Annotated in this window: 28 protein-coding genes (2 of these 28 cut by a window edge); 6 read left to right on the top strand and 22 right to left on the bottom strand. The window is 70.8% G+C overall.

Translation table 11 applies throughout. From position 1 onward, the window contains the following. The 3 genes from ACGFSB_RS29305 to ACGFSB_RS29295 form a co-directional block, all read left to right on the top strand. Positions 1-11, top strand: the 3' end of a protein-coding gene (locus ACGFSB_RS29305) for an alpha/beta fold hydrolase (protein WP_393405413.1). It extends 859 nt beyond the left edge of the window; only the last 11 of its 870 coding nucleotides appear in the window; the start codon falls outside the window, past its left edge; the stop codon is at positions 9-11. Next, positions 8-271 (top strand): hypothetical protein, encoded by a 264-nt coding sequence (locus tag ACGFSB_RS29300; RefSeq protein ID WP_393405410.1) that lies wholly within the window; start codon positions 8-10, stop codon positions 269-271. The genes ACGFSB_RS29305 and ACGFSB_RS29300 overlap by 4 nt, the downstream gene beginning before the upstream one ends. A gap of 943 nt (positions 272-1,214) precedes the next feature. Continuing rightward, complete coding sequence (locus ACGFSB_RS29295) at positions 1,215-1,505, top strand: hypothetical protein (RefSeq protein ID WP_393405408.1); 291 nt, start codon at positions 1,215-1,217, stop codon at positions 1,503-1,505. A 252-nt stretch (positions 1,506-1,757) separates the two neighbouring features. On the opposite strand, the gene ACGFSB_RS29290 is transcribed toward ACGFSB_RS29295, so the two are convergent. Genes ACGFSB_RS29290 through ACGFSB_RS29275 form a run of 4 tightly spaced genes read right to left on the bottom strand, consistent with a single transcriptional unit; the run spans position 1,758 to position 5,657 of the window. Further along, the gene (locus ACGFSB_RS29290) at positions 1,758-3,014 is read right to left on the bottom strand and encodes an ABC transporter permease (protein ID WP_393405406.1); all 1,257 of its coding nucleotides are present in this window, start codon (positions 3,012-3,014) and stop codon (positions 1,758-1,760) included. Then, entirely contained in the window at positions 3,011-3,736 is a 726-nt protein-coding gene (locus ACGFSB_RS29285) for an ABC transporter ATP-binding protein (protein WP_393405404.1), read from the bottom strand. Before ACGFSB_RS29285 ends, ACGFSB_RS29290 begins: the two co-directional genes overlap by 4 nt. Beyond that, on the bottom strand, positions 3,733-5,103 hold the full coding sequence (locus tag ACGFSB_RS29280) for a peptidoglycan-binding protein (protein ID WP_393405402.1): 1,371 nt from the start codon (positions 5,101-5,103) through the stop codon (positions 3,733-3,735). Before ACGFSB_RS29280 ends, ACGFSB_RS29285 begins: the two co-directional genes overlap by 4 nt. Beyond that, positions 5,100-5,657: a hypothetical protein gene (locus ACGFSB_RS29275; RefSeq protein ID WP_393405400.1), complete on the bottom strand. Its 558-nt coding sequence runs from the start codon at positions 5,655-5,657 to the stop codon at positions 5,100-5,102. Before ACGFSB_RS29275 ends, ACGFSB_RS29280 begins: the two co-directional genes overlap by 4 nt. Before the next feature lie 118 nt (positions 5,658-5,775). Between ACGFSB_RS29275 and ACGFSB_RS29270 the strand changes: the two genes are divergently transcribed. Further along, positions 5,776-8,091: an ArnT family glycosyltransferase gene (locus tag ACGFSB_RS29270; RefSeq protein WP_393405398.1), complete on the top strand. Its 2,316-nt coding sequence runs from the start codon at positions 5,776-5,778 to the stop codon at positions 8,089-8,091. Positions 8,092-8,128: 37 nt separating this feature from the next. Here the strand turns inward: ACGFSB_RS29270 and ACGFSB_RS29265 are convergent, their stop codons facing one another. The 18 genes from ACGFSB_RS29265 to ACGFSB_RS29180 form a co-directional block, all read right to left on the bottom strand. After that, a complete protein-coding gene (locus ACGFSB_RS29265; RefSeq protein ID WP_393405396.1) occupies positions 8,129-9,316 on the bottom strand; it encodes a cytochrome P450 in 1,188 nt (395 codons plus the stop codon). Between the two features lie 30 nt (positions 9,317-9,346). After that, the gene (locus tag ACGFSB_RS29260) at positions 9,347-10,534 is read right to left on the bottom strand and encodes a cytochrome P450 (protein WP_393405394.1); all 1,188 of its coding nucleotides are present in this window, start codon (positions 10,532-10,534) and stop codon (positions 9,347-9,349) included. A gap of 1 nt (position 10,535) precedes the next feature. Beyond that, positions 10,536-22,346: an amino acid adenylation domain-containing protein gene (locus ACGFSB_RS29255; RefSeq protein ID WP_393405392.1), complete on the bottom strand. Its 11,811-nt coding sequence runs from the start codon at positions 22,344-22,346 to the stop codon at positions 10,536-10,538. Positions 22,347-22,382: 36 nt separating this feature from the next. After that, positions 22,383-26,972 carry an amino acid adenylation domain-containing protein gene (locus ACGFSB_RS29250; protein ID WP_393405389.1) on the bottom strand — a complete coding sequence of 1,530 codons (4,590 nt, stop codon included), beginning with the start codon at positions 26,970-26,972 and terminating at the stop codon, positions 22,383-22,385. Beyond that, on the bottom strand, positions 26,969-41,098 hold the full coding sequence (locus tag ACGFSB_RS29245) for an amino acid adenylation domain-containing protein (protein WP_393405387.1): 14,130 nt from the start codon (positions 41,096-41,098) through the stop codon (positions 26,969-26,971). Before ACGFSB_RS29245 ends, ACGFSB_RS29250 begins: the two co-directional genes overlap by 4 nt. 5 nt (positions 41,099-41,103) lie before the next feature. Then, positions 41,104-43,779, bottom strand: a complete 2,676-nt coding sequence (locus tag ACGFSB_RS29240; protein WP_393405385.1) for an amino acid adenylation domain-containing protein — start codon at positions 43,777-43,779, stop codon at positions 41,104-41,106. A gap of 50 nt (positions 43,780-43,829) precedes the next feature. Beyond that, on the bottom strand, positions 43,830-46,043 hold the full coding sequence (locus ACGFSB_RS29235; RefSeq protein WP_393405448.1) for an ABC transporter ATP-binding protein: 2,214 nt from the start codon (positions 46,041-46,043) through the stop codon (positions 43,830-43,832). A gap of 51 nt (positions 46,044-46,094) precedes the next feature. Further along, positions 46,095-46,340, bottom strand: coding sequence for an MbtH family protein (locus tag ACGFSB_RS29230; RefSeq protein ID WP_393405383.1), 246 nt, complete (start codon positions 46,338-46,340; stop codon positions 46,095-46,097). 177 nt (positions 46,341-46,517) lie between these two features. Next, a complete protein-coding gene (locus ACGFSB_RS29225; RefSeq protein WP_393405381.1) occupies positions 46,518-47,765 on the bottom strand; it encodes a sensor histidine kinase in 1,248 nt (415 codons plus the stop codon). 16 nt (positions 47,766-47,781) lie between these two features. Next, positions 47,782-48,435, bottom strand: coding sequence for a response regulator transcription factor (locus tag ACGFSB_RS29220; protein WP_361823912.1), 654 nt, complete (start codon positions 48,433-48,435; stop codon positions 47,782-47,784). Between the two features lie 59 nt (positions 48,436-48,494). Beyond that, positions 48,495-49,295, bottom strand: a complete 801-nt coding sequence (locus ACGFSB_RS29215; protein ID WP_393405378.1) for an alpha/beta fold hydrolase — start codon at positions 49,293-49,295, stop codon at positions 48,495-48,497. Positions 49,296-49,319: 24 nt separating this feature from the next. Beyond that, positions 49,320-50,123: an enoyl-CoA-hydratase DpgD gene (gene dpgD / locus ACGFSB_RS29210; protein WP_393405376.1), complete on the bottom strand. Its 804-nt coding sequence runs from the start codon at positions 50,121-50,123 to the stop codon at positions 49,320-49,322. Further along, entirely contained in the window at positions 50,120-51,406 is a 1,287-nt protein-coding gene (dpgC, locus tag ACGFSB_RS29205; RefSeq protein ID WP_393405374.1) for a (3,5-dihydroxyphenyl)acetyl-CoA 1,2-dioxygenase DpgC, read from the bottom strand. Before dpgC ends, dpgD begins: the two co-directional genes overlap by 4 nt. Further along, entirely contained in the window at positions 51,403-52,065 is a 663-nt protein-coding gene (dpgB, locus tag ACGFSB_RS29200; protein ID WP_393405372.1) for an enoyl-CoA-hydratase DpgB, read from the bottom strand. The genes dpgC and dpgB overlap by 4 nt, the downstream gene beginning before the upstream one ends. A 14-nt stretch (positions 52,066-52,079) precedes the next feature. Beyond that, positions 52,080-53,240 (bottom strand): 3,5-dihydroxyphenylacetyl-CoA synthase DpgA, encoded by a 1,161-nt coding sequence (dpgA, locus tag ACGFSB_RS29195; RefSeq protein WP_393405370.1) that lies wholly within the window; start codon positions 53,238-53,240, stop codon positions 52,080-52,082. 69 nt (positions 53,241-53,309) lie between these two features. Next, the gene (locus ACGFSB_RS29190; protein ID WP_393405368.1) at positions 53,310-54,629 is read right to left on the bottom strand and encodes a PLP-dependent aminotransferase family protein; all 1,320 of its coding nucleotides are present in this window, start codon (positions 54,627-54,629) and stop codon (positions 53,310-53,312) included. A gap of 234 nt (positions 54,630-54,863) precedes the next feature. After that, the gene (locus ACGFSB_RS29185) at positions 54,864-55,838 is read right to left on the bottom strand and encodes a ParB N-terminal domain-containing protein (RefSeq protein ID WP_393405366.1); all 975 of its coding nucleotides are present in this window, start codon (positions 55,836-55,838) and stop codon (positions 54,864-54,866) included. A 397-nt stretch (positions 55,839-56,235) separates the two neighbouring features. Then, a complete protein-coding gene (locus ACGFSB_RS29180) occupies positions 56,236-56,895 on the bottom strand; it encodes an LmbU family transcriptional regulator (RefSeq protein ID WP_393405364.1) in 660 nt (219 codons plus the stop codon). 194 nt (positions 56,896-57,089) lie between these two features. On the opposite strand from ACGFSB_RS29180, the gene ACGFSB_RS29175 reads away from it, so the two are divergent. Together ACGFSB_RS29175 and ACGFSB_RS29170 are read left to right on the top strand one after the other, a co-directional pair. After that, a complete protein-coding gene (locus tag ACGFSB_RS29175; protein WP_393405362.1) occupies positions 57,090-57,350 on the top strand; it encodes a hypothetical protein in 261 nt (86 codons plus the stop codon). A 138-nt stretch (positions 57,351-57,488) separates the two neighbouring features. Continuing rightward, positions 57,489-57,671, top strand: the 5' portion of a protein-coding gene (locus ACGFSB_RS29170) for a peroxidase family protein (protein ID WP_393405360.1). Its footprint extends 2,031 nt past the window's final position; 183 of the gene's 2,214 nt are visible here — the first part of the coding sequence; it begins with the start codon at positions 57,489-57,491; the stop codon falls past the right edge of the window.

Genomic DNA, 57,671 nt, shown 5'->3' with positions numbered 1-57,671 from the left:
TCGACGAATGACACGGGACGCGGCCTCGTGCAGCCAGCCGCGGTCGGCCAGTTTCCGCAGCTTCCCCGCGCAGCGGCTCCGGCTTGCCCCGCACCCCGGTGTCCAGACCGAGCTCGTCGCCGAGGTGGCGGACCGTGACCGGCCCGCCGGTCTTGGGCACCACGGCGAGGATGCGCTGATACTCCGGCGGCAGCACGGTCTGATCCACTCCCGGCTCACGGTCCGGGATCATCCACACCGTCCGGCCTCCCACCTGCGCAGATACCGGTGATGCTGCGGCACGTTCCTCGGTGACCTGCTCACTCATCCGCTCAAGGACCCCTATAGCGACGGCGAGTTCGTCCCGCTCGGCCCGTACCTCGTCCAACTGCTTGACCAGCTGTTCTTCCAGCCTGTCCAGCTCCGTGCGTCGCGCGGCGATCCCTTCCCGCGTCTCCGGCGAAACTGCCCTGCCAGACGATCTGCAACTCAGACTGCCGCACACCACCAGCCCGAGCGCCCCGAACGAACGTCACGGAAGAACGGAAGACCCGCTGAACAGCGACTCTCAAGACGGCGCACCCTCAATGAAGGGAGGAACGTGGCGGGCGGTGAGGGAGGCCGCCATGGCGGGCGGGGCTGGGTGCTGCGGTTCCTGCTGAGCTGCGTCAGCTGATGAGGGTGCGCTAGAGGGCACGCTGCCGCCCGCGCTGAGCAGGCCCGCGGGGATCGCGCTGGATGTGGGGGTGCTGCTAGGGAAAGCGAGGTTGCCGGCGACCAGGCCGATGACGGCCGCTGTCAGCAGAGCGACGGCGGTGTGCGGTGCCGAGAAGGGGCCGGACTGTGGAGGCTCAGGCGGGTTCGGCGGTGTCTGGGAGGAGGCGGAGCTCACGTGATTCTCCAGGGGAGTTGGTCTATCAGACGCCCGCTCCTACGTCATGTTCGGCCCGATGCCCCACGGGCTCTTTCGGGTTCGCACGGGCACGGCATCCAGGAAATCTTGAAGGAGTCCGCGGGGCGCCCCCAGGCAGTGCACGTACGAGGGAACCACATACAAGGGAACAACGAAGTCGACCGCACATGACGGCGGAGGGCGACGACCGGAAGGTGAGGGTGTGCAGGGCGATGGCGCGGGCGGACAGTCCGTGGCCGCGCGCGATCGGGACCTGTAACCCTCACCACGGTCCGGGGACCACGATGTGGGCGCGCCGGTGTCGCAGGACGGCCTGCGCTGAATGGGCGAGGGTCTTCACCAGGAGGTGCGCAGCCTGCGGGAGACCATCGGCCGCGGGATGCGCGACCAGCAGACCGTCGGCCTGCTGGCCCAGGACGCATTCCAGGGCGCGCGGTATGGCCGGTTCGTGGTCGAACCGGCCCGGTACGGCCTCTCGGTGCCGCGTGGGTGGATGCACTGCGGATTGATCTTCCAGCTCGTCGCCGACCGTGGCTTCGGCCTCGATCCCCGCGAGCTGGGACTGGAGGAACTGGCTGCCAGCAACGATCTAGCGATCTGCGGGGGCAGTTAGCGATCATGACCGTGGCCCGCGGGGCGAGGCGGACAGATATCCCGATGCAGGAACGCGAGACGGCACAGCAACTCCCCGGCGACCTGGGATTCCTGGGCATCAGCAACAACGACCGCCGCCTGTGTCGGGTGCCACTCCCTCGTCCGGTCCGCTCAGAACGAGCATCTATCCGGATGCGCGGCAGTGCGGTGCCCCTGCTGCTCGGGGGTTGGCAGCAAGGACACCGCGGTCCGGGACGGAACAGCAGCGGGACTACGAGGTGGCCAGCGCTTCAGTGGGGGGCAGTCGAGCGGCTCGTACAGCAGGATAGAAACCGGCCAGGCCGCCTATGACGAGGGTGGCGCCGACGCCGCCTGCCATGGCCCAGACCGGCACCACCGTGGTCATGTCCTGGTACGTCGCGTAGCCGATGGTGACGCCGATGCCGAGCAGTACACCGCCGATGCCGCCGAGCGCGGACAGCAGCAGCGCCTCGGCCAGGAACTGGGTGCGTATCTGGCCTCGGGTCGCGCCGAGTGAGCGGCGCAGGCCGATCTCGGAGCGGCGCTCGAGGACGGAGATGACCATGGTGTTGGCCACGCCGACGCCGCCGACGAGCAACGCCACGCCGCCGAGGCCCAGGAGCAGTCCGCTGAGGGTGTCGTCCGTGGCCTCCTTCGCCGCCAGTACGTCGGAGGGGCGGGAGACGTCGACCTCGCTCGGGACCTCCGGGTTGGCGGTGGCGCCGAGCTTCGTCTGGACGTCCTTGACCGCGTCCTCCTCGGCGCGGACGTAGACGGTGGTGGGGTAGCCGTCGAAGCCCAGCTCCGCCTTCGCCACGCCCCAGCCGATCATGGCGTTGTTGTCCAGGGCGGGCAGCAGCTCGTTCGGCGCCAGGATCCCCACGACGGTGAACCAGCGGTTGCCGAGCCAGACCCGTACCTCCGGACCGGCGTGGTGGATGTTCAGCTGGTACGCGGCATTGGCGCCGAGCACCACGGCCGGGTACTTGCTGTTGGCCGCGTTGAGCCAGCGGCCGTCGGTGAGTTCTCCACCGATGGACTTCAGCAGGTCGGTACGGGCGGCGGTGACGCGCAGGCCGCCGGATTCCTCCTTCGGCATCATGTCGTTGCGGTAGACCTTCGCGCTGGTCTTGCCGAGGGCGGAGACCGAGGTGACGTCCGGGATGTTGCCGATCATCGAGAGGGAGCGCTCGGGCAGGTGCGCGGTGCCGCCGCCGAAGGACTCGCCAGGGGACACCGTCAGGAGGTTGGTGCCGAGTGCGGCGAGGCGCTGGTTGAGGTCGTTGGTGGAGGACGAGGAAATGCCCACCACGCCGATCATGGCGGCGATGCCGATGGCGATGCCGAGCGCGGACAGGAACACCCGCATCGGCCGCGCGCGCAGCCCCGAGCCGCCGACCCGGACCACATCGGCCGGGCCCATCCGGGCCGCCTTGGGGCGCGGGGGCGCCGGGAGGCTTCGCCAGGGGGCGGCCCCGGTCTCCCGGGGCGGGGATGTCAGGCTCATCGGGCACTCCCTCCGGCTAGCAGCTCGCCGGCCACCGCGCCGCCAGCCGAGTCGTGCTCGATCCGGCCGTCCTTGAGCCGGACCTCCCGTGGCAGCAATGCGGCGATGTCGCGGTCGTGGGTGATGACTACGACCGTCGTGCCGGCCTCCTGCAGCTCGTGCAGGAGCTCCATCACCACCGCGCCGGAGCGGGAGTCCAGCGCGCCGGTCGGCTCGTCGGCGAGCAGCAGCGGCGGGTCGCCGAGCACCGCGCGGGCGATGGCCACGCGCTGCTTCTCGCCGCCGGAGAGCTGGTGCGGCTCGTGGTAGAGCCGCAGGCCGAGGCCGACCCGGCGCAGTGCCCGCTCGGCCAGCTCGCGCCGCTCGGCGCGGGTCCGGCCGCTGTAGAGCAGTCCGTCCGCGACGCTGTCCAGCGCCGGTACGCCCTGCGCCAGGTGGAACTGCTGGAAGACGAAGCCGATGGTGGCGGCCCGCAGCGCGGACAGGTCGCGGTCGCGCAGCTCGTCGATGTCGTGGCCGCCGATGCGGACCTTGCCCTCCGACGGGCGGTCCAGGGTGCCCATGATGTTGAGCAGCGTGGACTTGCCGGAGCCGGACGGGCCGACCACCGCGAGCAGCTCGCCGTGCTGGATCACCAGATCGGCGGACTGCAGCGCGGCGAGGTCGCCGTACGACTTGGAAACCCCGGCGAGGTCGACCACCGGGTGGGCCAGTACGGTCACTTCGGGACCCCCACGACCGTGCCCTCGGAGATGCCGGCGCCGGAGACCTCGACCATGCTGTCGGCGAACATGCCGAGCTTGACGGGGACGTACTCGACGCCATTCGGCGCCGAGGACTTCACGACCTCCAGGGCGTATCCGCCGCCGTCCTTCGCCACCAGGGCGCTGACCGGGACCGCGAGCACGTTCTTGCGGCTCTCCGACTTCAGGGTGACGTCGACCGACGCCGCCTGATAGCTGCCGAGTCCCTTCTGGTCCTTCACCTTCAGCTCGACGGGGAGGGTCGAGGCCTTGTCGCTGTCGCCGGAGCCGGAGTCACCGGAGCCCGAGTCGCCGGACCCCTCGTCGGCGGCGTTCGAGGGCGAGCCGACCTCGGTGATCGTCGCCTCGACGCTCGTCCCGTCGGGGAGTTTGACCTGCGCCTTCGTGCCGTTCTTGACGAGGTCCTCGTACTGGGCGTCGAGGTCCACGGTGATGACTCGCTCGGTCCCGGTCCAGGACAGCACGTTGCCGTTGGGCGCGGCGCCCACCTCCGCCTTCACGGCGGAGACCTTCCTGGCGCCGGGGGCCACCACCGCGTCGCCCGGCTTGACGGTGCCGGTGTCCTCGCGGTTCAGGTCGTCCTGCCACTCCTTCACAGCGGCGGCGGTGTCGTCGTTGTACGTGGAGTCGGCGACGAAGCCGTCGTAGCCGAGGGCCTTCAGGTTCTGCTCGAGGATCTTGACGTCGCTGCCGGAGTCGCCGGACTTCATGGTGCGGTAGAAGGGGATGTTGCCGTAGAGCAAGGGTGTCTTCTGCTGGTTGACGCGGTAGACGTCCCCGCCGCGTTTGATGGTGTCGCCGGCCTTGGGCACCCAGGTGACTATGCCGGAGCCGCCGCCCTGTCCCGGTTTGGATCCGCCGCCGGAGGACTGGGCCAGCACGGTGGAGGCATCGCCGTAATTCAGGCTGCCGTCCACGGTCTGGGTGTCGGTGAGAGAGGTGCGCTGCACCTTCGCTGTCGCCGAGGGGCCTTTGGATGCCTGGGGCTTGTCGTCGTCCTTGCCGCCCAGCGTGCCGGTGGCGGCGAGGCCCGCGGCCGTGGCCACGGCGATCGCCACCAGCACGATCAGGGTGGTTCGCAGCGGCCGCCGCTTACGGTGGCTGAGCGGCGGCTCCTCGCCGCCACCGGCGCCGTCCTGGCCCTCGCCGCCGCCGGCTGGGACGGGGGCCGGCGCCGCGGGATCCGGAGCGGAAGCGGCGAGTGCCGCCCCGGCCGGCTGCTCGGTGGCCAGTGCACCGGGCCCGCGCACTTCCAGCTCGGCGGCCGGGTCGCCGTCCGGCCCGCCGGGATCCCGCAGTCCATGGGTGTGATCGGGCGTCGTCACTGCTCGGACCCGTCAGTGAAGTACATCTCGCCGCCAGGGGACTTGTCCTGGCACGCCTGCGCCGCCTTCTGCATCTTCGGGTCGTCGGGCATCATGCCGAGCTTGCCGAGCGGGACGTTGATGCGGGTGCCGTCGACCTCCGGGTCCGGGAGCTTGGGGATGCCGTTCTCACGGATGCACTTGGCCCACAGGTTCACCTTCGAGGCGTCCATCTTGCCGCCGTTCTCCACGGAGCGCCCCTGCGGCATCTTGTCGCGGCAGGCCTCCATCGCCTGCAGCGTCTTCGGGTCGTTCGCGCCATTGCCGGGGTTGGACTTGACCCGGCCGTCGCCGTCCTGCTCCGGGTCCGGGTAGTCGGGCGCGCCGTTCGCCCGCATGCACTTCGAGTAGGCCATCGCCTGGGCGAATCCCTTGTCCTTGGTGCCCGGGGACTTGCCGCCCGAGTCGGCGGCGTTCGAGTCACCGGAGCAGCCGGCGGCACCGAAAGCGGCGATAAGCAGTGCGGACGTGGCGATCAGGGTGTGCGCTTTGGTGCGCTGACGTGTGATGAGCATGCAGCCGTTTCTACGCGGACGGCGGTCACACGGCGGACACAGCCACGGCCGTCCAACTGTCCATTCGGGGCGAGCCTTTGTGACCGCACGGTTACCAGGGCCCTCACACGGTGAGGACATGACGCTGACTGCTGCGGCCACCTACCCCGAGACCTCCCCCGGCACCGCCCCACCGCCCCACCGTCGGTGGTTCTGGCGCTCTCCCCCGGACCAGCCGCCCTGGGCCCGCCCGGCGCTGCTGGGCGTGGCCGCGCTCGCCGCCGTGCTCTACGGCTGGAATCTCACCAGCAGTTCCTACGCCCCGTACTACTCGGTGGCCGCCCGCAGCATGTCGGAGAGCTGGCACGCGTTCCTCTTCACCGCCTTCGACCCGGCCGCCACCATCACCATGGACAAGGTCGGCGGCTTTCTCTGGCCGCAGGCGCTCGCTGCCCGCCTGTTCGGCTTTCACGCGTGGTCACTGACGCTGCCCCAGGTCCTGGAGGGCGTGGTGTCGGTGCTGGCGCTGTACCGGGTGGTGCGCCGCTGGCAGGGTCCGGTGGCCGGGCTGGCCGCGGCCGGGCTGCTGACCATGACGCCGGTGGCGGCGTCGATGTTCGGCCACGCGATCCTCGACGCCTCCCTCACCATGTGCCTGGTGCTGGCCGCGGATCAGTACCAGAAGGCGGTCATGACCGGCCGCCTGGGCCCGCTGCTGCTCAGCGGCATGTGGATCGGGCTGGGTTTCCAGGCGAAGATGATGCAGGCCTGGGTCGTCGTGCCGGCGCTCGCCCTCGGCTATCTCGTCGCCGCCCCGCACCCGCTGCGCAAGCGGCTGGGGCAGCTGCTGGCGGCCGGCGGCGTGCTGTTGGCGGTGTCGCTGTCGTGGGTCGCGCTGATGACCTTCACGCCGGAGAGCTCGCGCCCGTACGCGGACGGCACGACGAACAACAGCGCCTACGCCATGGTCTTCGGCTACAACGGCCTCGACCGCCTGCACGACGGCCTGATCGACGGCTCGTTCAAGGGGACCTTCGAGGGCGGGTCGCCGTCGCAGGGCCAGGGCGGCGGGGCGGGGGCGGGTGGCGGCGGCGCGGGCGGTCCCAAGGCCATGCCGGACACCGACGGCTGGGGCAAGCTCTTCGGGCCGCGGTTCGGCGCCCAGATCGGCTGGCTGTATCCGCTGGCGCTGCTGTCCCTGGTTCTCGGCCTCACCCGGCACCGCCGCGCCCCACGCACCGACCAGCGGCGGGCCGGCTATCTGATGTGGGGCGGGTGGCTGCTCACCTCGGCCGTGCTGCTCAGCGCCATGGCGGTCCCGCACACGGCCTACGTCACGTTGCTCGCACCCGCGCTGGCCGCGCTGGCGGCCGCCGGCATCGTGGCGCTGTGGCGCATCCACAACGCCTCGCTCGGGCCGCCGCAGACCCTGGTGCTGCCGGTCGCCGTCGTCGTCCAGGAGGCCTGGACCCTGCATGTGGCGGCGGCGTACGAGGACTTCATGCCGTGGCTCACGCCCGTGATCCTCGCGGCATCCGTCGCGGCCTGCGCGGCGCTCGTGTACGCGGTGCTGCCCGCGCCGCCGGACGCCCGGCTGGCCCGCCGGATCGGGGTCGCCGGGCTGGTGGCTGGCTGCGTCGCGATGTTCGCCGCGCCCATGGCGTGGTCGCTGTCGGTGCTGGACTCCACGTACGCGGGTTCGTCCTTCGACGCGTACGCCGGGCCGCCGTACCAGCCGGGCGGTGAGAAGCCCGGGAAGAAGAGCGGGGGGCCGGTCGCATCCTCAGGCGGGCCGGTGGCTGCCGGGCAGCCGCGCGGCTCGTCGGGGCCGGCCGGCGGCTCGAGCGGCGGCGGCATCGCGGCCGGGCTGAGCAAGGACGAGAAGGCGCTCCTGGCGTACGTCCAGAAGCACAACCGCGGCGCCGAGTACACCTTCTCCACCGACAACTGGCAGGCGGCGGCCCCGTACATCTACGCCAGGGCACTGCCCGTGCTACCGCTCGGCGGGTTCACGGGCGGGGCCAACTCGGCGACCCTGGCCGAGTACCGCAAGCTGGTCGCGGACGGCAAGCTGCGCTTCGCGCTGCTGAGCAGCGGCGGCGAGAAGTCGGGCGCGTCGCAGGCCGGAAGCTCGGTGGGGCAGATCAACGACTGGGTCAGGTCCACCTGCACCAAGGTCGAGCCGAAGGCGTACGGGGGCCGGCCAGCGGGACCTGACAGCTCGAAGGCTCCGCAGGGATCTCAAGAACCGAAGGACCCGAAGGACCCGAAGGACCCTCAGGGCAAGAAGGACCCGAAGGGGCCTCAGGACCAGAAGGGCGGCCCAGGCCCCAAGGCGCCGAAGGATCAAGCCGGATCGAAGCCCTCGAAGGACAAGGCAGAACCGAAGCAGCAGGACCAGGCAGGCCAGCAGGACCAGGAAACCCTCTACAGCTGCTCCCCCGACGCCGTATGACGACGATGACGGCGGCCCTCCCGGGCCGCCGTCATCGTCACCAGGCGACCGGCAGCTCCTCCACGCCGTACTGCACGGCGAAGGGACGGAACCGCAGCTCGGCCTCCGGAACCGCCAGCCGCAGCCCGGGGAACCGCACCAGCAGCCCGGCGATGGAGGCCCGCAGCTGCACGCGCGCGAGCGCGGCCCCGATGCAGTGGTGGATGCCGTGCCCGAACGCCAGGTGGGAGGAGGCATCCGCACGCGTGACGTCCAGCCGGTCCTCGGGACCGCCGGGCAGGCGCGTGCGGTTGACCGCGAGGAGAGAGCAGGAGACGGTCTCGCCCGCCTTGATCTGCTGCCCGCCAAGGGTCACGTCCACCAGCGCGGTCCGCGGCGACGCCGTCGACACCACCGCGACGTGACCCAGCAGTTCCTCCACCCCCTGGTCCAGCAGCTCCGGCCGCTCGCGCAGCAGTGCCAGCTGCTCCGGGTGCTGCAGCAGCGCGAGTACGCCGAGGCCCAGCATCTGCGCCGAGCCCTCAAGACCGCCCGCGAGAAAGGAGTTGGCGACGCCGACCAGTTCGGCGTCGGTCAGTTCCTCTCCGTGTTCGCGGATGATGGTGCCCAGCAGTCCTTCGCCGGGCTTCCCGCGCTGCCGCGTGACGATGCCGCCGAGGTACGAGATGTACGCCTTCTGTGCCGCTATCCGCCGCCGGGCGCGGCTGCCGGAGTGGGCATCCATCCGGCTGGGCGCGCGCACGTCGAGCATCCGCCCCAGCTGGGCGAGGTCGTCGCGTGGGATGCCGAGTAGCGCGCAGCTGATCAGGCCCGGCACCGGCCAGCCGTAGTGCCGCATCAGGTCGGCCGGCGGCCCGTTCCCGGCCAGCACGTCGAGCCGCTCGGCCACCACCGCTTCGACGGCCGGCGCCATGGCGCTGATGCGCCGGGTGGTGAAGGCCGGCGTCAGCAGCTTGCGCAGCCGGCCGTGCTCCGGCGGGTCGTAGTGCAGCAGATTTCCGGCCTCCCGGGGCTGCGAGATGGCCTTCTGCCGCACGGGTGGGACGGAGCTGAACCGTTCGGTGTCGCTGAGCACCGCCCGTACCTCCGCGCGCCCCGTGACGACCCAGTCGAAGGCCCCCGGGTCGCGGGCGACGGGCGTGCTGTGGCTCATCCGGGTCAGCTCGGGCGTCGGGTCGAGGCCGTCGCGGCGCAGGTGCGGGGGAAGTTCCGGTGGCTGCGGCATGGGGTGCCTTTCCGTTTACCAGGAGACCGGTTACCAGGAGACCGGGAGGTTCTCGATGCCGAAGGTGGCCATCCACGGCGGCCGGAACCGCAGGTCTTCGCGGGGCACCGCGAGCCGCAGCTCGGGGAAGCGACGCAGCACGGCCGCGAAGGCGATCCGCAGTTCCATGCGGGCGAGGGCCGCGCCCGCGCAGTAGTGGATGCCGTGGCCGAAGGCGAGGTGGTTATCGCCCTCGCGGAGGATGTCGAGGCGGTCGCGGACGGTCTCGTCCGGTTGGGCGCGGTTGACCGCAAGGAGCGAGCAGGAGACGACCTGCCCGGCCTTGATGGTGTGCTCGCCGACGCGCACCTCGGTCAGCGCCGTGCGCGGTGAAGCGACCGCGACGACGGTGGCGTAGCGCAGCAGTTCCTCCACCGCCCGGTCCATCAGCTCGGGTTTGCCGCGGAGCGCGGCGAGTTGGTCCGGGTGGTCGAGCAGCGCCAGGATGCCCAGGCCCAACATGCCGACCATGTTCTCGATCCCGGCGGCCATGACGGAGGCGGCCAGGCCTACCAGTTCCTTGTCGGTCACCTCCGGGCCGTGCTCCTTGATCAGCCCGCTGACGAGGTCGTCGCCGGGGTCGCGGCGCTTGGTGGCGACGTAGCGGGCCAGATAGTCGTCGAAGGCCTTGGCTGAGGCGCGGCGGGCCCGCCAGCCGCGGTTGTCGCGCCGGCTGAGGTCGAGGTGGCGGGCGAGTTCCGCCTGGTCGTCGCGGGGGATGCCGAGGAGCGTGCAGCCGACCAGGCCGGGGATGGGCCAGGCGAAGTGCCGCATGAAGTCGGCCGGGCTGCCGGCCCGTTCCATGACGTCGAGGCGGTCCTCGATGATCCGCTCGACCTGCGGTTCGATCCGGCGCATCCGGCGCAGCGTGAATTCCGGCGCCAGCATTTTGCGCAGCCGGGTGTGCTCCGGCGGGTCGTGCATCAGCGGATTGCCGATCTGGGTGATCGCCCGCGACTCCTCCTCGCTGTCGGCGGGCGGCCGGGTGGAGAAGCGGCACTGGGCGTCGCCGAGGATCTCCCGTACTTCGTCCCGTCCCGTGGCGACCCAGCTGATCAGCCCCGGCCCGGTGTCCTCGAGCAGCGGCGTCCGCTCGCTCATCACCTCCAGGCCCGGCGGCGGTTCCATTCCCTCCCGCACATGGTTCGGGATGATGTCGAAGGACTTCTCCGCTGCCATCTCAGTCGCCCCTTCCGGCACGGATCTTCGCGGTGAGCACGCGGCCGATGCCGGACCGGTGCGCGGATTCGAGCATGTCCTCGTGGCTGGAGGTGACTTCGTGGGTCTCGATGTTCCCGGCGACATACGGGCGCCAGCTGGCGATGGCCTCGGTGGCCAGCAGCTTCTCGGTGCGCCGCTCGGTCGCCACGAACACCAGCAGGTCGCCGCCGAAGCGGCGCGGGGTGTGGTCGCGGATGAGGCCGACGATGTTCATGATGACCTCCCGCATGTTCTCCAGCTGCGCCCCGCGCGCCTCCACGTCCCGGCCGGGACCGGCGCTGCTGTCCTCGTCCCAGGTGCCCTTGCCGTCCACCGGGCCCAGGCCGCTCTCCTGGTCGCCGCCGATGGAGCCGACGTCCCGGTATCGATAGGCGTCGAGCAGCGCGAGCAGGTCGACCTGCTCGCCCAGTTCCTCCAGCCGGCACGCGATGGCCTGCGCGACGACGCCGCCGAAGGACCAGCCGGTCAGCCGGTACGGGCCGTGCGGCTGCACGCTCCGCATCTGGGCGATGTAGTCGTCCACCATCTCTTCCATGCTCTGCGGCAGCGGCTCCGGGCCTGCGAGGCCGCGCGCCTGGATGCCGTACATCGGCAGATCGGCCGGAAGGTGCGGCAGCAAGGTGGCGTAACTCCAGCTCAGGCCGGTGCCGTGGTGAATGCAGAACAGCGGCCGGCGATCGCCCTCGGCGCGCAGCGGCAGCAGCACCCCGAGGTCCTCGGAGTTTCTGACGGTGCGTCGGCCGACGCCGTCGCGCCGGTGCCGGTCCGGGTCGCCCGCGGCGTGCGGCCGCAGCAGGCCGGAGGCGTCACGCCGGGCCCACTGGCCGGTGCGCAGCATCCGTTCGCCGCGGCGGCCGAAGGGACTGGCGACGAGGCGGCTGCCGGTCTCGCCGGATCCGTCCGGGTAGCGGTGCGCGAGCGCCGGGCCGGTGACGTACACCTCGCCCAGGGCGCCCGGCGGGACCGGACGGAGGTAGTAGTCAAGCAGGTGGGCACGGGTGCCGTCCGGCCACCGCAGGTCCGTGCCCTGGTCGCCGGGCGCGGCCGCCGGCCGCTCGGTCAGGGCCCGCTCGCCCTCGTCAAGCAGCTCGAGTTTGCCGATCGGGAGTTCCGGATCCTTCGCGGCCTGCTCCAGCACCCGCACCAGCCGGCGGGCGAAGGCGGCGGCCTCCGGCTCGTCGAAGAGGTCGACGGCGTAGTCCAGGCTGCCGACGATGCCGTCCGGGTCCCCGTAGTCCTCGAAGCTTTCGGTGAGGGTGAGCCGCAGGTCGAGCGCGGAGTTCTGGGGCGGCAGCGGCAGCCTGGTGGTGGCAAGACCCGGGAGCCCCGCGTCCTCCCACTTCTCGGCGATGTCGTCGCGTACGTCCAAAAGCACCTGGAATACCGGATGATGGGCTCCGCTCGACCTCGGCTCCAGCCGCTCCACCAACCGGTCGAAGGGCACGTCCTGGTTCTGTAGCGCTTCCTGATACGCCTCCCTGGCCCGCTTGACCAGGGTGCGGAAGGCCGGGTTGCCGTGGGTGTCCAGGCGCAGCGACAGCAGCCCGGACAGCGGCCCGACCACTCCTTCCAGGCTCTCCTCCCCGTCCGGCCGCGGCAGTACGGTGCCCAGCAGCAGGTCCGTGCCGGCGCCGAGCCGGGAGAGCAGCAGCGCGAGCGCGGCGTGCACCGCCGCGAAGGTGGTCGCGCCGACGGCGTCGGCCGCGTCAAGGAGCTGGGCGTGGGTGTCCGCCGGGATCCGGATCGGGATGGAGGCGGTGCGCCGGTCCGGCCCGGCCGCCGGCTCCCGGTCCGTCGGCAGTCCGGTCCGCGGCGGGGCGTCGGCCCAGGCGGCCCTCCAGTACTCGAGCTGATCGGCGACCAGGCTCTCCGCCTCCTCCTCACCCTTGAGCAGCTCGCGCTCCCAGAGCGCGTAGTCGGCGAACTGCAGTGGCAGCGGCGCCCGTTCCGACGCCCGCCCTTCGCGGCGTGCCCCGTAGGCGGCCGCGAGGTCGCGGATCAGCAGATTCACCGAGGACTCGTCCGCCGCGATCGGGTGGATGACGAGGAGCAGCACATGCCCGGTGGCCGAGAGCCTGAAGAGATGCTGCGCCCAGGGCATCTCCCGGGTCAGGTCGAAGCACTGCCGAATACGGGACGCCAGCAGCACGGGCAGCTCGTCCTCGCTCGCCGGCAGCACCGCCGGCAGCACCTCCGGCCCGGCGCGTACGACGACGTCGTCGCCGGCCTCGGACAGCTCCTGCACCAGCGTGCCGTCCTGGCTCTCCCGGAATCGCGTACGCAACAGCTCATGCCGGGCCGCCACATCGGCCAGCGCCGCCCGCAGAGCCGGCACGTCCAACTCGCCCTCGAGCCTCAGCGCGGCGGCGAGGTTGCTCGTCGCGTCCGCGCCTGCCGCCCGTTCCGCCTGCCAGACCCGCTGCTGATGCACGGAGGCGGGGAGTTCGGCGGGCCGCTGTTCGACCGCCCGCAGCGGCGGCCGCAGCTTGGCGCCGAGCAGCCGCTCCACGCCGACCGGGGTCGAGGCGCCGAAGAACTGCCGGATGCTCAGCTCAGCGCCGAGCTCGGTACGGACCCGTCCCGCCAGCCGCATCGCCAGGGCCGAGTTGCCGCCCAGGTCGAAGAAGTTGTCGTCCGGCCCGACCCGCTCCAGGCCTAACACCTCGGCGAAGAGGACGCACAGGGTCTCCTGGAGTTCACCCTGCGCCGCCTGCGCCGAGACCAGGTTGGCGTAGCTCGGCGCGGGCAGGGCGGACTTGTGCAGCTTCCCGTTGGGGGTGAGCGGCAGCGCGTCGAGCGCCATCACCGTGGCCGGAACCATGTACTCGGGCAGCCGGGCGGCGGCGAACTCCCGCACGGCGGCGGGGTCCAGTCCGCCGCCCTCGACGGGCACAGCGTAGGCGACCAGGCGGGGGTCGCCGGGCCGGTCCTCGCGGACGACGACGGCCGCCTGAGCGATGTGTTCGTGGGCGGCGATGACCGACTCGATCTCGCCGAGTTCGATACGGAACCCGCGGATCTTGACCTGCTCGTCGGCGCGGCCCTGGAAGTGCAGCAGCCCGTCGCCGCTCCATTTGGCGAGATCACCGGTGCGGTACATGCGGGCGCCCTCGGCGTACGGGCAGGCTATGAAGCGTTCCGCGGTGAGGTCCTGGCGGCCCAGATAGCCGCGGGCCAAGCCCGGACCGGCCAGATACACCTCGCCGGTGGCACCGATCGGCACCGGACACAGGAAACCGTCCAGGACATAGACCCGGGTATTGGGCAGCGGAATGCCGATCGCCGGCGGCTGATCGTCCGGTGTAATGCCCTCGTCGAGCGCCACGGCCGTGGCAATGACGGTCGACTCGGTCGGACCGTAGGTGTTCCACAGCCCGGCCGCCGCCCGCCACTTGGCGGCCAGGTCGGCCGTGAGGCGCTCGGCACCCAGCACCCAGTTGCGTACGCCGGGCACGGTCTGCGGGTCCAGGACGCCGAGCAGGGAGGGCACCACGCTCGCGACGGTGACACCACTTCCCTCGACCATGGCGGCCAGGGCCCGCGGGTCGGTGCGCTCCTCACTGGCGGCGATCGCCAGGGTGCCGCCGGTCGCCAGGGTCACGGCGACGTCAAGGACCGAGGCATCGAAGCTGAACGACGCGAACTGCAACGTCACCTCGCCAGGACCGGCGCCCAGCACCGGACCCATCGCTTCGACGAGATTGGCCGGGCCTCGGTGGGGGACGGCTACCCCCTTGGGACGACCGGTGGAGCCGGAGGTGTAGATCACGTACGCCAACTGGTCGTGAGCTACCCCTACTTCGAGCGGCAGCTCCGACTCCGCGGCGATCGCCTCCTCCGCGTCGGCCAGCACCGCGGTGTCCAGCACGACCTGTGCCTCGCTGGACCCGACCATGAACTCGAGGCGGTCGGCGGGGTACTCCGGATCCAGCGGGACATACGCACCCCCGGCCTTCCACACCGCCAGCATCGACGTCACTATGTCGACGCCGCGCGGCAGCCGCAGGCCCACCCGAGACTCCCCGCGCACGCCCTGACGACGGAGGTAGCGGGCCAGCCGATTCGACCGGGCCTCCAACTCCCCGTACGACAGCTCCTCGGATCCGCAGCGCACCGCGGCCACGTCCGGGGTCCGGACCGCCCACTCCTGGAAACGCTCCGGCACGGTCAGCGGGCCGAACGGCCGCGTGCCGGCGTTCCATTCCTCGACCACGCGCGCCCGTTCGTCCGTCTCGAGTACGTCGATCTCGCTCAGCCGCACCTGCGGATCCGCCGCCACCTGCTCCAGGACCCGTACGAGACGGTCACCAAGGGCCCGTACCGTCGACTCGTCGAAGAGATCCGCCGCGTACAGAATCCCGCCCCCGAGACCCGCCGGAGCGCCATCCGCACCCCGCCGCTCACCCAGGGATACGGACAGGTCGAACCGCGCCGGAGGCGCGGCGGCCGGCGGGAGCGGGGTGACGCGTAGGCCGGGCAGCTGCCATTCGGCCTCGGGTATGTTCTGCAGCGCCAGCATCACCTGGAACAGCGGATTGCGGGACAGTGAGCGCGCCGGGTTCAACTCCTCCACCAGCCGCTCGAACGGCACATCCTGATGCGCGTACGCCGCCAGATCCGCCTCCCGCACCCGCCGCAACACCTCCGCGAACGACGGATCACCTTCCAGGTCCGCCCGCAGCACCAGCGTGTTCACGAAGAACCCCGACAGCCCCTCCAGCTGCGCGTCCCCGCGGCCCGCGACGGGCGTACCGAGGGGGATGTCCGACCCGGCGCCCATCCGCGACAGCAACACCGACAGCGCGGCATGTACCAGCATGAACATCGTCGCCCGGCCACGCCCGGCCGCCTCGATCAGGCGGGCGTGCGTCTGTGCGGACACATCGACGTCCACCGTTCCGCTGCGGAAGGAGGGGGTCGCGGAACGGGTGCGGTCCATCGGCAGCGCCAGCTCGGGTGGTGCGTCGGCGAGCGCGTCCTTCCAGTACGCCAGCTGCCCGCTGATCACACTCTCCGGATCACCGGGGTCACCCAGCGCCTCCCGCTGCCACAGCGTGTAATCCGCGTACTGCACCGGCAACGGGTCCCAGCCCGGCGCCTGCCCTTCGCAGCGAGCCTCGTACGCCGCCCGCAGGTCCCGGGCCAGCACCCCCATCGACCAGCCGTCCGAGGCGATGTGATGCACCACCAACAGCAGCACGGACTCCTCCGGTGCCACCCGCAGTAACGACACCCGCCACGGCAGCTCCACGCTCAGATCAAAGCCACGGCCGCTGAGCCCGGCCAGAGTGTCATCGAGGCGGGACTCCTCGGTGTCCACGACGGCCGGCCGCGGATGGGCATCATGTCCGGCCAGTACGTGCTGTCGGGGCTTGCCCTCCCGGTCGGGGTAGACGGTGCGCAGGCTCTCGTGCCGGTCGGCGACATCGCCGAGCGCCGCCTCCAGCGCCTGCAGATCCAGCTCACCCTCCATCCGCAGCGCCAGTGGCAGGTTGTACGCCCCCGCCGCCTCCGAGTCCACGCCGTCCATCCGGCTCAGGAACCACATGCGCTGCTGGCCGAACGACAGCGGCACGTCGTCGGGCCGCGGCTGCGGCCGCAGCGCCACCCGGTTCTCGGCCGCGGCGTCACCGACCAACCGGGCGATCCCGGCCACAGTGGGTGCGCCGAAGACGTCGCGGATACCCAGCTCGGTGTCAAGCACCGCGCGGATACGGGCGACGAGCCTCATGCCGAGCAGTGAGTCCCCGCCCAGCTGGAAGAAGTCGTCATCCACCCCGACCACGCCAATGCCGAGGACGTCGGCGAAGAGGGTGCAGAGGATCTCTTCTGCGGGGGTGGATGGTGCTCGTCCGTGGCCGGTGGCGGTTTCGGGGATTGGGAGGGCGGTCTTGTCGACTTTGCCGTTGGGGGTGAGGGGCAGGGTATCCAGGATCGTGATGGTGGCCGGGACCATGTGGCCGGGGAGGCGGGTGGCGGTGAACTCCCGTATGGCGGCGGGGTCCAGGGCCGTCGCGCACACGGCGTAGGCGGCGAGACGGTCGTCGCGGGCGATGACGGTGGCCTGGGCGACATCCGGGTGGGCGGTGAGGACGGATTCGATCTCACCGAGTTCGATGCGGAACCCGCGGATCTTGACCTGCTCGTCGGCGCGGCCCTGGAAGTGCAGCAGCCCGTCGCCACTCCACCTGGCGAGATCACCGGTGCGATACATGCGGGCGCCATCTGTGTACGGGCAGGCTATGAAGCGTTCCGCGGTGAGGTCCTGGCGGCCCAGATAGCCGCGGGCCAAGCCCGGACCGGCCAGATACACCTCGCCGGTGGCACCGATCGGCACCGGGCGCAGGAAACCGTCCAGGACATAGACCTGGGTGTTGGGCAGCGGAATGCCGATCGACGGGGGCTGATCGTCCGGCGTGATGCCCTCCTCGAGCGCCACAGCCGTGGTCATGACGGTCGCCTCAGTGGGACCGTAGGTGTTCCACAACCGGGCCTGGGCCCGCCACTTGGCGGCCAGATCCGCGGTCAGCCGCTCGGCACCCAGCACCCAGTTGCGTACGCCGGGCACGGTCTGCGGGTCCAGGACGCCGAGCAGGGAGGGCACCACGCTCGCCACCGTCACGCCACTGCCCCGGATCATCCTCGACAGGGCCTGCGGATCGGTACGCTCCTCGCCGATGGCGATCGCCAGCGTGCCACCGGATGCCAGCGTGGCGGCGACGTCGAGGACCGAGGCGTCAAAGCTGAACGACGCGAACTGCAACGTCACCTCACCCGGACCGGCACCCAACACCGGACCCATCGCCTCCACCAGATTCGCCACACCCCGATGCGCCACCGCCACACCCTTCGGACGACCCGTCGACCCCGAGGTATAGATCACATACGCCAACTCATCAGGAGCGACGGCGATATCCGGGGCCGCGTCGGGCTCGGCCGCAATGGCCGCGCCGGTGTCCGCCATCCACTCGGCATCAATCACCACCGACGCACCGCTGTCGACCGTCATGAACTCGAGGCGGTCGGCGGGGTACTCCGGATCCAGCGGCACATACGCGCCACCGGCCTTCCACACCGCCAGCATCGACGTCACCATGTCGACGCCGCGCGGCAGCCGCAGGCCCACCCGAGACTCAGACCGGACACCCCGACGACGCAAGTAGCGGCCCAGCCGATTCGACCGGGCCTCCAACTCCCCATACGACAGGGCCTCCGCCCCACACCGCACCGCTGCCACATTCGGCGACCGAAGCGCGTGGGCCCGGAACCGCTCCACCACCGTCTCCAACCCGACCGCCCGCGCCGTGGCATTCCACTTCCCCACCACCAGCGCCCGCTCGCCAGCGTCGAGTACGTCGATCTCGCTCAGCCGCACCTGCGGATCCGCCGCCACCTGCTCCAGGACCCGTACGAGACGGTCACCAAGGGCCCGTACCGTCGACTCGTCGAAAAGATCCGCCGCGTACAGAATCCCGCCCCCGAGACCCGCTGGAGCGCCATCCGCTGCACGCCGCTCGCCCAGCGTCACGGAGAGGTCGAACCGCGCCGGCAACTCCGCCACGGGCGGGAGCGGGGTGACGCGTAGGCCGGGCAGCTGCCATTCGGCCTCGGGTATGTTCTGCAGCGCCAGCATCACCTGGAACAGCGGATTGCGGGACAGCGAGCGCGCCGGGTTCAACTCCTCCACCAGCCGCTCGAACGGCACATCCTGATGCGCGTACGCCGCCAGATCCGCCTCCCGCACCCGCCGCAACACCTCCGCGAACGACGGATCACCTTCCAGGTCCGCCCGCAGCACCAGCGTGTTCACGAAGAACCCCGACATCCCCTCCAGCTGCGCATCCCCGCGGCCCGCGATCCCCGTGCCCACGGGAATGTCGGACCCGGCGCCCATCCGCGACAGCAACACCGACAGCGCGGCATGCACGAGCATGAACATCGTCGCCCGGCCCCGGGCAGCCACCGCCACCAGCCGCCGGTGCGTGTCCGCCTCCACCGAGACCGGCACACTGCCGCCCTGGAAGGAGGGCTCCCCCCTGCGTGCGCGGTCCACCGGCAGGGCCAGCTCCGGCGGCGCGTCGGCCAGGGCGTCCTTCCAGTACGCCAGCTGCCCGCTGATCACACTCTCCGGATCACCGGGGTCACCCAGCGCCTCCCGCTGCCACAGCGCGTAATCCGCGTACTGCACCGGCAGCGCTTCCCAGCCCGGCGCCCGACCCGCACACCGCGCCTCGTACGCGACCCGCAGATCCCGCGCCAGCACCCCCATCGACCAGCCGTCCGAGGCGATGTGATGCACCACCAACAGCAGCACGGACTCCTCCGGTGCCACCGTCAACAACGACACCCGCCACGGCAGCTCCGTACTCAGATCGAAGCAGCGACCCGACACCGCCGCGAGTTGTTCCTCCAGTCGCTCCGCAGTGGCCTGCTCCACGTCCAGCGCGGGCCGTCCGGCAGCGCCCTCCAGCACTCGCTGCCACGGCTCACCATCCGCGTCGGGGAAGACGGTCCGCAGGCTCTCGTGCCGGTCGGCGACGTCGCCGAGCGCCGCCTTGAGCGCCTCCAGGTCGAGCGCACCCTCCAGCCGCAGCGCGAGCGGCAGGTTGTACGCCCCCGCCGCCTCCGAGTCGGCCTCGGCCAGCCGGTTCAGGAACCACATGCGGCGTTGTGCGTACGAGACCGGCACCTGGTCGGGGCGCGGCTGCGGCAGCAGCTCCAGCTGCTTGCGTTCGACGGCGCCGGCCAGCTGCCGCGCCAGCCCGGCGGGCGAGGGCGTGCCGAACAGGTCGCGGATGCTCACTTTCGCGTCCAGCACCGCGCGGATTCGGGCGACGAGCCTCATACCGAGCAGTGAGTCCCCGCCGAGCTCGAAGAAGCCGTCTTCCGGCCCCACCCGTTCCACACCCAGCACATCGGCGAACAGCTCGCAAAGGATCTCCTCCACCGGCGTGGATGGTGCTCGTCCGTGGCCGGCCGCGTACTCGGGTGTGGGCAGCGCGGTCTTGTCGACTTTGCCGTTGGGGGTGAGGGGCAGGGTGTCCAGGATCGTGACGGTGGCCGGGACCATGTGCTCGGGGAGGCGGGTGGCGGTGAACTCCCGTATGGCGGCGGGGTCCAGGGCCATCGCACACACGGCGTAGGCGGCGATGCGGTCGTCGCGGGCGATGACGGTGGCCTGGGCGACATCCGGGTGGGCGGTGAGGACGGATTCGATCTCGCCGAGTTCGATACGGAACCCGCGGATCTTGACCTGATCGTCGGCGCGGCCCTGGAAGTGCAGCAGCCCGTCGCCGCTCCATTTGGCGAGATCACCGGTGCGATACATGCGGGCGCCATCTGTGTACGGGCAGGCTATGAAGCGTTCCGCGGTGAGGTCCTGGCGGCCCAGGTAGCCGCGGGCCAAGCCCGGACCGGCCAGATACACCTCGCCGGTGGCACCGATCGGCACCGGGCGCAGGAAGTCATCCAGGACATAGACCTGGGTGTTGGGCAGCGGGCTGCCGATCGCCGGCGGCTCGTCATCGAAGGTGAAGTCGGCAGGAAGTTCCACGGCCGTGGTCATGACGGTCGCCTCGGTCGGACCGTAGGTGTTCCACAACCGGGCCTGGGCCCGCCACTTGGCGGCCAGATCGGCAGTCAGCCGCTCGGCACCCAGCACCCAGTTGCGTACGCCGGGCACGGTCTGCGGGTCCAGGACGCCGAGCAGGGAGGGCACCACGCTCGCCACCGTCACGCCACTGTCCCGGATCATCCTCGACAGGGCCTGCGGATCCGTGCGCTCCTCACCGGTGGCGATGGCCAGCGTGCCACCGGACGCCAGCGTCACGGCGACGTCGAGGACCGAGGCGTCGAAGCTGAACGACGCGAACTGCAACGTCACCTCACCCGGACCGGCACCCAACACCGGACCCATCGCCTCCACCAGATTCGCCACACCCCGATGCGCCACCGCCACACCCTTCGGACGACCCGTCGACCCCGAGGTATAGATCACATACGCCAACTCATCAGGAGCGACGGCGATATCCAGGGCCGCGTCGGGCTCGGCCGCAATGGCCGCGCCGGTGTCCGCCATCCACTCGGCATCAATCACCACCGACGCACCGCTGTCGACCGTCATAAACTCCAGCCGGTCAGTCGGGTATTCGGGATCCAGCGGCACATACGCGCCACCGGCCTTCCACACCGCCAGCATCGACACCACCATGTCCACACCCCGCGGCAACCGCAGACCCACCCGCGACTCCCGGCCAACACCGCGATCATGTAGATACCTAGCCAGCCGATTCGACCTGGCCTCCAACTCCCCATACGAAAGGGCCTCCGCCCCACACCGCACCGCTGCCGCCTCCGGGATCTGGACCGCCCACTCCCGGAAACGCTCAGGGACCGACAGTGACAGCACCGGCCGCGCCGTGGCATTCCACTCCCCCACCACCCGCGCCCGCTCACCAGCATCCAACAGCACGAGTTCACTCACCCGCACCCGCGGATCCACCACCACCTGCTCCAGCACCCGCACCAACCGGCCTACGATCGCGGCGACGTCCTCCCGCCCGAACAGCTCCTCCTGGTAGTCCAGCTTGAGATGCATCCGCTCCTCGGGCACCACGATCAGCGCGAGCGGATAGTGGGAGGCGTCCCGCACCGCCGGTGTGCGGCGGATTTCGAGGCGTTCCGGGGCGGGCTCCTCCTTCGGCGGGCTGGGGTAGTTCTCGTACACCACGATCGTGTCGAAGACGCCGCCCGGTCCGGCAAGCCGCTGCACCTCGGGCAGTCCGAGGTGCTGGTGCGCCATCAGCGCGGACTGGCGTTTTTGCAGGTCGGCGAGGAGTTGGGTGACCGGTTGGGCGGCCTCGAGGCGTACCCGCACGGGGAGGGTGTTCATGAAGAGGCCGACCATGGACTCCACGCCGGGCAGTTCCGCGGGCCGCCCGGCGGCGGTCGCGCCGAACACCACATCCGTGCGGCCGGCCAGCTGCCCAAGGACCAGCGCCCAGGCCGCCTGGATCACGGTGTTGAGGGTCACGCCCTGGCCGCGGGCCAGCCGGGTGAGGTCCTGGGTCAGCTCGGCCGAGAGGTCGGTGATGAGGTTCGCCGGCTCGCCGGGACGCCTGCCCGGGTCGACCGGGGCGACCAGCGTCGGCTCATCGGCGCCGGCGAGTTCCGCCTGCCAGGCCGCCCGCGCGGCGGGCTTGTCCTGGCGCTGCAGCCAGGCCAGGTAGTCCCGGTACGAGGTGGCCCTGGGCAGTCCGCATGAGTCGCCGCCAGCCGCGTAAATGGCCGCCAGTTCGCCGAAGAGTACGGGCAGCGACCAGCCGTCCATGAGGACGTGGTGGCTGGTCAGCACGAGCCGGTGGCGGTCTTCGGCGAGGCGGATGAGGAGCAGTCGCAGCAGCGGCGGCGTCGCCGGGTCGAAGCGCTCCCGCAGTTCCGCCGCGCACCGCCGCTCGGCCTCGGCGGCAGCGTCGGCTTCCGCAAGACCGCTGACGTCCGCGTGCTGCCAGGGCAAGGTCACCTCGCGGGCGATGACCTGCACCGGTTCGCCTGAGCTCCGCCGCCGGAAGCTCGCCCGCAGCGCGGCGTGCCGGTCCAGCAGCGCCGCCCAGGAGGCGTGTAGCACGTCGGCGTCCAGGGGCCCGATCAGGTCGACGCCGCGCTGCCCCTGGTACACATCGGCGCCCTGGTCGTCGAACGAAGCGTGGAACAGCAGCCCTTCCTGCAACGGCGACAGCGGCCAAACGTCCTCGACACGGGCTCGGGCCATCGGGTTTTCTCCTCACAGTTGCCTGGGTCGAGTGACTTACGCGCGGTCGTCGGCGAATGCGGACTCGAGATCGTCGACCTCGTCCTGGGCGAGGTCGAGCAGGGGGAAGTCGGAGGGGGTGTGGCCGCCGGCGGCCGGGTCGGCCGTGGTGTGGGCGGCCAGTCCCGCCAGCAGATCCAGCCAGCCGAGCCCCAGCCGGTCGGCGTCGGCCGCGTCCAGCAGCCCGCCGGGCCAGGCCAGCGACAGCGCCAGCTCCGGTCCGCTCGGGGTGTCCTGGACCAGGGCGCCGGCCTCCAGTGCGTGCCGCGCCGGCATACCCGGCTCGGCCGCGCCGCCCAGCGCCGACTCGCCGGCCAGCTCCCAGGCGGCGGGCGGTCCGCTGGAGTCGCCGGCGGGGAAGCGGCCAAGGTAGTTGAAGCCGATCTGGGGGGCGGGCAGCCCGGCGAGTACGGGTGCGGTCTCGGGGTTCAGGTAGCGCAGCAGCTCAAAGCCGAGCCCGTCCCCGGACGCGGCCTTGGCCTGCTCCTTCACCGCCTTGAGCAGAGTGCCGGCGGCCGGGCCGCCCGCCCGCGCCTGGGCCGGGCCGGTGCTGCCGACGCGCAGCCGGACGGGGCGCGTACTGGCGAACCAGCCCACGGTCCGCGACAGATCGACGGTGTCGTGCAACTGCTCCCGGCCGTGCCCCTCGACATCGACCAGCACGCCGGCACCGAACTCCGGCCGCCACTGCGCCACCGCGCCCGCCAGTGCCGCCAGCAGCACCTCGTGCACACCGCAGTGGAAGACGGCCGGGGTGCGGGAGACGAGCGTCTCGGCTGCGGCGGCGGGCACCAGCCAGCGGCGCCGGACCGTGGTCCGCTCGGTGTCCTGCTCGGGGTCCAGCGGTCGACGTCCCAGCAGCGGCTCGCCGGCGGCCAGGAGCTGCTTCCAGGCCGGGAGTTCCGCCGTCCGGTGCTCGCTGATCGCCTCGGCGGCCAACAGCTGCGACCAACGGCGGAACGACGTACCCACCGGGTCAAGGACCGGCTCCCGGCCAGCGACCGCCGCCTCGCAGGCGGCCCGCAGATCCGGCAGCAGAACCCGCCACGACACCCCGTCCACGGCGAGGTGATGCACGACGACCAGCAGGCGGCCCACCCGCTCGGATCCGGCGTCGAGCCACACCACCTGCGCCATCACCCCAGCACCCGGATCCAGCCGGCCGACGGCCGCCTCGGCCTGAGCGGCCACCAGCGCATCCAGCGCCCCCACCGGCACGTTTGCCGCGTCCACACGTGATATGAGCGCCGGCACGTCGATCGCGCCCGGCTCCGGCACCACCAGCTTCGCCTCGGCGGCCAGGGGCCGTGCCCGGAGGATGTCGTGCGCGTCCAGTAGCGCGGCCACGCCGACGGTGAGCGCCTGAAGACCCAGCTTCGGGGGCGCACCGACGACCATCCACTGCGCGAAGCCCGGTCGCGTGACCGACTCCCCGAGCGACCGCATCACCGGCGTGAAGGCGACCTCACCCACCCCGGACACGTCCACCGCCGATGCCTCGCTGTCCGCCGCGGCGACGACTCGCGCCAGACCGGCCGGAGTGCGCTCCTCGAACACCTGCCGCGGCGACACCACCCAGCCCGCACGGCGCACTCGTGACGCCAGCTGCATCGACATGATCGAATCGCCACCGAGCTGGAAGAAGTCGTCATCCACCCCGACCACGCCCGCGCCCAACACCTCGGCGAACAAAGTGCACAGGAGTTCCTCCACCGGCGACGACGGCGCCCGGCTCGACTCACGCACGACATCGGGCGCGGGCAACGCCGCCTTGTCGACCTTGCCGTTGGGGGTGAGGGGCAGGGTGTCCAGGATCGTGACGGTGGCCGGGACCATGTGCTCGGGGAGACGGGTAGCGGTGAACTCCCTGATGGCGGCGGGGTCCAGGACGGTCGCACACACGGCGTAGGCGGCGAGACGGTCGTCGCGGGCGATGACGGTGGCCTGGGTGACATCCGGGTGGGCGGTGAGGACGGATTCGATCTCGCCGAGTTCGATGCGGAACCCGCGGATCTTGACCTGCTCGTCGGCGCGGCCCTGGAAGTGCAGCAGCCCGTCGCCGCTCCATTTGGCGAGATCACCGGTGCGATACATGCGGGCGCCCTCGGCGTACGGGCAGGCTATGAAACGTTCCGCGGTCAGCTCCCGGCGGCCCAGATAGCCGCGGGCCAAGCCCGGACCGGCCAGATACACCTCGCCGACTACACCCGGCGGCACCGGACGCAGGAAACCGTCCAGGACGTACACCTGGGTGTTGGGCAGCGGAATCCCGATCGCCGGGGGCTGATCGTCCGGCGTGATGCCCTCCTCGAGCGCCACAGCCGTGGTCATGACGGTCGACTCGGTCGGACCGTAGGTGTTCCACAACCGGGCCTGCGCACGCCACTTGGCAGCCAGATCGGCGGTCAGCCGCTCGGCACCCAGCACCCAGTTGCGTACGCCGGGCACGGTCTGCGGATCCAGGACGCCGAGCAGCGAGGGCACCACGCTCGCCACCGTCACCCCGGCCGTACGGATCATCTCCACCAGCGCCTGCGGATCCGTGCGCTCCTCGCCAGTGGCGATCGCCAGCGTCCCGCCGGACGCCAGCGTGGCGGCCACGTCGAGGACCGAGGCGTCGAAGCTGAACGACGCGAACTGCAACGTCACCTCACCCGGACCGGCACCCAACACCGGACCCATCGCCTCCACCAGATTCACCACACCCCGATGCGCCACCGCCACACCCTTCGGACGACCCGTCGACCCCGAGGTATAGATCACATACGCCAACTCATCAGGATCCAGTGCGACATCAAGGGCTGCATTCGACTCTGCCGCAATGACGTTCCCGGCCTCCGCGAACCAGCCAGCATCGATCACCATGGACGCACCGCTGTCGACCGTCATGAACTCCAGCCGCTCGACCGGGTACTCCGGATCCAGCGGCACATACGCGCCACCGGCCTTCCACACCGCCAGCATCGAGACGATCATGTCGACACCGCGGGGCAACCGCAGACCCACCCGCAACTCCCGGCCAACACCGCGATCATGTAGATACCTAGCCAGCCGATTCGACCTGACCTCCAACTCCCCATACGAAAGGGCCTCCGCCCCACACCGCACCGCCACCACATTCGGCGACCGAAGCGCGTGGGCCCGGAACCGCTCCACCACCATGTCCGACCCGACCGCCCGCGCCGTGGCATTCCACTCCCCCACCACCAGCGCCCGCTCACCCGCATCCAACAGCTCGATCTCGCCCACCCGCACCCGCGGATCCGCCGCCACCTGCTCCAGCACCCGCACCAACCGGCCTACGATCCGCTCGGCCTCCCGCTGGTCGAAGAGATCGGGCCGGTAAGCCAGCTCGATCCGCAGCCGGTCGTGCGGGGTGACCCCCACAGTGAGGGGATAGTTCGTGGCCTGGCGGGTCTCGCCGCCGGAGATGGTGTAGGTCTCGGTGCGGCCTCGCCGCGGTTCCTGGACCCTGGGAAAGCTCTCGTACACGACCAGCGTGTCGAAGCCCGCGCCCAGTCCGGCCGCGCGCTGGATCTCCGCCAGGCCGAGGTGCTGGTGTGCCATCAGCTCCGACTGGCGCTGCTGCAGTCCGGTGAGCAGTTCCAGCACCGGCAGTTCGGGCCGTAGGCGGACTCGTACCGGCAGGGTGTTGATGAGCAGTCCGACCATGGACTCCGCCCCGGGCAGCTCCGCCGGCCGACCCGCCACGGTGGCGCCGAAGACCACATCGCGGCGGCGTGCCAGCCGCGCGAGCACCAGTGCCCAGGCACCCTGCACCACCGTGTTCACGGTCAGGCCGTGGGTGCGGGCCAGCTCCGTGAGAGCCCGGGTGGCGGGCTCGGAGAGGTCGAGGCAGCACTCCTGCGGCAGGACCGCGGTCCTCTTCGGGTCGGCGGCCGCTACCAGCGTCGGTTCTTCGGCGCTGGCCAGTTCGGCCTGCCAGGCGGCCCGTGCCGCCGCCTTGTCCTGGCGGTTCAGCCATGCCAGGTAGTCCCGGTAGCCGGCCACCGGGGGCAGCGTCCGGCTGTCGCCGCCGGCCGCGTACACCGCGGCCAGCTCGTCGAGCAGCACCGGCATCGACCAGCCGTCCATCAGGATGTGGTGGGTCGTCAGCACCAGCTGGTGCCGTTGGTCGGCGAGCCGGATCAGCAGCAGCCGTAGCAGCGGCGCGGCCGCCAGGTCCAGCCGCTTCGCGTGCTCCTGCGCGGCGAGTTCAGCTGCCCTGGCCGTCCGCTCCGCCTCCGCCAGGCCGGACAGGTCCGTCTCCCGCCAGGGCAGTCGCACCGTACGGGCAACGAGCTGGACCGGTGCTCCTGACTTGCGCTCGTGGAAGCTCGCCCGCAGTGCCGCGTGCCGGTCCAGAAGTGCCTGCCAGGAGGCCCGGAAGCGGGCCGGGTTCAGCGGCCCGGTTATCGAGATCACCGTCTGCAGGGCATAGATGTCCGGGCCTTCGCCGTCGAAGGAGGCGTGGAAGAGCAGCCCTTCCTGCAGCGGAGAGAGCGGCCAGACTTCGGCGAGGGAGTTTCCCTTGGCACCGGTGGAGGCCGGCGAAGTGGTCGAGGTAGGCGAAGTGGGCGTCTTCACAGCGGGTTCTCTCCTTCGCGTTCTGCCGCCAGCGCTTCGAACTCCTCGACCTCGTCCTGGGCGAGCTCGATCAGGGGGAAGTCGGAGGGAGTGTGGCCCCCAGCGGCGGGGTCGCCGTCCGTGTGCGCGGCGAGTCCGGTGAGGACGTCCAGCCACTGGCGGCCGAGTGCCGCGCCCTGCGCGTGGTCCAGCAGGCCGCCTGGCCAGGCCAGCGACAGGGTCAGTTCAGGTCCGTGCGGGGTGTCCTGGACAATCGCGCCGGCTGCCAGCGCGTGGGCGGCCGAGGCCTGCGGGTCGGCGGCACCGCCCGGACCCGTTTCGTCAGCCGACTCCCAGGCGCCCGGTTCGCCGGAGTTGGCCCCGGCGGGGAACCGGCCCAGGTAGTTGAAGCCGATCTGCGGTGCCGGCAGCGCGGCCAGCTCCGGTGCGGTGCGCGCGTTCAGATGGCGCAGCAGCCCGTAGCCGAGGCCGTCGCCCGGAACCCGCTGGAGCTGTTCCTTGACCGCCTTCAGCAGGGCGCCGGCGGCCGGGCCACCGGAGAGCGCGTCGGCAAGGTCCACGCCTGAGGACGCCACCCAGACCGGATGCACGCCGGTGAACCAGCCCACGGTGCGCGACAGATCCACCCCGTCGGCCAGTGCCTCCCGGCCATGGCCCTCGATATCGACCAGCACCCCGGCACCGAACTCCGGCCGCCACTGCGCCACCGCACCGGCCAGCGCCGCCAGCAGCACCTCATGCACACCACAGTGGAAGACGGCCGGAGTGCGGGAGACAAGCGTCTCGGCCGCGGCGGCGGGCACCACCCACTCCGCGCGGCGCAGACCCGCCACCGTGTCCCGTACCGGATCCAGCTCTCGCCCGCCCAACAGCGGCCCATCTGCAGTCAACAGCTCCTCCCAGACCGGGAGTTCCGCCACCCGGTGCTCGCTGATCGCCTCGGCGGCCAACAGCTGCGACCAACGGCGGAACGACGTACCCACCGGGTCAAGGACCGGCTCCCGGCCCGCGGCCGCCGCCTCGCAGGCAGCCCGCAGATCCGGCAGCAGAACCCGCCACGACACCCCGTCCACCGCGAGATGATGCACAACGACCAACAGGCGGCCCACGGCATCCGGTCCGGCGTCGAGCCACACCACCTGCGCCATCACCCCAGCACCCGGATCCAGCCGTTCGACGGCCGCCCGCGCCTGCGCCCGGACCAGCTCGCTCAGCTCCGAGTCATCGATACCGGTGCCGTCGACGCGGGATACGAGCGCCGACACGTCGGTCGCGCCCGGCTCCGGCACCACCAGCTTCGCCTCGGCGGCCACCAGCCGGGCGCGGAGCATGTCGTGCGCGTTCAGCAGCGCGGCCACGCCGGCGGTCAGCGCCTGAAGACCCAGCTTCGGGGGCGCACCGACGACCATCCACTGCGCGAAGCCCGGTCGCGTGACCGACTCCCCGAGCGACCGCATCACCGGCGTGAAGGCGACCTCACCCACCCCGGACACGTCCACCGCTGTCGCCCCGCCATCCGCCGCGGCGACGACTCGCGCCAGACCGGCCGGGGTTCGCTCCTCGAACACCTGCCGCGGCGACACCACCCAGCCCGCACGGCGCACTCGTGACGCCAACTGCATCGACATGATCGAATCGCCACCGAGCTGGAAGAAGTCGTCATCCACCCCGACCACGCCCGCGCCCAACACCTCGGCGAACAAAGTGCACAGGAGTTCCTCCACCGGCGACGACGGCGCCCGGCTCGACTCACGCACGACATCAGGCGCGGGCAACGCCGCCTTGTCGACCTTGCCGTTGGGCGTGAGCGGCAACGCGTCCAACACCACCACGGCCGGGACCATGTACTCAGGCAGCCGGGCGGCCGCGGACTCCCTGACGGCGGTGCCGTCCAGTTCCGCGCCCGCCGTACGGACGACGTACCCGACCAACCGCTCGCCGTTCGCCACAACCAGCGCCTGAGCCACCCCCGGATGCGATGCAAGGGCCGACTCCACCTCGCCCGGCTCGATGCGGAAGCCGCGGATCTTCAGCTGCTCGTCCGCCCGCCCCTGGAAGAGCAGTTCGCCGTCGGAGGTCCACTGCGCCCGGTCGCCCGACCGGTACATCCGCCCGCCTTCGACGTACGGGCAGGCCACGAACCGCTCCGCCGTCAGCCCCGGCCGCCCGGCGTAGCCGCGGGCCAGGCCCGGACCGGCCAAGTACAGCTCGCCCGTGACGCCGGCGGGCACCGGCTGCAGGAAGCCGTCGAGCACAAAGGCCCGGGTGTTCGTCATCGGGCGCCCGATCGGCACGGTGCCGACGCCCGACGTCGTCAGCGGTCGGCTCATGGCCGCGCAGACCGTCGTCTCCGTCGGACCGTAGGCGTTCACCAGTCGCCGCCCGGAGGACCAGCGGTCAGCCACCGCCGGCGGGCAGGCCTCGCCGGCCACCGTCACGGTCTGCACCGTGTCCGGCAGCCACTCCGCCACCGCGAGCAGGCTGGGCGGCAGCGTTACGTGCGTGGTCCTGGTCCGTGCAAGGGCATCGGCCACCGGCGCCTGCGGCGGCAGCTGTGCCGCGCCGGCCACCACCAGCGTCGCGCCGGACAGCAGCGCCATGCACAGCTCGGAGACAGCGGCGTCGAAGCTCAGCGAGGCGAACTGCAGCACCCGGGCGTCCGGGTGTACGGCGAACCGCTCGATCTGCGCCTGCGCCAGGTTCGCCAGCCCCACGTGCGAGACCACCACGCCCTTGGCAATGCCGGTGGAGCCCGAGGTGTAAATGACATAGGCCGCGTGCTCCGGCCGCAGCGGCGCTCGGCGCTCCGCGTCCGCGATCGCACCGGGCGCACCCGCCGCCACCGCCGCGGCCACGGCGGGCTCGTCCCACGCCAGGGCCCGGTCCGCGAACTCGTCCGGCAACGCGCCGCGCACTGCGGTGGAGCACAGCACCAGCGCCGGATCGGCGTCCCGCAGCATGAATTCCAGCCGCTGCTGCGGATACGCCGGGTCCACCGGTACGAAGACGCCGCCCGCCATCGACACCGCCAGCAGCGCCACCACCGCCGGCACCGTGCGCTCCGCCAGCAGCGCCACCCGGACCTCCGGCCCGACGCCGGCGGCGATCAGCCAGCGGGCCAGCCGGCCGGCGTCGTCCTGCAGCTCGCGGTAGGTCATGGTCCGCTCGTCCGGGTGTGACAGAGCCCGTTCGTCCGGGTGTAACAGAGCCCGCTCGTCCCCGCGCGGCAGGGCCGGCTCATCCAGTACGGAGCTGAGCGCCGCCGCGTCCGGGGTCCGCCGCACCTGGCGGGCGAACAGCTCGGGCAGCGGGGCGGCCGTCACCGGCGCAGCAGGGGCAGTGTCGTTCCACTCCTCCAGCACTCGTGCCCGCCCGGCCGCGCCGAGGACGCCGATCCGGCCCACCGGCACGGTGGCGTCGGCGGCCAGTTGCTCCAGCACCCGCAGCAGGCAGGCCAGGTTCTCCGCCGCCCAGTCGCGGGTGCACAGGTCCGGCCGGTAGACCACCTCTCCTGCCAGCCGGTCGCCGGGCGCCATGATGAGGGCGAGGGAGTAGTGGCTCGCGTCCTGCGACTTGCCGTCCGGCCGCAGCGAGAGGCCGCCCGCCGGACAGGCGTCGGCGGCGGAGCGCGGGTAGTTCTCATAGACCACCAGCGTGTCGAACTCCGCACCGGACCCGGCGATTTTCTGGATCTCTGCCAGGCCCAGGTGCTGGTGCCCCATCAGGGCGGCCTGGCGCCGCTGCAGGTCCGCGAGCAGGTCCAGGGCCGACTGCGCGGGGTCCAGGCTGGCCCGTACCGGGAGGGTGTTGATGAACAGCCCGACCGAGGCGTCCGCGCCCGGCACGTCGGCGGGCCGGCCGGCCACCGTGCTGCCGAACACCACGTCGTTGCGCCCGATGAGCCGGGCGAGCAGCAGCGCCCAGGCACCCTGCACGATCGTGTTCATCGTCAGGCCGTGGGTGCGGGCGAGTTCGGTGAGGTCACGGGTCAGTTCGGCGGAGCACTCGAACTCCAGCGGGATCGGGCGGGCCGTCGCGCCCGACCGGCCGGGCGCGACTCGGGAGGGCTCATCGGCGCCGGCCAGCTCCGCCCGCCAGGCGGCCCGCGCGGCCGGCCGGTCCTGTCGGCCCAGCCAGGCCAGATACTCCCGGTAGGACGTCGCAGGCGGCAGCGCCGCCCGCCGCTCGCCGGCTGCCGCCTCGTACAACGCGGACAGCTCGTCGAAGAGGACCGGCAGCGACCAGCCGTCGACCACGACGTGATGAGTGGTCACCACCATGCGGTGCCGCCGCTCGCCGAGCCGGATCAGCAGTACACGCAGCAGCGGCGCCCTGGTCAGGTCGAACCGCTCCGCCATCTCCGCCGCGCACAGCCGGCCGATCTCCGCGCGCGCCTGCGCCTCCGGCAGGCCGCACACATCGGCCACGCGCCACGGCAGTGTGACGGCGTCGGTGATGACCTGCACCGCTGTCTCGTCGGAGGCACCCTGGTGAAAACTCGCCCGCAGGATGGGGTGCCGGTCAAGCACGTCCTGCCAGGCCCCGCGCAGCCGTGCCGCGTCCAGCGGACCGTCGAGCAGCAGGGCACGCTGTCCCGCATAGACGTCGGGCCCGTGGTCGTCAAAGGCGGCGTGGAAGAGCAGCCCTTCCTGCAGCGGGGACAGCGGCCACACGTCGGCCAGGTCCGGGACCGCCAGCTCCAGCTCCTGTACGCCGCGCTGGGTCAGGGGCAGTTGGAGCAGGGGGAAGTCGGCGGGGGTGTGGCCGCCGGCCGCCGGGTCGCTGGCGGTGTGTTCGGCGAGTCCGGTGAGCAGCGCCAGCCACTGGCGTCCGAGCTCGGCGGCCTCGGCGTCGTCGAGCAGGCCGCCTGCCCAGGCCAGGGAGAGCGTCAGCTCGGGCCCGTGCGCGGTGTCCTGAACAACCGCGCCCGCGTCCAGCGCGTGGGCGGCCGGAGCCTGCGGGTCGGCGGCACCGCCCGGACCGGACTCACCGGCGGGCTCCCAGGCCGCCGCTTCGCCCTCGCCGGAGTTGGGCCCGGCGGGGAAGCGGCCGAGGTAGTTGAAGCCGATCTGCGGTACGGGCAGCGCGGCGAGGGCCGGCGCGGTCTCGGGGTTGAGGTAGCGCAGGAGCTGGTAGCCGAGGCCGTCGCCGGCCTTGGCCCAGGTCTGCTCCTTGACCGCCTTCAGCAGGGCGCCGGCGGCCGGGCCACCGGAGAGCGCGTCGGCAAGGTCCACGCCTGAGGACGCCACCCAGACCGGATGCACGCCGGTGAACCAGCCCACGGTGCGCGACAGATCCACCCCGTCGGCCAGTGCCTCCCGGCCATGGCCCTCGATATCGACCAGCACCCCGGCACCGAACTCCGGCCGCCACTGCGCCACCGCACCGGCCAGCGCCGCCAGCAGCACCTCATGCACACCACAGTGGAAGACGGCCGGAGTGCGGGAGACAAGCGTCTCGGCCGCGGCGGCGGGCACCACCCACTCCGCGCGGCGCAGACCCGCCACCGTGTCCCGTACCGGATCCAGCTCTCGCCCGCCCAACAGCGGCCCATCTGCAGTCAACAGCTCCTCCCAGACCGGGAGTTCCGCCACCCGGTGCTCGCTGATCGCCTCGGCCGCCAACAGCTGCGACCAACGGCGGAACGACGTACCCACCGGGTCAAGGACCGGCTCCCGGCCCGCGGCCGCCGCCTCGCAGGCAGCCCGCAGATCCGGCAGCAGAACCCGCCACGACACCCCGTCCACCGCGAGATGATGCACGACGATCACCAGTCGGCCCACGGCATCCGGTCCGGCGTCGAGCCACACCACCTGCGCCATCACCCCAGCACCCGGATCCAGCCGTTCGACGGCCGCCCGCGCCTGCGCCCGGACCAGCTCGCTCAGCTCCGAGTCATCGATACCGGTGCCGTCGACGCGGGATACGAGCGCCGACACGTCGGTCGCGCCCGGCTCCGGCACCACCAGCTTCGCCTCGGCGGCCACCAGCCGGGCGCGGAGCATGTCGTGCGCGTTCAGCAGCGCGGCCACGCCGGCGGTCAGCGCCTGAAGACCCAGCTTCGGGGGCGCACCGACGACCATCCACTGCGCGGCCCCGGCGCCGGCCGCGGACACACCGAGCGACCACATCACCGGGGTGAAGGCGATCTCCCCCACGCCGGACGCGTCCGGCCCGGCTCCGGCCGCCGACACCGCCGAACGGTCCGGCTCCACGACCCGCGCCAGACCGGCCGGAGTGCGCTCCTCGAACACCTGCCGCGGCGACACCACCCAGCCCGCACGCCGGGCTTGGGAGGCCAGCTGCATCGACATGATCGAGTCGCCGCCGAGCTCGAAGAACGAGTCGTCCATCGCTACGCGGTCGATCCCCAGAACCTGGGCGAAGAGGGTGCAGAGGATCTCCTCGACGGGGGTGGATGGTGCTCGTCCGTGGCCGGTGGCGGTTTCGGGGATTGGGAGGGCGGTCTTGTCGACTTTGCCGTTGGGGGTGAGGGGCAGGGTGTCCAGGATCGTGATGGTGGCCGGGACCATGTGGCCGGGGAGGCGGGTGGCGGTGAACTCCCGTATGGCGGCGGGGTCCAGGGCGGTCGCACACACGGCGTAGGCGGCAAGGCGGTCGTCACGGGCGATGACGGTGGCCTGGGTGATGTCGGGGTGGGCGGTGAGGACGGATTCGATCTCGCCGAGTTCGATACGGAACCCGCGGATCTTGACCTGTTCATCGGCGCGGCCCTGGAAGTGCAGCAGCCCGTCGCCGCTCCATTTGGCGAGGTCGCCGGTGCGGTACATGCGGGCGCCATCTGTGTACGGGCAGGCTATGAAGCGTTCCGCGGTCAGGTCCTGGCGGCCCAGATAGCCGCGGGCCAAGCCCGGACCGGCCAGATACACCTCGCCGACTACACCCGGCGGCACCGGGCGCAGGAAGTCATCCAGGACATAGACCTGGGTGTTGGACAGCGGAATGCCGATCGCCGGGGGCTGATCGTCCGGTGTAATGCCCTCCTCGAGCGCCACAGCCGTGGTCATGACGGTCGACTCGGTCGGACCGTAGGTGTTCCACAACCGGGCCTGCGCACGCCACTTGGCGGCCAGATCCGCGGTCAGCCGCTCGGCACCCAGCACCCAATTGCGTACGCCGGGCACGGTCTGCGGGTCCAGGACGCCGAGCAGGGAGGGCACCACGCTCGCGACCGTCACGCCACTGTCCCGGATCATCCTCGACAGGGCCTGCGGATCCGTGCGCTCCTCGCCGGTGGCGATCGCCAGCGTGCCACCGGACGCCAGCGTCACGGCGACGTCGAGGACCGAGGCGTCGAAGCTGAACGACGCGAACTGCAACGTCACCTCACCCGGACCGGCACCCAACACCGGACCCATCGCCTCCACCAGATTCACCACACCCCGATGCGCCACCGCCACACCCTTCGGACGACCCGTCGACCCCGAGGTGTAGATCACATACGCCAACTCATCAGGAGCGACGGCGATATCCGGGGCCGCGTCGGGCTCGGCCGCAATGGCCGCGCCGGTGTCCGCCATCCACTCGGCATCGATCACCACCGACGCACCACTGTCGACCGTCATGAACTCCAGCCGGTCAGTCGGGTACTCCGGATCCAATGGCACATACGCGCCACCGGCCTTCCACACCGCCAGCATCGACGTCATCATGTCGACGCCGCGCGGCAGCCGCAGGCCCACCCGCGACTCCCGGCCAACACCGCGATCATGTAGATACCTAGCCAGTCGATTCGACCTGGCATCCAGCTCCCCGTACGAGACGGACTCCGCCCCACACCGCACCGCGACGGCCTCCGGAACCCGAACCACCTGCGCCCGGAACCGTTCCACCACCATGTCCGACCCGACCGGCCGCGCCGTGGCATTCCACTCCCCCACCACCAGCGCCCGCTCACCAGCATCCAACAGCTCGATCTCGCCCACCCGCACCCGCGGATCCGCCGCCACCTGCTCCAGCACCCGCACCAACCGGCCTACGATCCGCTCCGCGTCGCGCTGGTCGAACAGGTCGTGGCGATAGTCGAGCCGAAGCTTCAGTTCGGACGCGTCCACCCCCAGCGCCAGTGCGAAGTTCGTCGACTCCCGCATTCCCGCGCCCGTCAGCCGGACGGAGTCGAGGGTGGCTGGGACCTCCGGGTCACCGGGGAAGTTCTCGAATGCCAGCAGCGTGTCGAAGCCCGCGCCCGGACCCGCCAGCCGCTGGATCTCCGTAAGGCCCAGATGCTGGTGATCCAGCAGTGCGGACTGCTCAGCCTGCAGGTCGGCGAGGAACTCGGCGACCGTGCGCGCCGGATCGAAGCGCACCCGTACCGGGATGGTGTTGATGAACAGCCCCAGCATGTCCTCCATGCCCGGCAGCTCGGCCGGCCGTCCTGCGACCGTCGCTCCGAACACCACGTCCCGGCGGCCCGTCATGCCTCCGACCAGCAGCGCCCAGACAGTCTGCAGAACGGTGTTCAGGGTGACGTCCGCCTCGCGGGCCAGACGCGTCAGCTCTTGAGCGAGCGGCGGGGGCAACTCGGCGCCGACGTACGCGGTCTCGCCGGGCGATTGGGCCGGGTCAGCAGGGGCGACCAGGGTCGGTTCCGCGGTCCCGGACAGCGTCCGGCTCCAGGCCAACCGTGCGGCGTCTTTGTCCTGTCGCGCCAGCCAGTACAGATACTCCCGGTACGGGGTAATCGCGGGCAGTCCCGCGCCGCTGCCGCCGGCCGCATAGGCGCCCCACACCTCCCGCAGCAGGATCGGCAGCGACCACCCGTCCAGCACCAGGTGGTGCATGGTGATCACCAGCCGGTAGCGGTCCTGGCCCATTCTGATCAGCAGCACTTTCAGCAAGGGTGGCGTCCCCAGCTCGAATCGCTGTGCGCGCTCCTCGACCGCGATTCGCTCCGACAGCGCCCAGGCCGCCTGCTGCGGCTGCTCCGTCAGGTCTACCTCGCGCCAGGGCAGCCGCACACCCTCGACGACAACCTGCAGCGGCTGCTCGATACCTGCCACCTGCCGGAAACCGGCACGCAAGCTGTCGTGCCGATCAAGCACCGCCTGCCAAGACGCCCGCAACACACCTGCGTCGAGCCGCCCCTCCAAGTCCAGGACCAGTTGCTCCACATACACATCCGTGCCCTGCTGATCAAACAGCGCGTGAAACAACAGCCCTTCCTGCAACGGCGATACAGGCAACACCTCCACCAGCCCCGAAACCGCCGCCTCCAACTCCTCCACCTGCGACTGCCCCAACGCCACCAACGGGAAGTCCGACGGCGTATGACCGCCACCCCCCGACGCCACATGAGCCTCAAACCCGGCCAGCATCTCCACCCAGCCATCAACCAGAGACTGCGCCGCCTCCACGCCCAACAACCGCCCCGGCCACGCCAACGTCAACGTCAGCTCCGGCCCCTCGGCCAGATCATGGACCGCGCCCATGAACTCCAGGGCGTGCAACACCGGGAAGTCGCCGCCGACCCCGGCGCCGAGGTCGTCGTCGAGCAGCTGCCAGTCGCCCGAGTGGCTGCTGAAGCGGCCCAGGTAGTTGAAGCCGACCTGCGCGGCCGGCAACCCGGCCAGCTCCACCGCCGTATCCGCATTCAAATACCGGAGCAGGCCATAACCCAGCCCGTCCCCGGGCACACCCCTCACCTGCTCCTTGACCCGCTTGACGACCTCCCCCGCAGCTGCCTGGCCGGCCCGTATCGCGCCACCATCAACCACGCCCGGATCCAGCCGGACCGGATACACACCCGTGAACCAGCCCACCGTCCGCGACAGATCCACCCCCTCACCCAACGGCTCCCGCCCATGCCGCTCAATATCGACCAACACCCCGCAGCCACCCTCAGGCCGCCACTCCCCTATCGCCGCCGCCAACCCCGCCACCAGCACCTCATCAACCCTGGCACCGAACGCCGCCGGCACCCCGGTCAACAACGCCGACGTCACCGACACCGGCACCCGCACCGACACCCGCCGCACCGACGACTCGACATCCCGCACCGGATCCAGCGCCAACGCCCTCAGCACCAGGTCAGAACCTGTCAACAACGCGGCCCACGCCTCCAGCTCCGCCAACCGCCCCGCACTCCCGGCCTGCACCTCAAGCTCCCGCACCCAATGCCGGAACGACGTCACCACCGGCGCCAACACAGGCTCACGACCCGCAGCCAACGCCGCACACGCCTCCACCAGATCCGGCAGCAACACCCGCCACGACACCGTATCCACCACCAAGTGATGAATCACCAGCAAGAGTTGGCCCGGCGCATCCACTCCGGCGTCGAACCACACCGCGCCGAGCATGAGACCGGCGGCCGGATCCAACCGGCCCACCGCCGCCCGCGCCTCCGCATCCACATCCACATCCACATCCGCGCCAGCCGCATCCACCCGACGCACCCACACCCACCCCGGCTCCGCCTCCGGCACCTCGAGCCGCGCCTCCGCGCCCGGCACCAACCGCGCCCGCAGCACGTCATGCCGCGCCACCAGCGCCTGCACCGCCCGCGCGAGCACCTCGAAGTCCAGTCCGGCCGGCGTCCGCACCCAGCTGGACTGCACGACCTCATGAAGTCGTTCCGGACCGACGCGTTCGATCAGCTCATGCATCACCGGAGTCAGCGGCACCGCACCCACACCGGACTCCCCGCCCGGCACCACACCACCGCTGTCCAGCGCCCCCGCAACCCGCGCCAGACCGACCGGAGTCCGCAGCTCGAACACCTGCCGGGAGGAGATCGCAAGACGTGCCCGCCGCGCGGCCGAGACCAGCAGCATCGACAGGATCGAATCCCCGCCCAAGGCAAAGAAGTCGCCGTCGGCACCGACCTCCCCCACGCACAGGACCTCGGCGAAGAGCCCGCACAGCAGCGCCTCCACGGGCGTCGCCGGCGCGCGGCCCGCACCAGCCGTCGCATCGACGGCGGGTAGCGCGGCCTTGTCCACCTTGCCGTTGGGGGTGAGCGGCAGCGCGTCCAGCACCGTCACGATCGCCGGGACCATGTAAGCGGGGAGGCGGTGGGCGGCGAATTCCCGTATTGCGGTCGCGTCGGCCGCGCCCCGCGCGCCAGGCGTCACGTAGGCGGCGATACGGTCCGCACGCACCACGACCGCCGCCTGGGCGACCTCCGGATGCGCCGCGATCACCGACTCGACCTCGCCCGGCTCGACTCGGAAGCCGCGGATCTTCACCTGCGTGTCCGCGCGGCCCTCGAAGTGCAGGAGCCCGTCGTCGCTCCACCTCGCCAGGTCGCCGCTGCGATACATGCGCCCGCCCTCGGCGTACGGGCAGGCCACGAAGCGCTCCGCGGTCAGCTCCCGGCGGCCCAGATAGCCGCGGGCCAGACCCGGACCAGCCAGATACACCTCACCCACCACACCCGGCAGCACCGGGCGCAGGAAGTCGTCCAGCACGAAGACACGGGTGTTGGGGAGCGGGCCGCCGATAGCCGGCGGTCGGTCGTCGGGGGCAATTGCGGTCGCGAGCTCCACGGCGGTGGCGATCACCGTGGATTCGGTGGGTCCGTAGGTGTTCCACAACCCGGCCTGCGCACGCCACTTGGCGGCCAGATCCGCGGTCAGCCGCTCGGCACCCAGCACCCAATTCCGTACCCCCGCAACCGTCTGCGGATCCAGCACGGACAACAGCGACGGCACCACGCTCGCCACCGTCACCCCAGCCGTACGGATCATCTCCGCCAGCGCCTGCGGATCCGTGCGCTCCTCGCCGGTGGCGATCGCCAGCGTCCCGCCCGATGCGAGCGTCACGGCGACGTCGAGCACCGAGGCATCGAAGCTGAACGATGCGAACTGCAGCGCAGTCGTCCCCTCCGAGACGCCCAGCACCGGACGCATCGCCTCCACCAGATTCACCACACCCCGATGCGCCACCGCCACACCCTTCGGACGACCCGTCGACCCCGAGGTATAGATCACATACGCGAGCTGATCCGGTTCGACCGCGACATCGAGGGGGGCGCCCGGCTCGGCGGCGATCGCCGGCCCGGCCTCGGCCAGCCGCTCCGCGTCGATCACCACCGACGCGCCGCTGTCGACCGTCATAAACTCCAGCCGCTCGACCGGGTACTCCGGATCCAGCGGCACGTAGGCACCCCCGGCCTTCCACACCGCCAGCATCGACACCACCATGTCCACACCCCGCGGCAACCGCAGACCCACCCGCGACTCCCGGCCCACACCAAGCCCACACAGATAGCGAGCCAGCCGATTCGACCCGACCTCCAACTCCCCGTACGAGAGGGCCTCCGCGCCGCAGCGCACCGCCACCGCATTCGGCGTGAGCACCGCCCAGCCCCCGAACAGCTCCAGCCACGTGTCCGCCCGCACCGGCCGCGCCGTGTCGTTCCACTTGTCGACGACCAGTGACCGCTCCGCCTCGTCGAGGACGTCCAACGTGCCGATACAGGCGTCCGGCTCGGCCGCCATCCGGGTCAGCACCCGTATCAGCCGCTCCGAGATCGCCACGGCCGCCGTCGCGCCGAAGCTGTCCAGCCGGTGATCGAGCCGCAGCCGCAACCCGTCGATCGGGTCAACACCGAGCGTCAGCGCGAAGTGGGTCGACTCGCGGACCCCGGAGCCGGTGAGGCGCAGCGGCTGCGGGGGGCCGCTCTCGCCGACCCGGTAGTTCTCGAACGCCAGCAGCGTGTCGAAGCCCGCCCCCGGACCCGCCAGCCGCTGGATCTCCGTAAGGCCCAGATGCTGGTGGTCCAGCAGCGCGGACTGCTCCGCTTGCAGGGCGGCAAGCAGCTCAGCAACCGTCCGTGCGGGATCGAATCGCACCCGCACAGGGATCGTGTTGATGAAGAGGCCCAGCATGTCCTCCATGCCGGACAGCTCCGCCGGCCGCCCCGCGACGGTGGCGCCGAAGACCACGTCCCTGCGGCCCGTCAAACCACCGGCCACCAGCGCCCAGGCGGCCTGAACGACGGTGTTCAGCGTGACGCCGTTCCGGCGGGCCAACTCGCGCAGCGCCCCGGTCAGTTCGGCGTCCGGCGCAAAGGTCAGCTGGCCGGTCGGACTCGGCGTGCCGTCCGCGGGGGCGGAAGTCACGAGGGTTGGTTCGTCGAGTCCGGAGAGGGCCTGTGTCCAGGCGGCCCGTGCGGCGTCCTTGTCCTGGCGCGCCAGCCAGGCCAGGTGTTCACGGTGCGGGGTGACCGCGGGCAATCCCGCACCACTGCCGCCCACGGCATAGGCGGCCCACACCTCCCGCAGCAGGATCGGCAGCGACCACCCATCCAGCACCAGATGGTGCAGCGTAATCACCATGCGCCAGCGATCCACACCCAACCGGATCAGCAGCACGCGGATCAACGGCGGCCGCGCCACATCAAAACCCCGCACCCGCTCGGCCAGAACCAACTCCTCAGCCAGCTCCGGCCGTTCCGTCAAGTCCTCCTCACGCCAGGGCAGCCGCACACCCTCCACGACAACCTGCAACGGCTGCTCGACACCTTCCACCTGCCGGAAACCAGCCCGCAAGCTGTCGTGCCGATCAAGCACCGCCTGCCAAGACGCCCGCAACACACCTGCGTCGAGCCGCCCCTCCAAGTCCAGGACCAGTTGCTCCACATACACATCCGTGCCCTGCTGATCAAACAGCGCGTGAAACAACAGCCCTTCCTGCAACGGCGATACAGGCAACACCTCCACCAGCCCCGAAACCGCCGCCTCCAACTCCTCCACCTGCGACTGCCCCAACGCCACCAACGGGAAGTCCGACGGGGTATGACCGCCACCCCCCGACGCCACATGAGCCTCAAACCCGGCCAGCATCTCCACCCAGCCATCAACCAGAGACTGCGCCGCCTCCACGCCCAACAACCGCTCCGGCCACGCCAACGTCAACGTCAGCTCCGGCCCCTCGGCCAGATCATGGATGATGCCTTCGGCCTCAAGGGCGTGCATCGCCGACGCCCGGCTCGCGAAGCCCTCTCCCAGGCCGTCGCCGAGCAGCTGCCAGTCGCCCGAGTGGCTGCTGAAGCGGCCCAGGTAGTTGAAACCGACCTGCGCGGCCGGCAACCCGGCCAGCTCCACCGCCGTATCCGCATTCAAATACCGGAGCAGGCCATAACCCAGCCCGTCCCCGGGCACACCCCTCACCTGCTCCTTGACCCGCTTGACGACCTCCCGACCGCCACCGACCCACCGGCATCCACCCGGACCGGATACACACCCGTGAACCAGCCCACCGTCCGCGACAGATCCACCCCATCACCCAACGGCTCCCGGCCGTGGCTCTCGACATCCACTAGGAACGAAATCCGGCTCTGGTCGCCCCACTCCCCTATCGCCGCCGCCAACCCAGCCAGCAGCACCTCATCAACCTTGGCACCGAACGCCGCCGGCACCCCGGTCAACAACGCCGACGTCACCGACACCGGCACCCGCACCGACACCCGCCGCACAGTGGTGCCCAAGTCCGCGGCCGGGTCCAGCGGCAGCGTCGTCAGCAGCGCGTCGGAACCCGCCTGCATCCCGGCCCAGGCCTCCAGCTCCGCCAACCGCCCCGCACTCCCGGCCTGCGCCTGAAGCTCCCGCGCCCAATGCCGGAACGACGTCGCCACTGGCGCCAGCAGAGGCTCCCGACCCGCGGCCAACGCCGCACACGCCTCCGCCAGATCCGGCAGCAGCACCCGCCACGACACCCCGTCCACCACCAAGTGATGAACCACAAGCAGCAACCGGCCCGGCGTATCCGCCCCGGCGTCGAACCACACCGCCTGCACCATCACACCGGCCAACGGATCCAACCGGCCCACCGCCGCCCGCGCCTCTCCCTCCACGTCCGCGCCAGCCGCATCCACCCGACGCACCCACACCCGCCCCGACACCGTCTCCGGCACCTCGAGCCGCGCCTCCGCACCCGGCACCAACCGCGCCCGCAGCACGTCATGCCGCGCCACCAGCGCCTGCACCGCAGCCGTCATGGTGGCCGTGTCCATTCCCCGCGGGGTCGCGACCAGGGCTGACTGGAAGACCTCCGGCAGGTCTTCCAGCCGCACCCGCTGCAGCAGTTCGAGCATGACGGGGGTGAGCGGCATCTCACCCGTACCGGCAGCTGAGTCGACGGCTCCGGAAGCGTCGCCCAGGGGCAGCGCGACCGCGGCGATACGGGCGGCGGTCCGCTCCTCGAAGACCTGCCTGGTCGTGACCGCGAAGCCGGCCCGGCGGGCGCCGGATACGACCATCATCGACAGGATCGAATCTCCACCCAGTGCGAAGAAGTCGCCGTCGGCACCGACCTCCCCCACACACAGGACCTCGGCGAAGAGATCGCACAGCAGCAGTTCAGCGGGCGTCACGGGTGCCCGACCCGGTTCGCGTACGGTCGGGGTCGGCAGTACCGCCTTGTCGATTTTGCCGTTGGGCGTGAGCGGCAGCGCGTCCAGCACGGTCACCGTGGCCGGGACCATGTGCTCCGGGAGACGCGCCGCGGCGAACTCGTGCACGGCGGCGGAAGCGAGCTCGCCGGGAGCGACCACATACGCGGCGAGACGGTCCTCCCGTACGACCACCACCGCCTGCGCGACAGCAGGATGCGCGGTGAGGACGGATTCGATCTCGCCCAGTTCGATACGGAAGCCGCGGATCTTCACCTGCTCGTCCGCGCGCCCCTGGAAGTGCAGCAGCCCGGCCCCGCTCAACTTCGCCAGGTCGCCGGTGCGATACATGCGCCCGCCCTCGGCGTACGGGCAGGCCACGAAGCGCTCCGCGGTCCGCTCCCGGCGGCCCAGATAGCCGCGGGCCAGACCCGGACCAGCCAGATACACCTCACCCACGACACCCGGCAGCACCGGGCGCAGTAGGTCGTCCAGCACGAAGACCTGAGTGTTGGGCAGGGCGCGGCCCATGGACGGGGGCTGGTCGTCCGGGGTGAGGCCGGCGGGCAGCTCCACGGCGGTGGCGATCACCGTGGATTCGGTGGGTCCGTAGGTGTTCCAGAGCCCCGCCTGCGCACACCACTTGGCGGCCAGATCCGCGGTCAGCCGCTCGGCACCCAGCACCCAATTCCGTACCCCCGCAACCGTCTGCGGATCCAGCACAGACAACAGAGACGGCACCACGCTCGCCACCGTCACGCCACTGCCCCGGATCATCCTCGACAGGGCCTGCGGATCCGTGCGCTCCTCACCGGTGGCGATCGCCAGCGTGCCACCGGATGCAAGCGTCACGGCCACGTCGAGGACCGAGGCGTCGAAGCTGAACGACGCGAACTGCAACGTCACCTCACCCGGACCGGCACCCAACACCGGACCCATCGCCTCCACCAGATTCACCACACCCCGATGCGCCACCGCCACACCCTTCGGACGACCCGTCGACCCCGAGGTGTAGATCACATACGCCAACTCATCAGGATCCAGCTCCACTTCGAGCGGCGCATCCGACTCGGCCGCAATGGCCGCGCCGGTGTCCGCCAGCCACTCACCGTCAATCACCACCGACGCACCGCTGTCGACCGTCATAAACTCCAGCCGCTCGACCGGGTACTCCGGATCCAATGGCACATACGCACCCCCGGCCTTCCACACCGCCAGCATCGACACCACCATGTCCACACCCCGCGGCAACCGCAGACCCACCCGCGACTCAGACCGGACACCCCGACGACGCAGATACCGAGCCAGCCGACTCGACCCGGCCTCCAACTCCCCATACGAGAGGACCTCCGCCCCACACCGCACCGCCACCACATTCGGCGACCGAAGCGCGTGGGCCCGGATCAGTTCCGGAACGGTGTTGGTGACACTTGTGCGGCGAGAGTCAGACATGCCAGAGGTCTCCACTGGGTCGTCGATCGTCGATCGCTGGGCGTGCGGAATTAGCGGTGCTCCGGCGGCGGTGGCGGCGGGCCCTGGTGGAAGAAGGGGCCGCCTCCGGGCCCGCCGGGGCCCGGTCCCATGTCCGGCCCGGGGCCCATTCCCGGCCCTGGTCCCATTCCCGGCCCGGGGCCCATCCCGGGTTCGGGTCCCATCCCGATCCGCACCGGACCACGGCCACCAGGACTACCAGGACCACCAGGACCGCCAGGACCGCCAGGACCGCCCGGCCCAGGAGTGGGCCCGCCTGCATGCACCGGCTCCAGCTCCGGTCGCGGTGACGGCGATCCGTTCTTCGACTGGTCGGCGAACTGCGTCCGGTACAGCTCGGCGTACAGCCCACCCTGTTCGAGCAATTCCTCGTGGGTGCCCGACTCCTGGACCCGGCCCTCGTCGATCACCAAGATCTGGTCGGCGTCGCGGATCGTTGCCAGCCGGTGGGCGATGACCAGCGAGGTGCGCCCCTTCAGTGCGGTCTTGAGGGCCTGTTGTACGGCCGCCTCGGACTCCGAGTCGAGATGTGCGGTGGCCTCGTCGAGGACCACGACGGACGGGGCCTTCAACAGCAGCCTGGCCATGGCGATGCGCTGCTTTTCGCCGCCGGAGAGCCGGTAGCCGCGGTCGCCGACCACGGTGTCGAAGCCGTCCGGAAGCGCTTCGATCAGCTCCCAGATCTGCGCGGCCTTGCAGGTGTCGATCAGGTCTTGCTCGGTGGCGTCCGGGCGGGCGTAAGTGAGGTTCTGGCGGATGGTGGTGTGGAAGAGGTGCGCATCCTGGGTGACCATGCCGACGGTGTCCAGCACGGACTCCAGGGTCAGGTCGCGCAGGTCATGGCCGCCGATGCGCACCGTGCCGGCGCCCGGGTCGTACAGGCGCGGCACCAGGTGCGTGATGGTCGTCTTGCCCGCTCCGGAGCGGCCGACCAGCGCGGTGAGCTTGCCGGCCGGTGCGGTGAAGGTGAGGTCGCGCAGGGTCCAGGCGTCGCCGGCTCGCTCCGGCATCGGCAGCGCGATCGATTCGAGGGAGGCGAGCGACACGTCGGCTGCCTTGGGATAGCGGAACGACACATTGTCGAACTCGACCGACACGGCGGGCGGCTGCTTGCCGTCGGCACCGCTGCCGGCACCCTTGCTGGCCCTGCTCGCCGCCGGCAGCTCTACCGCGTCCGGCTTCTCCGCGATCAGCGGCTTCAGGTCCAGGACCTCGAACAGCCGGTCAAAGCTGACCAGCGTATTCATCACGTCCGCCTGGGCGTTGGAGAGCTGGCCGATCGGCTGCATCAGCCGGGTGAGCAGGGTGGCCAGGGCCACCAGGGTGCCCATCTGGATAGTGCGGTCGATGACCAGGTGGCCACCGACCCCGTACACCGCGGCCGTGGCCAGCGAGCTGACCAGCATGGTGGAGAGGAAGAGCAGCTTCATGTGGACGGAGGTCTGCACACCCACGTCGCGGCTTCTGCCCGCCAGTCCCGAGAACTCGGCCGACTCCCGGCCGGGGCGACCGTACAGCTTGGCGAGGAGGGCGCCGGTGACGTTGAACCGCTCATGCATCATCGAGCCCATTTCGGCGTTGATCTGCATGTGCCGCCGCATGAGCCGCTGCATCCGGCGGCCGATGATCCGGCCGGGCACCACGAAGAACGGGGCCAGCAGCAGGGCGATCAGTGTGATGACCCACGACAGGTAGATCATCGTGATCAGGATGAAGGTGAGGGTGAGCGCGGCGGAGACGACGGTGGAGAGCAGCGAGGTGAGCGCCATTTGTGCTCCCATCACGTCGGTGTTGAGCCGACTGACCAGCGCTCCGGTCTGGGCCCGGGTGAAGAAGGCCAGTGGCTGCCGCTGTACGTGGTCGAAGACCTCGGTCCGCAGGTCGTAGATGAGCCCCTCGCTGACCCGGGCGGACACCCAGGCCTCCACGAATCCCAGCAGGCCGGACACGAGGGATAGTCCGGCGACGGCCACGGCTATCCATACGACGGCCGAGGTGTCGTTCTTGAAAATTCCGTTGTCGATGAGGTATTTGAACATCACCGGAATGGCAACCGCGATGCCGGCGTTCAGCGTCGTCGTCGCCAGCAGGCCCGCAATTAGACGGCGGTGTCGCCTGGCGTACGGGAATATTCGCTTAGCGGTGCCGGGCCTGACCTCTTGTCTCCCCATGGACGGATCCGGTCCGTCCCCTCGCACGATCACCGGTCCTGGGCCACCCATCATGGCCACAGTTACCACCTCTGTCCCGTTGTCTCGCCGTCCGGTCGGTCTTCGTCAGTTGACGGATTCGGCCGTGGCCTTCTCTCCGTCGGCCGCGTCCATCGCCTCGGCGAGGCTCCTCGGACGCATGTCCGTCCAGTTCTCCTCGATGTACGACATGCAGGCCGCTCGCATTCCCTCGCCGAAAACGACCTTCCAGCCGGCGGGCACCTCGGCGAATGCGGGCCAGAGCGAATGCTGGTTTTCGTCGTTCACCAGCACCAGAAAGGAACCGTTCTCGTCGTCAAAGGGATTCGCCATGACCACTCCCGTCAATGGGTTCACCAATGGGTTCACCTGGGCATGGCCAACAATAATCAGGGCCCTGGTAGACGACAAGCAGCGTAATTTGACAGCCCTGTCCAACCGCTCATTCTCGGCACTTGGACACGCTATTTGGACACGCTATTTAGACTTGTCGGCCTTTCTTCTCACCGCTCACGTCGCAGCGCCGGTGAGCTTGCGCTGTGCGGGAAAGGCCACCTGCACGACCAGGCCGCCGTCCGGGCGGTCCTGCGCCGTGAGTTCGGCGTCGTGTGCGGTGGCGATGGAGCGGACGATGGACAGGCCGAGGCCGTGGTGGCCGTCGTCGGCGTTGCGGCGCATCCGCTGGAAGGGGTTGAACAGCCGGTCGACCTGGTCCGCGGGGACCTGCGGACCGGTGTTGGCGACCCGGACGAAGGCCCGGCCGGAGCGGGTGCCGATGGTGATCTCCACCTGCCCGTCGGGGCGGTTGTAGTCGATCGCGTTGTCGAGGAGGTTGGCCAGCAGCCGTTCCACCAGCGCTGGGTCGCCGTGCAGGGCGGCGGGCTCGACATCGGCGACGAGCCGCAGGCCACGCCGTTCGGCGGCCGGGCGGAAGGTCCGTACGATTTCGTCGGCGAGGTGCGCCAGCTCCAGCGGCTCCGGCTGCTCGAGGCCGCGCTCGCTGGTCGCCAGGAACAGCAGCGACTCCAGCAGTCGGCCCTGCTGCTTGCTGATTGCCAGCAGCCGCTCGAAGTTGCTGCGGAAGGACTCGACCGTCGGGGCGCCGTCGATGAGGGACTCCTCGAGCAGCGCGTGCTCCAGCGTGAGTGGGGTGCGCAGTTCGTGCGCGGCGTTGGCGACGAAGCGTCTATGGGAGTCCAGGGCCGTCTCCAGTCGGCCGAGCAGGCCGTCCACCGTGTCGGCGAGGTCCTTCAGCTCGTCGCTTGGGCCGTCGACTGCCAGCCGCTCGTGCACATTGCGTGCCGTGATCTGCTGGATGGCAGTGGTCATGGAGCGCAGTGGCCGCAGCACCCGGCCAGCAACGACCCAGCCGAGCCAGATCGCGATCACCGCCGTGATCGCGAGCGCGATCGCCGACTCGAACAGCAGCCGGCTCATCATTTCCTCGTGGGTGCGGGCGGCCTGCTGCTCAAGTCCCTTCGTGAGCTGGTTCGTCGGGGCCGGCTGGCCGTCGCCGACGAACCGGCTCCGCCGCGGTGGCCCTCCCGACTCCGCCGACTCCTGTACGCCCTTGACCAGGACCGGCCCGCCGGTGGAGCCGGCCACCAGCAAATAGGTGATGGTGAGCAGCACCGCGCCGGACAGGACGAACAGCCCTCCGTACAGCAGGGTGAGGCGCATACGTACCCGCCGGGGCCGCAGCAGCGCGGCGGCCCGGGCGCGGGTGAGGTAGGTCGCGGTCAGCGGGAACGAGCGCATGACACCTCAGATCCGGTCAGATCCGGTACCCGCCGCGGGGTACCGTCTCGATCACGGGCGGGGACCCCAGCTTCGCGCGCAGCCGGTTGATCGTCGTCTTGACGGTGTTGGTGAACGGGTCCGTCGCGTCGTCCCATACCCGCTCCAGCAGTTCCTCGGTCGGTACCACCCGGCCCTCGGCGGCCATGAGGTACTCGAGGACCGCCAGTTCCTTGGGGTTGAGCGGCAGCCGCTCGCCGCCGCGAGTGACGAGCCGCTTGCCTGGGTCGAGCCGCAGGTCGCCGTGGTCGAGGATGGGCGCGAGCGCCTGCTGCGGGCGCCTGGAGATGGCGCGGATCCGGGCGATGAGCTCCGGATAGGCGAAGGGCTTGGGCAGATAGTCGTCCGCGCCCAGATTCAGCCCATCCACCCGCTCGGCCATCGTGCCGGAGGCGGTGAGCATCAGCACACGGGGCTGCTGCGGCTGTTCGGCCAGCGTGCCGCAGACGTCGTCGCCGTGGATTCCGGGGAGGTCCCGGTCGAGCACGACGACGTCGTAGTCGACGACGGAGGTGCTCTCCAGGGCGCGTTCACCGTCGTGTACGACATCGACGGCCATTCCTTCGCGGCGTAATACCCGCGCCACCGATTCCGCTAGCACGGCATGATCCTCAACCACCAGCACTCTCATCGCCCCACCTCTAGCGCAGCCCGGTCGCCTTCAGCCGATAACGCTATCGCTCGGATACGTCAGCTGGGCGTGAAGAATCCGGTCATCGCCTCGTTCACCGCGTCGGGCTTTTCCAGGCAGCCGAAGTGGCCGCAGCCGGAGATTTCGGTGTAACCGGCGCCGGGGATCGCCGCCGCGACCTCACGGACCAGGTGCGGGCGGGCGACGAGGTCGTCGGCGAAGCCGATGATGTGGCAGGGCACGCCGATCCGGCGGTAGGCGGGCAGCCGGTTGCCGATCAGCTGCAGGCCCAGCTGGGCGCGGACCGACCCGGGGGCGGCCCCGGACAGCTCGAAGACGGCCAGCCAGTCCTGTAGGCGTTCCTCGTCGTTGAGGGTTTCCGGCGACAGGTTCTGGATCGCCTGCGCATAGGCCGCGTACGCCGGCGGCAGGGCGCCGCTGTCAGCCAGTGCCAGGTCGGCGGCCGCCATGGCTTCGATCAGCGCGTCCGCCCGGCCACAGGAGGCGATCAGCACGGCCTGCCGGACGAGATCGGGGCGGGCCAGCAGCAGTTCGGCGACGATGATGCCGCCCAGGGAGAAGCCGACGACCCGGCACGGGCCCGCGCCCAGGTGCCCGATGAGGCCGGCGACATCAGCCGCCATGTCGTCGAGGGTGAACGGCTGAGGTCCGGCGTCAGTCGGCGGGATGCCCCGGTTGTCGACGGTGACGACCCGGTAGCCGGCCGCCTTCAGGGCGGGAACCTGGTGGGTGCGCCAGATCCGCCCGGGTGCGGCGGTTCCGGTGACCATCACCACCGGCTCTCCGGAACCGTGGTCGTCGTAGCTCAGCCTGATCCCGTTGACAGGCACCACCGGCATCGGGCATCCCCCCTTGCTCTCCGCTCACTTACCGGTCCAGACGGGTTCGCGCTTCTCCGTGAAGGCCTTGGCCCCTTCCGCCGCATCGCCGCTGCGTCTGCGGCGCTCCTCCCAGCTGTAGGTGGCGGTGAACGCGTCCGGGAGCGGCATGTCGACCGACGCCAGGGCGGCCTGCTTGATCGCCCGTACCGAGAGCGGGGCGCTGCGCACCAGGTCCCGCGTCCACGCCGTGACGCAGTCGTCCAGCCGGTCGGGCGGTACGACCTCGTTGACCAGGCCGTACCGCAGGGCCTCGGCGGCGTCGAGGTTGCGGCCGGTCAGCAGGTGTCCGAGCGCGACCTTCTGCGGCAGCTGCCGGATCAGCCGGAACGCGCCGCCCGCGCCGGGGATCAGGCCGAGCCGCGCCTCGGGCAGGCCGAACACGGCCCGCTCGGAGGCGATGATCAGGTCGCAGGCCAGAGCGAGTTCGAACCCGCCGCCGAGGGCGTAGCCCTGGACCCGCGCGAGGACCGGCTTGGACAGCGTGAAGCGGTCGGTGAGCCGCGGCCAGCCGCTCTGGCCGCGGCTGCCGAAGGTGGTCGGCGGCGCGCCCTGGGCGGCAAGGCGGGCGCGCTCTTTGAGGTCCTGTCCGACGCTGAAGGCGCGGTCGCCGGCCCCGGTGAGTACGGCGACGCGTACCTCGTCGTCGGCCTCGACGTAGTCCCAGACCGCGCCGAGCTCCTCGTGCATGCGCAGGTCCATCGCGTTGAGCACGTCCGGGCGGTCGAGCGTGACGTAGGCGACGTGGTCACGCGTGACGCACCGCACCCGAGGGCCGACGTCATTCATCCGGCGCGCCCCGCGAATCCGCCGACCTTGTCGATGACGTCCTCGCCGTACAGGCGCAGCGCCTGCTGCAGCGCGAATTCGGCCATGTACCGGCGGAATTCCTCCGGCGGCTCCTCGACGGCGTTCAGCATTCTGCGGTTCGCGACGACCGCCGGGCTCTGCATCTGCGCCACGCCGCGAGCCACGGCGGCGTCGAGCTCGCCGGGCTCCACGACCTCGTCGATCAGCAGCCGGGCGTCCGGTTCGGTCGCCCAGATCCGCCGCCCCGACAGGATGACCTGGCGGGAGATCCGCGGACCGGTGTGCCGGCCGAGGCGGAAGTTGGCGGCTCCCGGCACGATGCCCTCGCGGGCGGCCGGCAGAGTGAGATAGGCGTCCGACGCGGCGAGCACCTGGTCGCAGGCGAGCAGCAGCTGCATACCGCCGCCGATGGCGAAGGTGTCGACGGCCGCGATCCAGGGCTTTTCGACCGTACGGGAATGCCAGGACCCGGCGTGGTCGGTGAGCAGGCCGGTGACCAGCTTGCGGAGGTAGCCGAGTTCGCGGCGGAGCAGGAAGCCGGTCAGCGAGATGCCGCCGGCATGAAGGCTCTTGAGGTTGATGCCGGCGCTGAACACCCGCTTGCCGCGGTAGCGGGGATGGCTCATCTCCCCGCCCCGCAGCACGCCGACGCGCACCTCCTCGTCAAGGAGCGCGAGGTCCACGGCGGTCTCCATGTCGTCGACCTGCTCACCGTCCTCAGCGTTCAGGCAGTCGTCCCTGCACATCGTCAGGTGCGCGGCGCCGTCCCGCCGTTCCAGCAGGACCGAGCGGGTGCGCAGCACTCCGGTGCGGCGGAACTCCGGCAGCAGCCGCAGGGCGCGCGGTGTCGGCCGCAGCATCGCGTCCAGCACCCGCGGGCCCGCCAGCGGGGAGCGCAGCACTGCCCGCAGGAAGATGCCCTGGTCTATCTCCCAGCCCTCTTTGTCCGCCTGGCGGCGGCCGCGGTCGGCGGCGAGCTGCTTCTCCGTCGGCACCAGGCCGGGGCATGCGTCCGCGGCGGCTGCCACCAGTTCGTCGATGCGCAGCCCGTCGGCGAGCCGCTCGAATACGGCGTCGGCGTGTGTGTCGAGGTAGTGCACCCGCAGCGCGCGGGCCGCGTCCTTGGCGGCGGCGAGTTCCGCGCGCTGCGGGTGCGTGCGCGCACCGGGGTCGGGGAGCGCCGCGATCAGGTCCTCCACGCGGGCCGCCGCCTCCCGCAGGTTCGGCCAGATGTCCCGGTCCGTCTTGTCGGGTGCTGTCACGACGCTTCCTGTTGGGCCGTGCCGCGCAGCGCCCGGTCGCAGGCGGCCAGATGCGGGCCGAGCGCGTCCTCGAAGCTCATCGTCGCGGCGTCGAAGAGCAACTGCCGCCGGATCGCCAGCTCCTTGCCGACAAGACCGCTGGCGAGTCCGGCGACGGCCGCCGTGGCGGCGGCGGGCTCGTCGACGATCTCGTCGACGATGCCTAGACGCAGCGCCTCGGGAGCCTCGATCGGCAGGCCGAAGAGCACGGCGCGGCGGATCCTCGCCGTGCCGACCAGCGCGACGAGCCGGTAGCCCGCCATGCCGGGCCAGGTGGCGGTGGCGTCCCGGGGGATCAGCAGCCGGGTGCCGTTCGTCGCCGCGCGGACGTCCACGGCCAGGAACGCGTCGAGCGCCGTCCCTCCGCAGTCGCCGCCGGCGACCGCAACCGTGGCGACGGGGAGCCGTTCAAGGCGGCGCAGCGTCCGCTCCCACTTGCTGACCAGCATCACGTCGAGTCCGCTGGTCCAGTCGCCGCTGGGGGCGCCGGAGACGTGGACGGTGAGGATGCCGGAGCCGCCCTGTGCCTCGGCCCGGTCGCAGACCTGCTGCACGGCCGAGACGACGGCGGCCGACATCGGCTCGGTGCCGTCCACGGTCAGCGTCAACGCCTCTTTCACGGCGCTCTCCCGCCTCACCACTGGGCCAGTGCCGTCTCGAGGGTGGAGCCTGGCCCCATGGTCATCAGCACGCCGTACTCCCCTGGTTTGGTGACGCCTTCGTCCAGCAGCCGTTCGTAGGAGAAGAGGAAGGAGCCGCTGGACACGTTTCCGTAGTCGCGCAGCACGCTGGTGGTGTGCCGCACGTCGTACCTGGTCAGGCCGAGGTTCACGCCGACCGCGTCGATCACCTTCTTGCCGCCCGAGTGCACCAGCCAGTGGGTGATGTCGCTGCGCCGCAGGCCCGTTCCGGCCAGCAGCCGGTCCACGACGATCTCGGTGTGGGCGCCGACCACGTACGGGATCTGCGGGTCGAGGAAGAAGCTGAACCGGGCGAGGTCCCGGTCCCAGTCATAGCGCATGGCCCCGATGGCCTCGGGGATGATGCAGCTGGCGAACTTCAGCAGCCGCGGGCCCTCCTCGGCTCCTGCCGAGCCCGTCTGTTCGCCGGTCCGTTCGCCCGCGAGCAGCGCGACCGCGCCGGCGCCGTCGCCGAACAGGCTGTTCACGACGGCCGTGCGCATCGTCGAGTCCATCGCGTACGCCGCCGAGCAGGCCTCCGTGCACAGCACGACGGCGAGTTCGCCGGGGTGGGCCGCGGCCCAGCCGGTGACGACGCCCAGGGCGTTGAGCCCGGCGTTGCAGCCCATGCCGACGATGTCGGAACGGCTGCAGTGCCGGTCGATGCCCAGCTCCCGGATGAGCAGCGCGCTGAGCCCGGGGGTGAGGAAGCCGGTGGAGGTCACGCAGCACAGGTGGCGCAGGTCGGCCAGGTCGGCGCCGGCCCGCTTCAGGCAGGCGCGGAGCGCGTCCGCGCCCATCTCGATGGCCAGTTGCTTGTGCTTGGCGAGCAGGTCGCCCTGCGGCTCCGCGATCCGGGCCCCGGTGGTGTCCACGGCGGGGAGCGTGAGGTGGCGGCGCTCGATGGCGCTGTTGAGGAAGACGGAACGAACCCGGGGGTCGGTTATCGCGAAGGCGTCGAGCACCTCCTGCTGGCTGTACGAGGTGGGCGACACCGCCGTACCGACGCCGACGATCCGCGGGTGCAGGAACTCCCGCCTCGCGGTCAGGCCGGGCTGTGGTGCGGCCGGTGCGGATTCCTGGGGGGAATGCGGGCTTTCGAGTATGGCGGTCATCGGAACGTCCACCCCCACCTACGCGGCTTGCAGCGCAGCAGTCCTGAGTAGCTGGTCACGTCTCGTACCTCACCTTTCTCGTCCGGAATTCTCTGCCGCTATGAAGCGGGCAAGCCGCGCGGTGCCTTCTTTCATTTCCGCGGGCGTCAGATAGCTGATGGACAGGCGGATGCCGTTTTGGCCTCCGCCCTGGGGATGGAAGTTCCGCATCGGCGTCCAGATGACTCCGAATTCGCGCGCGGAGCGGGTCAGCGCGGCCTCGTCCGCCGCGAAGGGGACCCGCATGTTGAGGAAGAACCCGCCGGCCGGCTCGTTCCACCGCACCCCGAGCGCCGCACGGCGATCGGCGGGCAGCGCCTCGTCGAGATGCCGGAGCATGGCTTCCATGGCGTCGCCGTAGTAGTCGGCGGCTTTGGCGTTCAGCTCCGAGAGCCGGCCGTCGGCGGCGAGCAGCGCGCCGGCCACGGCGGCCTGGCTGAGCGATGGGGTGTTCACCGTCACCATGCTCTTGATCTTGGCGAGTTCGGCTGCGAGCAAGACCGTGCCGCCGGCGCCGTCGTCGACCCGCTGGTCGGCGACGACGAAGCCGACGCGGGCGCCGGGGAAGACGGTCTTGGAGAAGGAGCCCAGGTGCACCACCGAGCGGCTGGTGTCGAGGGACTTCAGCGACGGCAGCCGCGGGCCGGGGCTCACCATCCGGTACGGGCTGTCCTCCACGATCAGGAGGCCGTGGCGCCCGGCCACGCGAAGGAGCGCCCGGCGGGCCGGCTCGCTCATGGTGGTGCCCGCCGGGTTGGCGTGGTCGGGCAGTACGTAGAGGGCGCGCGGGCGGCGGCCGCGGGCCAGTTGCTCCTCGATCGCCACCTCGACGTCGCCGGGGTGCAGCCCGTCCTCGCGTTCCTCGACCGGGTGGACGGCGATGTCCAGCAGCCGGGCCGCGCCGGTGACCCCCACGTAGCAGGGGCTGGAGACCAGCAGCACGTCGTCGGGGCCGGCCATCAGTGCCCTCAGCACCAGGAGCATCGCCTCCTGTGCGCCGACGGTGACCACCAGCGACTCGGCCGGAACGTCGATATCCTCGTCGGCCCGCAGCGAATCGGCGATGATCTCGCGGATGGTGCCCGCGGTCGGGCCGTATTGATAGAGGGCGGTCCTGATCTCCTGGGGCGAACTCCCCTGCGCGGCAAGGTGGTCGAGGTAGCCGCGGATGTAGGTGAAGACCTGCTCGGTGTCGAAGAAGCCGTCGTACGGGCGGCCGGGGGCAAAGGAGATCGCATCCGGATAGCGGAAGGTGATCTCGTTGAGGAAGTTCATCGTGTCTAGCACCGGGTCGGCGAGGGAGCCGTGCAGGTCCTGCCTGAGTAAATCCGCCGACGCAAACTGCTGCATTATCATGAACTCCCTCAAAAGGCCGCCTTGCAATTCAATGAAGATTAATTTCCAGCTTCAGCATCACACGTGCACCAGGATTCGACAACGGCGTCCAACCGGGCGCGGCGAACTCCTGGACAGGGGAAATTAGGATGCGGCGGGAAACCACGAAATTGCGAATGGACCGAGCCCGTCCAAACGGCTGAATTCGCCACTTGGACGGCCCGGTCGGGCAGTCACGATCAATTATTCCTACGCTATGGCCTCGTGTTCCATGCGCGCGGCGATCTCCTCCCAGACGCACGCGCACTCGCGGGCGAGGCTGGTCACCATCCCCACACAGTGCGGGGGCACGCTGTCGATGATCGCCTGCCACTCCGCACCGGTGAGGGTGTGGAAGTTGAACAGCCGCAGCAACGTACGTCCGGTCTCGTTGAACCGCAGGGCGGGGTCGGATTTCAGCCGGTCCACGGCCGCCGCCCGCGCCGCGATCCGCGACCTGCTGATCGCCTCACCATCGCTGGTCACCGCGGGCGGCTCGGTCCTCGCCCGCTCGGCGGACGTTGCCGGGGCCGCGGACGCGGGCCCCGGACGCGCCCGCACGCGCGGCTTCGGCAGCGGGTCCTCGCCGCGGTGCAGCCGGTTTCTGACGTCCCTGGCGGTCTCCGGCGATATCCGGGCCTCACGCGCGATCTGCCGCAACGACAGCCCGGGATTCTCCTGGATGAGCTTGCCGGCCAGCGCGCGCCCGGCGGCGATGTTGACCGGCCGGATCCGCCCGTCCTGGCCGATCCTGCTGCCTTCGATGAGGGTGTCCCCGGCCGCCCGCCGGCGGATCTCGGACACGGTGCCGGGCGACAGGCCCGTGGTCGTGGCGATCATCCGGTCCGACCACTGCGGGTGCGTCGTGATGATCCGCCCCGCCGCCCGCTTCCGGTCCGCCACCGACAGCGGCAGGCCATGCGCGACGTTCGACTCCACCGCGAGCACGAAGGCGTCGGATTCGCTTCCGTCGAAGTACGTTACGGGGATCTTTTCATCCCCTCGAAGCTGCGCCGCCCGTAAGCGGTGCACCCCGTCAATCACCCGCATGGTCGGCCGGTGCACCAGCACCGGAGGAAGCGGAACCCGAACTTCCACTAAGGCCTGTACATGGTCCTGATCTTCGCCCGCACTACGCGGCGAAGTGGCGACGAACAATGAGCCGATCTCGACTTCGACTTCCATCCCTTTATGGATCTTCCCCACGGCTGAGCGCATTGGATTTCTCCCCCCGCAATGCCACCGCACGTGCCGCATAACAGCACTGTTAGCCGGTGCGACCATAGCACCGTCCGTCGACTCCGATAGGAATCCGGACGCCGCACGCGCCTTCAGCGGGGGTCGGCCAGGTGCCTCAGGAGCGGCCAAGAACGTTTGGCTCCGCCACCTCGCGCAAGGGAATAAACGCAGGTCCGACGGATGTGTACGGCTGAATTCCGCCGACATTCGACGGAATTCGAACAGCTGGCAATCCGTACCCGCACAGCCAGTCGGCCAAATTGGCCCGAAACAGAGGAACGCGCGAATCCGTTGTCCCGCCGGCGGGACAACGTGGCGAACGCCCTACGGTGAAAACGGAGTTTCAGGCTTCGAAAGAGGCATCGAGCAGGGCCGCGGATTCCCCGGGATCGTCGGCCGCCTCGTCCAGCATGCGGACAATCCACTCCAGCAGGTCGAGCCCCGCCGCCGCGGCAGCCCTTTCCCAGCGGACCCGGCGATCGGACGGCAGTTCGAGCTGCACCTGCGGGTCAAATGACCCTCCGTCAGAATCACGCCGAGTCCGGATCCGGCGACGCAACTCATTCCGCGACCAGCCGCCCTGCTCGGCCCGGGTCAGCCAGGCCTCCCGCTCCTGCGCAGGGTATCCGGCCACCTCGGCGTGGTGCTGGAAACTGAGCTGCGCATGCCGCCGGGCAGGCTCGAACTTACCGGCGACCCAGGCGTAGTTGCGCAGGGTCTGGTAGTCGAGGCCGGTGTCGGCCACCGCCTTGCGGTAGCGGTCGGGGTACTCTTTCCTGCCGTAGATCAGCCAGTCGCCCAGCCACCATGCCGACGAATCCGATACCACGAATATCTGTCGGCCGATATGGCGCCACTGCGCCAGCGGAAGACCAGGGGACAGCGTCAGCGCGGTGCGCCGGGTCGCCACCCGGGCGTCCGATGTGACCCGCGCCTGGCCCTCGACCGGTGACTGTGCCGCCTGCTCGATCCCGCGCGCCGCTCGCCCTGCCGATGTGCGCAACTCATCGCCCCCTTGATCACTCGCTCATCCTCCACCTCGGGTGGTCTCGGCGGGGTAACAGGACCAGACGAGATGGCCGCGGAGCGCCTCCTTCCTCCTTCCTGTCATGTGGCCCTGTGTTACGGCGGAGTGACCCGTTCCCTTGTCTACTGGTCGCACAGTCCTCAGCCCCGCGAGCAGATGCAGGAGGCCCCATGGCCACCGCTACCCGGCGCTGCGCCGAATGCGACGCAGAGTTCGCCTGGACCAGCCGGAACCCCACCCGCAGGTTCTGCGGCCCTGGCTGCCGGGCCCGGTGGGGGCGGGCGCAGCGGCTGCGGGCCGCCGAGGCACCGGAGCCTGCGGAGGTCCAGTACGCGGCCGAGCCCGGCGCCGGCCTGGGCGTCCGCCACGAGTGCCCCAACTGCGGCGAGCACCTCACGGTCATCAACCTGCTCGTCCCCGACGCCCGCTGACGCGGGCCCAACTTCTCCCTGTCCAACCAGTCGCTTCTGTCACTTGGACGGCGCTCCGTGCATTCTTGGCGAGGCATTCGACGCTATTCACGGAGGGGACGACAGATGAGACGCGCTTGGTGGATGGTGGCTGGGCTGGTGACAGCGCTGACCGTGCCGACTGGCGCGGCGGACGCCAAGGACGGCGTACGCCCGCAGATCCAGTCGCTGGACGGCAGCGGCAACAACCGGGCGCACCCGGACTGGGGCCGGACCGGCAACCCGTATGCGCGCGTCACCACCCCGAATTACGCCGACGGACACAGCGCCCCCGTCGCCGGC

Source organism: Streptomyces sp. NPDC048441, from assembly GCF_043200235.1.
Taxonomy (GTDB): domain Bacteria; phylum Actinomycetota; class Actinomycetes; order Streptomycetales; family Streptomycetaceae; genus Streptomyces.
This window is presented reverse-complemented; position numbering and strand designations above follow the sequence as displayed.

Excerpts from the sequence above, each read along its gene's own strand:
- ACGFSB_RS29295 (WP_393405408.1), top strand. The coding sequence starts at position 1,215 with ATGGGCGAGGGTCTTCACCAGGAGGTGCGCAGCCTGCGGGAGACCATC.
- ACGFSB_RS29290 (WP_393405406.1), bottom strand. The coding sequence starts at position 3,014 with ATGAGCCTGACATCCCCGCCCCGGGAGACCGGGGCCGCCCCCTGGCGA.
- ACGFSB_RS29265 (WP_393405396.1), bottom strand. The coding sequence starts at position 9,316 with ATGCCGCAGCCACCGGAACTTCCCCCGCACCTGCGCCGCGACGGCCTC.
- ACGFSB_RS29240 (WP_393405385.1), bottom strand. The coding sequence starts at position 43,779 with ATGTCTGACTCTCGCCGCACAAGTGTCACCAACACCGTTCCGGAACTG.
- ACGFSB_RS29270 (WP_393405398.1), top strand. The coding sequence starts at position 5,776 with ATGACGCTGACTGCTGCGGCCACCTACCCCGAGACCTCCCCCGGCACC.
- ACGFSB_RS29235 (WP_393405448.1), bottom strand. The coding sequence starts at position 46,043 with ATGATGGGTGGCCCAGGACCGGTGATCGTGCGAGGGGACGGACCGGAT.
- ACGFSB_RS29215 (WP_393405378.1), bottom strand. The coding sequence starts at position 49,295 with ATGCCGGTGGTGCCTGTCAACGGGATCAGGCTGAGCTACGACGACCAC.
- dpgD (WP_393405376.1), bottom strand. The coding sequence starts at position 50,123 with ATGAATGACGTCGGCCCTCGGGTGCGGTGCGTCACGCGTGACCACGTC.
- ACGFSB_RS29275 (WP_393405400.1), bottom strand. The coding sequence starts at position 5,657 with ATGCTCATCACACGTCAGCGCACCAAAGCGCACACCCTGATCGCCACG.
- ACGFSB_RS29230 (WP_393405383.1), bottom strand. The coding sequence starts at position 46,340 with ATGGCGAATCCCTTTGACGACGAGAACGGTTCCTTTCTGGTGCTGGTG.
- ACGFSB_RS29175 (WP_393405362.1), top strand. The coding sequence starts at position 57,090 with ATGGCCACCGCTACCCGGCGCTGCGCCGAATGCGACGCAGAGTTCGCC.
- dpgA (WP_393405370.1), bottom strand. The coding sequence starts at position 53,240 with ATGACCGCCATACTCGAAAGCCCGCATTCCCCCCAGGAATCCGCACCG.
- ACGFSB_RS29255 (WP_393405392.1), bottom strand. The coding sequence starts at position 22,346 with ATGGCCCGAGCCCGTGTCGAGGACGTTTGGCCGCTGTCGCCGTTGCAG.
- ACGFSB_RS29260 (WP_393405394.1), bottom strand. The coding sequence starts at position 10,534 with ATGGCAGCGGAGAAGTCCTTCGACATCATCCCGAACCATGTGCGGGAG.
- ACGFSB_RS29225 (WP_393405381.1), bottom strand. The coding sequence starts at position 47,765 with ATGCGCTCGTTCCCGCTGACCGCGACCTACCTCACCCGCGCCCGGGCC.
- ACGFSB_RS29190 (WP_393405368.1), bottom strand. The coding sequence starts at position 54,629 with ATGCAGCAGTTTGCGTCGGCGGATTTACTCAGGCAGGACCTGCACGGC.
- ACGFSB_RS29220 (WP_361823912.1), bottom strand. The coding sequence starts at position 48,435 with ATGAGAGTGCTGGTGGTTGAGGATCATGCCGTGCTAGCGGAATCGGTG.
- ACGFSB_RS29300 (WP_393405410.1), top strand. The coding sequence starts at position 8 with ATGACACGGGACGCGGCCTCGTGCAGCCAGCCGCGGTCGGCCAGTTTC.
- ACGFSB_RS29185 (WP_393405366.1), bottom strand. The coding sequence starts at position 55,838 with ATGGAAGTCGAAGTCGAGATCGGCTCATTGTTCGTCGCCACTTCGCCG.